This window comes from Methylocella sp. CPCC 101449, from assembly GCF_031921685.1.
Lineage (GTDB): Bacteria > Pseudomonadota > Alphaproteobacteria > Rhizobiales > Beijerinckiaceae > Terripilifer.
Map to the genome: position 1 here is coordinate 167,917 of NZ_JAPDHU010000004.1, position 55,941 is coordinate 223,857.

At 62.6% G+C, this 55,941-nt stretch carries 55 protein-coding genes (2 of these 55 cut by a window edge); 27 read left to right on the top strand and 28 right to left on the bottom strand.

All coding sequences use genetic code 11. The features are described 5' to 3' along the window. Nucleotides 1-214: the end of a GNAT family N-acetyltransferase gene (locus OIM99_RS25440; RefSeq protein WP_311853324.1), read on the top strand. The gene continues 410 nt to the left of window position 1, outside the view; the window shows 214 of its 624 coding nt (coding positions 411-624); its start codon lies off the left edge, out of view; its stop codon occupies nucleotides 212-214. On the opposite strand, the gene OIM99_RS25445 is transcribed toward OIM99_RS25440, so the two are convergent. Next, entirely contained in the window at nucleotides 211-1,164 is a 954-nt protein-coding gene (locus OIM99_RS25445; protein WP_311853325.1) for an MBL fold metallo-hydrolase, read from the bottom strand. The genes OIM99_RS25440 and OIM99_RS25445 overlap by 4 nt on opposite strands. Beyond that, nucleotides 1,161-1,643, bottom strand: coding sequence for a MarR family winged helix-turn-helix transcriptional regulator (locus tag OIM99_RS25450; RefSeq protein ID WP_311853326.1), 483 nt, complete (start codon nucleotides 1,641-1,643; stop codon nucleotides 1,161-1,163). The genes OIM99_RS25445 and OIM99_RS25450 overlap by 4 nt, the downstream gene beginning before the upstream one ends. Nucleotides 1,644-1,718: 75 nt before the next feature. Here OIM99_RS25450 and hmgA point away from each other — a divergent pair, with 75 nt between their 5' ends. The 3 genes from hmgA to OIM99_RS25465 are packed head-to-tail and all read left to right on the top strand — an operon-like array spanning nucleotide 1,719 to nucleotide 4,886. Continuing rightward, nucleotides 1,719-3,032: a homogentisate 1,2-dioxygenase gene (gene hmgA / locus OIM99_RS25455; protein WP_311853327.1), complete on the top strand. Its 1,314-nt coding sequence runs from the start codon at nucleotides 1,719-1,721 to the stop codon at nucleotides 3,030-3,032. A gap of 23 nt (nucleotides 3,033-3,055) precedes the next feature. Next, nucleotides 3,056-4,657 (top strand): FAD-dependent oxidoreductase, encoded by a 1,602-nt coding sequence (locus tag OIM99_RS25460; RefSeq protein ID WP_311853328.1) that lies wholly within the window; start codon nucleotides 3,056-3,058, stop codon nucleotides 4,655-4,657. A 7-nt stretch (nucleotides 4,658-4,664) separates the two neighbouring features. Beyond that, nucleotides 4,665-4,886 (top strand): DUF2783 domain-containing protein, encoded by a 222-nt coding sequence (locus tag OIM99_RS25465; RefSeq protein ID WP_311853329.1) that lies wholly within the window; start codon nucleotides 4,665-4,667, stop codon nucleotides 4,884-4,886. Between the two features lie 12 nt (nucleotides 4,887-4,898). Here OIM99_RS25465 and OIM99_RS25470 read toward each other — a convergent pair whose 3' ends face one another. Continuing rightward, nucleotides 4,899-5,159 carry an exodeoxyribonuclease VII small subunit gene (locus tag OIM99_RS25470; RefSeq protein WP_311853737.1) on the bottom strand — a complete coding sequence of 87 codons (261 nt, stop codon included), beginning with the start codon at nucleotides 5,157-5,159 and terminating at the stop codon, nucleotides 4,899-4,901. A gap of 23 nt (nucleotides 5,160-5,182) precedes the next feature. Then, nucleotides 5,183-7,984, bottom strand: coding sequence for a DUF2339 domain-containing protein (locus OIM99_RS25475; RefSeq protein WP_311853330.1), 2,802 nt, complete (start codon nucleotides 7,982-7,984; stop codon nucleotides 5,183-5,185). 188 nt (nucleotides 7,985-8,172) lie between these two features. On the opposite strand from OIM99_RS25475, the gene OIM99_RS25480 reads away from it, so the two are divergent. Then, the gene (locus OIM99_RS25480) at nucleotides 8,173-9,111 is read left to right on the top strand and encodes a DnaJ C-terminal domain-containing protein (protein WP_311853331.1); all 939 of its coding nucleotides are present in this window, start codon (nucleotides 8,173-8,175) and stop codon (nucleotides 9,109-9,111) included. 54 nt (nucleotides 9,112-9,165) lie between these two features. Here the strand turns inward: OIM99_RS25480 and OIM99_RS25485 are convergent, their stop codons facing one another. The 3 genes from OIM99_RS25485 to OIM99_RS25495 all read right to left on the bottom strand — a co-directional run bounded on the left by OIM99_RS25485 (nucleotide 9,166) and on the right by OIM99_RS25495 (nucleotide 11,905). After that, the gene (locus OIM99_RS25485) at nucleotides 9,166-10,830 is read right to left on the bottom strand and encodes an L-lactate permease (RefSeq protein WP_311853332.1); all 1,665 of its coding nucleotides are present in this window, start codon (nucleotides 10,828-10,830) and stop codon (nucleotides 9,166-9,168) included. Nucleotides 10,831-10,905: 75 nt separating this feature from the next. Next, complete coding sequence (locus tag OIM99_RS25490; protein ID WP_311853333.1) at nucleotides 10,906-11,394, bottom strand: zf-HC2 domain-containing protein; 489 nt, start codon at nucleotides 11,392-11,394, stop codon at nucleotides 10,906-10,908. Between the two features lie 16 nt (nucleotides 11,395-11,410). Beyond that, a complete protein-coding gene (locus tag OIM99_RS25495; protein WP_311853334.1) occupies nucleotides 11,411-11,905 on the bottom strand; it encodes a hypothetical protein in 495 nt (164 codons plus the stop codon). Between the two features lie 352 nt (nucleotides 11,906-12,257). On the opposite strand from OIM99_RS25495, the gene fabI reads away from it, so the two are divergent. Both fabI and OIM99_RS25505 read left to right on the top strand, forming a co-directional pair. Further along, nucleotides 12,258-13,079: an enoyl-ACP reductase FabI gene (gene fabI, locus OIM99_RS25500; protein WP_311853335.1), complete on the top strand. Its 822-nt coding sequence runs from the start codon at nucleotides 12,258-12,260 to the stop codon at nucleotides 13,077-13,079. A gap of 80 nt (nucleotides 13,080-13,159) precedes the next feature. Further along, nucleotides 13,160-13,756, top strand: coding sequence for a histidine phosphatase family protein (locus OIM99_RS25505; RefSeq protein ID WP_311853336.1), 597 nt, complete (start codon nucleotides 13,160-13,162; stop codon nucleotides 13,754-13,756). Here the strand turns inward: OIM99_RS25505 and OIM99_RS25510 are convergent. Beyond that, nucleotides 13,743-14,135, bottom strand: coding sequence for a DUF1801 domain-containing protein (locus OIM99_RS25510; RefSeq protein ID WP_311853337.1), 393 nt, complete (start codon nucleotides 14,133-14,135; stop codon nucleotides 13,743-13,745). The two genes, OIM99_RS25505 and OIM99_RS25510, sit on opposite strands and share 14 nt — an antisense overlap. Before the next feature lie 14 nt (nucleotides 14,136-14,149). Beyond that, entirely contained in the window at nucleotides 14,150-14,683 is a 534-nt protein-coding gene (locus OIM99_RS25515; protein ID WP_311853338.1) for a MarR family transcriptional regulator, read from the bottom strand. Between the two features lie 88 nt (nucleotides 14,684-14,771). Between OIM99_RS25515 and OIM99_RS25520 the strand changes: the two genes are divergently transcribed. From OIM99_RS25520 to OIM99_RS25535, 4 genes are read left to right on the top strand one after another with little or no spacing between them, the layout of a single operon-like run. Beyond that, nucleotides 14,772-16,259, top strand: coding sequence for a carotenoid oxygenase family protein (locus tag OIM99_RS25520; protein ID WP_311853339.1), 1,488 nt, complete (start codon nucleotides 14,772-14,774; stop codon nucleotides 16,257-16,259). Then, complete coding sequence (locus tag OIM99_RS25525) at nucleotides 16,256-16,981, top strand: alpha/beta hydrolase (RefSeq protein WP_311853340.1); 726 nt, start codon at nucleotides 16,256-16,258, stop codon at nucleotides 16,979-16,981. The genes OIM99_RS25520 and OIM99_RS25525 overlap by 4 nt, the downstream gene beginning before the upstream one ends. Further along, complete coding sequence (locus tag OIM99_RS25530; protein ID WP_311853341.1) at nucleotides 16,978-17,766, top strand: alpha/beta fold hydrolase; 789 nt, start codon at nucleotides 16,978-16,980, stop codon at nucleotides 17,764-17,766. Before OIM99_RS25525 ends, OIM99_RS25530 begins: the two co-directional genes overlap by 4 nt. Before the next feature lie 32 nt (nucleotides 17,767-17,798). After that, nucleotides 17,799-18,770, top strand: a complete 972-nt coding sequence (locus OIM99_RS25535) for a tripartite tricarboxylate transporter substrate binding protein (RefSeq protein WP_311853342.1) — start codon at nucleotides 17,799-17,801, stop codon at nucleotides 18,768-18,770. Here OIM99_RS25535 and OIM99_RS25540 read toward each other — a convergent pair whose 3' ends face one another. The 7 genes from OIM99_RS25540 to OIM99_RS25570 all read right to left on the bottom strand — a co-directional run bounded on the left by OIM99_RS25540 (nucleotide 18,771) and on the right by OIM99_RS25570 (nucleotide 26,799). After that, nucleotides 18,771-19,586 (bottom strand): methyltransferase domain-containing protein, encoded by an 816-nt coding sequence (locus OIM99_RS25540; RefSeq protein ID WP_311853343.1) that lies wholly within the window; start codon nucleotides 19,584-19,586, stop codon nucleotides 18,771-18,773. It lies immediately after the preceding gene. Nucleotides 19,587-19,643: 57 nt separating this feature from the next. Beyond that, complete coding sequence (locus OIM99_RS25545) at nucleotides 19,644-20,420, bottom strand: DUF1499 domain-containing protein (RefSeq protein WP_311853344.1); 777 nt, start codon at nucleotides 20,418-20,420, stop codon at nucleotides 19,644-19,646. Between the two features lie 30 nt (nucleotides 20,421-20,450). Beyond that, complete coding sequence (locus OIM99_RS25550; protein ID WP_311853345.1) at nucleotides 20,451-20,987, bottom strand: hypothetical protein; 537 nt, start codon at nucleotides 20,985-20,987, stop codon at nucleotides 20,451-20,453. Next, on the bottom strand, nucleotides 20,984-22,090 hold the full coding sequence (locus tag OIM99_RS25555) for a M48 family metallopeptidase (protein WP_311853346.1): 1,107 nt from the start codon (nucleotides 22,088-22,090) through the stop codon (nucleotides 20,984-20,986). Before OIM99_RS25555 ends, OIM99_RS25550 begins: the two co-directional genes overlap by 4 nt. Then, complete coding sequence (locus OIM99_RS25560) at nucleotides 22,090-23,355, bottom strand: DUF898 family protein (protein WP_311853347.1); 1,266 nt, start codon at nucleotides 23,353-23,355, stop codon at nucleotides 22,090-22,092. The genes OIM99_RS25555 and OIM99_RS25560 overlap by 1 nt, the downstream gene beginning before the upstream one ends. Before the next feature lie 72 nt (nucleotides 23,356-23,427). After that, entirely contained in the window at nucleotides 23,428-25,044 is a 1,617-nt protein-coding gene (locus OIM99_RS25565; protein ID WP_311853348.1) for a B12-binding domain-containing radical SAM protein, read from the bottom strand. A gap of 126 nt (nucleotides 25,045-25,170) precedes the next feature. After that, the gene (locus tag OIM99_RS25570; protein WP_311853349.1) at nucleotides 25,171-26,799 is read right to left on the bottom strand and encodes a long-chain-fatty-acid--CoA ligase; all 1,629 of its coding nucleotides are present in this window, start codon (nucleotides 26,797-26,799) and stop codon (nucleotides 25,171-25,173) included. A gap of 278 nt (nucleotides 26,800-27,077) precedes the next feature. Between OIM99_RS25570 and OIM99_RS25575 the strand changes: the two genes are divergently transcribed. The 10 genes from OIM99_RS25575 (at nucleotide 27,078) to OIM99_RS25620 (ending at nucleotide 36,148) form a co-directional block, all read left to right on the top strand. After that, nucleotides 27,078-27,758, top strand: a complete 681-nt coding sequence (locus OIM99_RS25575) for a RidA family protein (protein ID WP_311853350.1) — start codon at nucleotides 27,078-27,080, stop codon at nucleotides 27,756-27,758. Nucleotides 27,759-28,169: 411 nt separating this feature from the next. Beyond that, the gene (locus tag OIM99_RS25580) at nucleotides 28,170-29,351 is read left to right on the top strand and encodes an ABC transporter substrate-binding protein (RefSeq protein WP_311853351.1); all 1,182 of its coding nucleotides are present in this window, start codon (nucleotides 28,170-28,172) and stop codon (nucleotides 29,349-29,351) included. Between the two features lie 59 nt (nucleotides 29,352-29,410). Further along, nucleotides 29,411-30,271, top strand: coding sequence for a branched-chain amino acid ABC transporter permease (locus OIM99_RS25585; RefSeq protein WP_311853352.1), 861 nt, complete (start codon nucleotides 29,411-29,413; stop codon nucleotides 30,269-30,271). Next, nucleotides 30,268-31,329: a branched-chain amino acid ABC transporter permease gene (locus OIM99_RS25590; RefSeq protein WP_311853353.1), complete on the top strand. Its 1,062-nt coding sequence runs from the start codon at nucleotides 30,268-30,270 to the stop codon at nucleotides 31,327-31,329. The genes OIM99_RS25585 and OIM99_RS25590 overlap by 4 nt, the downstream gene beginning before the upstream one ends. Continuing rightward, nucleotides 31,326-32,084, top strand: coding sequence for an ABC transporter ATP-binding protein (locus OIM99_RS25595; protein WP_311853354.1), 759 nt, complete (start codon nucleotides 31,326-31,328; stop codon nucleotides 32,082-32,084). The genes OIM99_RS25590 and OIM99_RS25595 overlap by 4 nt, the downstream gene beginning before the upstream one ends. Further along, entirely contained in the window at nucleotides 32,077-32,793 is a 717-nt protein-coding gene (locus tag OIM99_RS25600; RefSeq protein WP_311853355.1) for an ABC transporter ATP-binding protein, read from the top strand. Before OIM99_RS25595 ends, OIM99_RS25600 begins: the two co-directional genes overlap by 8 nt. 82 nt (nucleotides 32,794-32,875) lie before the next feature. Further along, entirely contained in the window at nucleotides 32,876-33,982 is a 1,107-nt protein-coding gene (locus OIM99_RS25605) for a 5-methyltetrahydropteroyltriglutamate--homocysteine S-methyltransferase (RefSeq protein ID WP_311853356.1), read from the top strand. Nucleotides 33,983-34,114: 132 nt separating this feature from the next. After that, nucleotides 34,115-35,302, top strand: a complete 1,188-nt coding sequence (locus OIM99_RS25610) for a 4-hydroxybenzoate 3-monooxygenase (protein WP_311853357.1) — start codon at nucleotides 34,115-34,117, stop codon at nucleotides 35,300-35,302. An 8-nt stretch (nucleotides 35,303-35,310) separates the two neighbouring features. Next, entirely contained in the window at nucleotides 35,311-35,724 is a 414-nt protein-coding gene (locus tag OIM99_RS25615) for a PaaI family thioesterase (RefSeq protein ID WP_311853358.1), read from the top strand. A gap of 163 nt (nucleotides 35,725-35,887) precedes the next feature. Further along, nucleotides 35,888-36,148: a hypothetical protein gene (locus OIM99_RS25620; RefSeq protein ID WP_311853359.1), complete on the top strand. Its 261-nt coding sequence runs from the start codon at nucleotides 35,888-35,890 to the stop codon at nucleotides 36,146-36,148. Nucleotides 36,149-36,218: 70 nt separating this feature from the next. Here OIM99_RS25620 and OIM99_RS25625 read toward each other — a convergent pair whose 3' ends face one another. Then, entirely contained in the window at nucleotides 36,219-36,908 is a 690-nt protein-coding gene (locus tag OIM99_RS25625) for a TerC family protein (protein WP_311853360.1), read from the bottom strand. 132 nt (nucleotides 36,909-37,040) lie between these two features. Then, on the bottom strand, nucleotides 37,041-37,733 hold the full coding sequence (locus OIM99_RS25630; protein WP_311853361.1) for a pyroglutamyl-peptidase I: 693 nt from the start codon (nucleotides 37,731-37,733) through the stop codon (nucleotides 37,041-37,043). A gap of 206 nt (nucleotides 37,734-37,939) precedes the next feature. Between OIM99_RS25630 and OIM99_RS25635 the strand changes: the two genes are divergently transcribed. After that, complete coding sequence (locus tag OIM99_RS25635; protein WP_311853362.1) at nucleotides 37,940-39,142, top strand: alpha/beta fold hydrolase; 1,203 nt, start codon at nucleotides 37,940-37,942, stop codon at nucleotides 39,140-39,142. On the opposite strand, the gene OIM99_RS25640 is transcribed toward OIM99_RS25635, so the two are convergent. The 5 genes from OIM99_RS25640 to OIM99_RS25660 all read right to left on the bottom strand — a co-directional run bounded on the left by OIM99_RS25640 (nucleotide 39,081) and on the right by OIM99_RS25660 (nucleotide 44,878). Beyond that, on the bottom strand, nucleotides 39,081-39,827 hold the full coding sequence (locus OIM99_RS25640; protein ID WP_311853363.1) for a transglycosylase SLT domain-containing protein: 747 nt from the start codon (nucleotides 39,825-39,827) through the stop codon (nucleotides 39,081-39,083). The genes OIM99_RS25635 and OIM99_RS25640 overlap by 62 nt on opposite strands. Before the next feature lie 123 nt (nucleotides 39,828-39,950). Further along, nucleotides 39,951-42,119, bottom strand: coding sequence for a methylmalonyl-CoA mutase (gene scpA / locus OIM99_RS25645; RefSeq protein ID WP_311853364.1), 2,169 nt, complete (start codon nucleotides 42,117-42,119; stop codon nucleotides 39,951-39,953). Between the two features lie 47 nt (nucleotides 42,120-42,166). Next, the gene (locus OIM99_RS25650) at nucleotides 42,167-42,529 is read right to left on the bottom strand and encodes a hypothetical protein (RefSeq protein WP_311853365.1); all 363 of its coding nucleotides are present in this window, start codon (nucleotides 42,527-42,529) and stop codon (nucleotides 42,167-42,169) included. Between the two features lie 102 nt (nucleotides 42,530-42,631). Continuing rightward, complete coding sequence (locus OIM99_RS25655; protein WP_311853366.1) at nucleotides 42,632-44,479, bottom strand: methylmalonyl-CoA mutase family protein; 1,848 nt, start codon at nucleotides 44,477-44,479, stop codon at nucleotides 42,632-42,634. Nucleotides 44,480-44,491: 12 nt separating this feature from the next. Then, entirely contained in the window at nucleotides 44,492-44,878 is a 387-nt protein-coding gene (locus tag OIM99_RS25660) for a DUF2267 domain-containing protein (RefSeq protein ID WP_311853367.1), read from the bottom strand. 275 nt (nucleotides 44,879-45,153) lie between these two features. Here OIM99_RS25660 and OIM99_RS25665 point away from each other — a divergent pair, with 275 nt between their 5' ends. The 3 genes from OIM99_RS25665 to OIM99_RS25675 all read left to right on the top strand — a co-directional run bounded on the left by OIM99_RS25665 (nucleotide 45,154) and on the right by OIM99_RS25675 (nucleotide 49,327). Then, the gene (locus tag OIM99_RS25665; RefSeq protein WP_311853368.1) at nucleotides 45,154-46,827 is read left to right on the top strand and encodes a helicase HerA-like domain-containing protein; all 1,674 of its coding nucleotides are present in this window, start codon (nucleotides 45,154-45,156) and stop codon (nucleotides 46,825-46,827) included. Between the two features lie 78 nt (nucleotides 46,828-46,905). Next, on the top strand, nucleotides 46,906-48,288 hold the full coding sequence (locus OIM99_RS25670) for a dipeptidase (RefSeq protein WP_311853369.1): 1,383 nt from the start codon (nucleotides 46,906-46,908) through the stop codon (nucleotides 48,286-48,288). 52 nt (nucleotides 48,289-48,340) lie between these two features. Continuing rightward, nucleotides 48,341-49,327, top strand: a complete 987-nt coding sequence (locus OIM99_RS25675; protein ID WP_311853370.1) for a putative sulfate exporter family transporter — start codon at nucleotides 48,341-48,343, stop codon at nucleotides 49,325-49,327. Here OIM99_RS25675 and panB read toward each other — a convergent pair. From panB to OIM99_RS25700, 5 genes are read right to left on the bottom strand one after another with little or no spacing between them, the layout of a single operon-like run. Next, the gene (panB, locus tag OIM99_RS25680; RefSeq protein ID WP_311853371.1) at nucleotides 49,324-50,154 is read right to left on the bottom strand and encodes a 3-methyl-2-oxobutanoate hydroxymethyltransferase; all 831 of its coding nucleotides are present in this window, start codon (nucleotides 50,152-50,154) and stop codon (nucleotides 49,324-49,326) included. The two genes, OIM99_RS25675 and panB, sit on opposite strands and share 4 nt — an antisense overlap. A gap of 29 nt (nucleotides 50,155-50,183) precedes the next feature. Beyond that, the gene (panC, locus tag OIM99_RS25685; protein WP_311853372.1) at nucleotides 50,184-51,041 is read right to left on the bottom strand and encodes a pantoate--beta-alanine ligase; all 858 of its coding nucleotides are present in this window, start codon (nucleotides 51,039-51,041) and stop codon (nucleotides 50,184-50,186) included. Between the two features lie 39 nt (nucleotides 51,042-51,080). Next, complete coding sequence (locus tag OIM99_RS25690) at nucleotides 51,081-51,764, bottom strand: haloacid dehalogenase type II (RefSeq protein ID WP_311853373.1); 684 nt, start codon at nucleotides 51,762-51,764, stop codon at nucleotides 51,081-51,083. 2 nt (nucleotides 51,765-51,766) lie between these two features. Next, complete coding sequence (gene murJ, locus OIM99_RS25695; protein ID WP_311853738.1) at nucleotides 51,767-53,341, bottom strand: murein biosynthesis integral membrane protein MurJ; 1,575 nt, start codon at nucleotides 53,339-53,341, stop codon at nucleotides 51,767-51,769. A gap of 5 nt (nucleotides 53,342-53,346) precedes the next feature. Then, complete coding sequence (locus tag OIM99_RS25700) at nucleotides 53,347-54,396, bottom strand: glycosyltransferase family 2 protein (RefSeq protein WP_311853374.1); 1,050 nt, start codon at nucleotides 54,394-54,396, stop codon at nucleotides 53,347-53,349. Nucleotides 54,397-54,522: 126 nt separating this feature from the next. On the opposite strand from OIM99_RS25700, the gene OIM99_RS25705 reads away from it, so the two are divergent. Next, a complete protein-coding gene (locus OIM99_RS25705) occupies nucleotides 54,523-55,365 on the top strand; it encodes a ChbG/HpnK family deacetylase (RefSeq protein ID WP_311853375.1) in 843 nt (280 codons plus the stop codon). A gap of 72 nt (nucleotides 55,366-55,437) precedes the next feature. Beyond that, a protein-coding gene (locus OIM99_RS25710) for a methyl-accepting chemotaxis protein (RefSeq protein WP_311853376.1) crosses the window boundary here: on the top strand, nucleotides 55,438-55,941 show its beginning. 825 nt of this gene lie beyond the right edge of the window; the window shows 504 of its 1,329 coding nt (coding positions 1-504); its start codon is at nucleotides 55,438-55,440; its stop codon lies beyond the right edge, outside the window.

Below are 55,941 nucleotides of genomic sequence, written 5' to 3' on the forward strand. Positions count from 1 at the left end.
TTTGGCGAGGGGGCTCATCGCACGTGGACATCGTGCCGCGAACCTATGGGTGCTGCGTGAGAACGTCCAGGCGCGTGGCTTCTATGAGAGGCTGGGAGGCGAAGTGGTGGGCGAGAAAGAAGACGAGCGCGACGGAGCCGTCCTGATCGAACTGGCCTATGGCTGGCGCAACTTGCTTGCCCTCAGCCTGTCCAATCAATCTGCTATGCGCTAACCCTGCAGCGCCGCCCACATCTCGCGGTCGCGTTCCGCCGTCCAGATCACCGGATCGTTGATGCCCGAGGCTTCATCAAAAGCACGCGAGACGTTGAAGGGCAGGCAGTGTTCATAGATGGCGAACTGGCCGAAGCGCTGGTCCATGGCCGCGCGCGTCGCCGCCATGGTTTCCTTCAGGCTGCGGCCCTTGGCGACGGAGATTTCCGCCGCGCCATAGAGAGCATTGATGAAATCTCGCGTCATCGCCAGCGCTTCGCGCACCGTACCGCGCCCTTTCAGGGCGTCGCCGCGACCCGGCACGATCGCTTCCGGCGCGAATTCGGCTATGGCGTTCAGGGTTTGAGGCCACGCCCGCAGATGCGCGTCGCCGCAATAGCAGGCCGAGTGATATTCGACGAGATCGCCGGAGAACATCGCCTTCGCATCGGGCACCCAGGCGACGATATCGCCTGACGTATGACCGGCGCCGAGATGCATCAGGCGCACCTCACGCTTGCCGAGCCACACCGACATAGTGTTCTGGAACGTGACATTCGGCCAGGTCAGGCCGGGAATGCTCTGCGCATCCTGAAACAGACGAGGAAAGCGGCCGTATTCGGAATCCCAATCCTGCTGGCCGCGTTCGACGATCAGCCGCCGCGTTTCGTTCGAGGCGACGATGGTTGCATCGTTGTAGGCCGATGCGCCCAGAACGCGCACGGCATGATAATGCGACAGCACCACATAACGGATCGGCTTGTCGGTGACCTGCCGCACGTGCTCGATCACCTGATGCGCCATGCCGGGGGTTGCCTGTGCGTCGATCACCATGCAGCAGTCGTCGCCGACGATGATGCCGGAATTCGGATCACCCTCTGCGGTATAGGCATAGAGTCCGGCGCCGATCTCACCAAACGTCACCTTCTTGGCGGCCATGTCGCCGGTGGAAGCGAAAGCTTTGCCGCTCATTCTGCGTCTCCATTGATCTTGTCGTTGATGGCGAGCGCCTCTTCGTCTGCGCGATGCAGCAGCACCGTCAAGGCCCTGTCAAGGGCGGCGATTTCGGCTTTCGGCAGATCGCGCAGCAATTTGCGTTCGTAATCGAGTGCCATCGGCACGATGGCGGCATAAATGTCGTCGCCGCGTCGCGCGAGCCTGAGAAAAGCTTCGCGCCGGTCGCCGCTGTTCTCGCGCCGCAGAATGATGTTGCGCTCCAACAATGTCGCCACCGCACGGGACACCATGGTCTTGTTCATGCGCGCGTGCGCGGCGATGTCGCGCGCCGTCATTTCCTGATGCTCGCCGAGCGCCGAAATCACCCGCCATTCCGGCACGGTAATGCCGAATTCGTGTGAATAGCGCGTCGCCAGGCCCTCGGAGACCGCCTGCATGGTGATGCTCAGCCGGTAGGGCAGAAATTGCGACAAAATGAGACGACGGGCAGCCATGACGTATTCCTGTTGACGAAATTAGTTTCATATGCAACTGATTTTGGCAACCTAGAAATTCACGGGGAGAGGATCATGAGCCTCCGTTATATGTCCGGCTTCGGCAATTCCTTCGAGACAGAAGCGCTACCGGGCGCTTTGCCTGTCGGCCGCAATTCACCGCAGAAATGCCCCTATGGCCTTTATGCCGAACAGATTTCCGGTACGGCCTTCACCGCCCCCCATGGCGAGAACCAGCGCTCCTGGGTCTATCGCATCCGCCCCAGCGTCAAACATTCCGGCCGCTACGAACAGATCGACAAAGGCTTGCTGCGCTCGGCGCCCGCCGCGCGCGAGGAGAGCACTTTGCCGATCGGTCAGTTGCGCTGGGGGCCGGTGCCGCTGCCCGATACGCCCCAGACTTTCGTCGAAGGTTTGCGGACGATGACGACAGCCGGTGACAGCGATACGCGCGCCGGCATGGCCGCCCATCTGGCGTTGGTGACGAAATCGATGGAGCGCGAATATTTCTTCAATGCCGACGGTGAAATGCTGTTTGTCGCCCAGGAGAAATCCCTGCGTCTCGCCACCGAATTCGGCGTGATCGAGATCGAGCCCGGTGAAATCTGCGTCATCCCGCGCGGCATCATTTTCCGGGTCGAACTGATCAATGGTCCGGCGCGCGCCTACATCTGCGAGAACTATGGCGGCGCTTTCACGTTGCCGCCGCGCGGTCCGATCGGAGCCAACTGCCTTGCCAATGCGCGCGACTTTCTGAGCCCTGTCGCCGCTTATGAGGATCGCGAGGAAGATGCGACGCTTTATCTGAAATGGGGCGGCGAACTCTACCGCACCAAGATCGGTCAATCGCCGCTCGATATCGTCGCCTGGCACGGCAACTACGCGCCGTATAAATACGATCTGCGCCGCTTCGCGACGATCGGTTCGATTTCCTTCGACCATCCCGATCCGTCGATCTTCACGGTTCTGACCGCGCCGTCGGAAAGCCCCGGCACGGCCAATGTCGATTTCGTCATTTTCCCCGAGCGTTGGCTGGTGATGGAAAACACGTTTCGGCCGCCCTGGTATCACCGCAACATCATGTCGGAATTCATGGGCCTGATTTACGGCGTCTATGACGCCAAGCCCGAAGGTTTCGTGCCCGGTGGCATCAGCCTGCACAATTGCATGCTGCCGCACGGACCCGATGATACGGCATTCGAACATGCCACCCAAAATGAACTGAAGCCGGTGAAGCTCACCGGCACCATGGCCTTCATGTTCGAGACCCGTTATCCGCAGCGCCTGACCAAGTTTGCCTCGGAACTCTCGACCTTGGACAAAACCTATATTGACTGCTGGCACGGGCTGAAGAAACATTTCGATCCGTCGAAGCCGACGCCCAAGTAACGCTGAAACAACAGGGGAGGGAGATGGCAACACACACTGGAACCACTCCCGACCATCGCACGCTCTATCAGTTCGGCTACCGCCGCTCGCCCGATCAGGATGCGGCGGAACCAGCCCGTTATCCGGTGGTGATCGTCGGCGCCGGGCCTGTCGGGCTCGCGGCCGCCATCGATCTCACCCTGCGCGGCATCAAAGTGGTGCTGCTCGACGATGCCGATCGCATCGGCGAAGGCTCGCGCGGCATTTGTTATGCCAAGCGCACCTTGGAAGTGCTCGGTCGCCTCGGTGTGGCGCCGCCTTGTCTCGACAAGGGCGTGGTGTGGAAGGTCGGCAAGGTCTTCTTCAAGGACGCGCAGGTCTGGCAATTCGATCTTCTGCCCGAGGACGGCCATGCCATGCCAGCCTTCATCAACCTGCAGCAATATTATCTCGAACATTTTCTCGTCAAACGGGCGATCGCTCTCGGTGTCGATCTGCGTTGGCGCAACAAAGTCGTCGGCATCGAACAGGGTAATGATGGCGCCACCGTGCGGGTGATGACACCGGAAGGCGAATACCGTTTATCGGGCGCCTGGGTGATCGCCGCTGACGGGCCGCGCTCGACCTTGCGCGGGCTTCTCGGTCTCGAATGGCGCGGCGAGATTTTCGAGGATCGGTTTCTGATCGCCGATGTGAAGATGAGCGGAGACTTTCCGCCGGAGCGTTGGTTCTGGTTCGAGCCGCCTTTTCACGGCGGTCATTCGGCTCTGCTGCATAAGCAGCCCGACGATGTCTGGCGCATCGATCTGCAACTCGGTCCCGAGGCCGATCCAGCGGAGGAGCAGCGGCCGGAAAAAGTCGTGCCGCGTCTCAAACAGATGCTCGGTCACGACCGTTTCGAACTGGAATGGGTGTCGCTCTATTCCTTCCAGTGCCGGCGCATCGATCGCTTCGTGCATGGCCGCGTGGTCTTTGCCGGCGACAGCGCCCATCAGGTCTCGCCCTTCGGCGCGCGCGGCGCCAATTCCGGCATTCAGGATGCGGAAAACCTCGCCTGGAAGCTGGCGACGGTGCTCAATGGCGAGGCGCCCGAGGCGCTCATCGAGACCTATCACGCCGAGCGTTCGCAGGCGGCCGATGAAAACATCCGCCATTCGACCCGCTCGACCGATTTCATCGCACCCCGCAGCCCGCAGGAAGTGCGTTTCCGCGATGCCACTTTGGCTTTGGCCCGCAGCGCGCCGTTCGCGCAGCGCATGATCAATTCGGGACGCTTATCCATCGCCACCGTGCATGACACGTCGCTCTCAACACCCGATGTCGATCGCTGGAACGGCACCGCACAGCTCGGTGCGCCGGCACCCGATGCGCCGGTTGAGGACGCGCAGGGTAAGCCGATTTGGTTTCTCGATCTGCTCGGCAGCGCGGAAACCTTGGTGGCTTTTGGCGCCGTGCAACAGGTGGAATGTCGTCTGCTGCTAGAAGGCCGGGATTTTCACGATCGTCGCGGCCTGCTGCGCCGCCGGCTCGATGCAAGCGACGGCGCTGCCTTCCTCTTCCGTCCGGATCAACATCTGACGGCGCGCTGGCGCCAGCCCGAGGCAACCGACATCGCCGCGGCGCGCCGGCGCCTGCGAGGCCATTGAGGGCGTCATGACTGATCTGAAAATAGACAGCCGTTTCACCGATCCTGACAGCGCCTATCGCCTGCTCATCGATGCGCATCGCGGCCTGAGCGACGAAGACAGTGCGGCGCTCAACTCGGCTTTGATTCTCATCCTTGCCAATCACATCGGCGACAGCGCCATGCTGGCGCAAGCGATCGCGCTTGCCAAAACAACGCTGAAAGCCGGCGAGCGCAAAGCGCCCGCCTAGATCTTGCGGGGATTACCGCTCGACGTCGAGCGGCTCTGAGCCCTTCGGCTTGCCGTCATTGCCGAGCGAGATTTTCTCGATGCGTGCTTCGGCGCTCTTCAGCAGTGCTTCGCAATGTCCTTTAAGCTTCTCGCCGCGCTCGTAGAGTTCGATCGACTTGTCGAGCGACACCTGTCCGCTTTCGAGTTGCGACACGATGGATTCGAGTTCCTTCAGCGCGTCTTCGAACGGCAGTTTCGCAATATCGTCTTGGGCCACGTCCTTACCTTTCAGGATTCGTCATTGCGATCAGTCTATCACGGGGCGGCGCCCGGAAGACGATCGGAGGGGGGATTTTCTGGGCGGGGCGCCGGCCGCGCGAACACCAGTTTCTGGTACACGAGGCCAATGCCGATCAGCACTGCGCCCAGGCCAATGAAACTCAGCGCGCGCAGGATGCCTTCCAGGCCCGCAAGATCGAAAATGAACACTTTCAGCACGCTGACGGCGACGAACACCGCTGACGCGAGCCGCGCTTCGCGCGAGCCGCGCAGCAGACCCCAGGCCAAGAGCACGACGCCGAAGGCCAGCCATACCGCCGAATAGGCATAGAATTCGGCGCCGCTCGTGTTGCGCAGCAGGCCGAGATAGGGCCCCTGGAACAACCGCCGGGTTTCCAGCGTCAGATAGCCGAAAGTGAGCAGGATGGCGACGATACGTGCCGTGGTCACATACCAGGCTGGCCGCACGCCATTGGCGACGAGCGACAGGATGAAGGCGAGAACCGCCGGCAGAAGATAAGCGATCAGCAGCGCGTTGAAGATCGCGCCGCCCTCGACCGGCTGCCAGGAGAAGTAAGGATTGGCGAAGCCGCCCAGGCCGATCACCGCATAGGCGAAGGAAAGCACGCCAAAGCCGAGCGAGGCGAAGCGGAAGACGACGGACGACCGCGCCGCATCGAGTTTCGTCAGCACGATGGCGAAGGAGAAGGCGGCCACTGCATGCAGGCCTTGCTCGATCGTCGGCGCGGAATCCGCGAAAGCATCACCCCCGTTGATGAGATGACGGATCTCGAAAAATACGAGGAAGGCGGCGAAGAGAATGGTCAAAGCCTGGGCGACGCGCACCGGCGTGTCCTCGCCGCCATGGCGGCGCATCAGCCGAGCCGCGTAGCCAAAGGCCAGGGCCGGCGCGCCATAGCCATAGAGCAGCCAGTTGAAGATCGGCGTCGTGCCGGGCTGCGCGATGACACGCGGTTCCCACGCGAGCCGTGCGGCGATGATCACGCCGAGCCCGGCGACGCACCAGCGCAGCGCTGGAATCTCAAGCTTCACACCGACATAAGCGGCGCCTAGCGCGGCGGCGGCCAAAGCGACGACGAGCGCGCCGCCTTCGAGCGCGAAGGTGAAACCGAGCGCCAGCGCGGCGATGGCCGCCGAGGCGAAAATGCCGGTAGCGAAGCGGGCGTTCGGCGTTTCATCCGTACGGCTTTCGAGATCGCGGAATTTGGTGGCAGCACCGACGAAGATCAGCGCCAGCGCGGCGGCACTCGCAGCGAATGCAAAACTGCGCGTGCCTTCGGCGATGCGCATCCAGGCGACGATCAGCACGGCGAGTGGCGTCAGCGCCGCCGTCGCGCTGTAGATCGAGAGCGTCACCACTGGCATGCGCCGCGCGATCAGCATGCGCCAGCCGCCGAGTGCCAGAAGGCCCAGGGCTGCGACGATGCTGAAACCGACGAAGAGATTGGGTTCGACCGGGCCGACGAAGAAGTCGGCGGCGAAATCGGGCAGGGTGGCGCGGGCGTCCGGTGTGATGGTCGCCGGCCACAGACGGGCGGTCGCGATCGCCAAGAGGCCGGCGGCCGCGAAAACCACGGCGGCCGGCGCAACGAGAAAGCCCGTCGCCGCCAGGACCGCAACGGCGAGAGCGGCGAACAGCACCCAGCCATTGCCGAATTGTCCGGCGAAACTGCCTTCCATCAAAGTGCCGATGGCGAGCAGGCCGAACACCACAGGCGCCGCGACGGCAATGAGATCGGGGCGGGCGTCTTCCTCGCTGGTCGTGCGTGACGGATCCCAGGCGAGGAAATAGCCGGCCAGTGCCATCTGGATGATGATGTGGATCATCGTCGCCGGGAAGAATTGGCCGGCGCTGCTGCCGCCGATCTGGCTGGCGAAGACGAGTCCCCACAACACGGCGCCGACGGCGGCCGCGATGGCGAGCCAGAGCCACAGGCGCAGCCGCGCCAAGCCATAGGCCACGGCGGTGAGCACCGCGAGATAGAGCACCACCGGCCAGGGATTGGGATTGTCGCTGTCGACGAGGAGCGGCGCGACGAAGGCGCCGACCAGACCGAGCCCGGCGAGCGAGGGACCATGCAGGGCGGAGGCGAACATGCAGGCGACGCCGACCACGCCCAGGGCGATGAAGGCGGGGGCCGGACCGATGAAGCCATAGAGCGCATGGGCGGCATAGATCGCGCCGAAGGCGGCAACGGTGCCGGCGGCCGTCAGCATGGCCGGGATGCTGGGCTTGGTGAAACTGGAAACGGTGGCTTCCGCCGGTGGTTCGCGCCGGCGCAGCACTTCGCCGGCGACGATCAGCGCGGCGGCGAGGATGAGCCCGAAGGCCACCCGGGCTGCCGGTCCAAACAGTCCGGCTTCGATGGAATAGCGCACCAAGAGCAGGGCGCCGAGCGCCAAAGCGAGACCGCCGACCCATACGGTCCAGCGGGTGCCGAAACTTTCTTCGAGGCTGCGGGACGGCCGGGCAGGGGCCGGCGGGGCGGTTCCAGTTTCGACCGGCGCGGCCGGCGGCGGAGCAGCCTCGGCCAGGGTCTCGATCGGCTCGGCCACCTCGGCCGCAGCCGGCGGGGGCGCGGCGACCTCGACCGGTTCGGCCGGCGTCGCAGGCAGGGCCTCGGTCGCAGCCGTGGCCGGGCGTCCCTCGGCCGGGGCTTCCTCGAAGCGCCGCAGCCGGTATTCGAGCCGGCGAACGGTCTGTTCGAGGTCGCTGACGCGGCTGCGCGCCCCCAGCGTCAGGAAAAAGGTGACCGGACCGAGCACGACCAGGATCAGGGCGGCGAGGCCGAGCACAACAAAAAAGGAATCGTCCATCCGTTCCGGCTCCGAAGGCCGGCAAGCATTGCCCAGACGGCCCGATATCGCAAGAAAACGGCTGGAATTGACGGAAACGGCCCACAACTTGCTAGTTTGGCTTGCAATCGGCCAGTCCCGCCCCCAAATCATCGACGAGACAAAGGTGGCCGCGCCATTCATGGGCGGTGCCGGAACGGGCTCTTTGAATGCGTGATCCTTATTTAGTTTTAGGGGTGTCGAAATCCGCCTCGGCGGACGATATCAAGAAGGCGTTTCGGCGCCTGGCGAAGAAATATCACCCCGATCAGAACAAATCCGATCCCAAGGCTCAGGAGAAATTCGCCGAGGCCAATCAGGCCTATGAGATCCTTGGCGACGAGAAGAAGCGCGCCAGCTTCGATCGCGGCGAGATCGATGCCGACGGTAAGCCGCGCGGTTTTGAAGGCTTCGGTGGCGGGTTCAACCCGGGCACCGGGCGTCGCCACACCTCCTCCGATGGTTCGCAGCATTTCGAATATGAATTTGGCGGTGCCGGCGGACGTGCCGGCTTCGATCCGTCCGATCTGTTCAGCGACATTTTCGGCGCCGGCCGGCGTGGCCGTGGCGGCCCGGTGCGTCGTGGCGAGGACATCAGCGCCGTTGTCACCGTCTCGCTCGGCGAAGCGGTGCGCGGCGGTGAAGTGCGGGTCGCGCTGCCGACCGGCCGCATGGTCGATGTGAAAGTGCCGGCGGGCGTCGAGCCTGGCCAGCAGATTCGCCTGAAGGGCCAAGGCGGCCCCGCGCCCTTCGGCGGCGAGCCGGGCGATATTCTGTTGACCTTGCAGATCGCGCCGCATCCGCAATTCAAGGTCGATGGCCGAGACATCCGTCTCGACCTGCCGCTGACGATCTATGAAGCAGTGTTGGGCGCCACCGTAGAAGTGCCGACGCTGACCGGGGCGGTGGAACTCAGAATTCCGCCGAACAGCAATTCCGGCCGCACCATGCGCCTGCGCGGCAAGGGTCTTCCCGAACAGGGTGGCAAGCCGCTCGGCGATCTTCTGGTCACGTTGAAGATCGTTCTGCCGGAGACGCCTGATCCGGATCTGGAAGCGACCGCCCGCAAGATGCAGTCCGAGCGGCCCTATAATCCGCGCAAGGCGTAAAGCGCCAAATTGTCGATGGACAACGAAGGCCGGGTTTACCCGGCCTTTTTTCGTTCAATGCAGCACCATGGCCGTGAACGGATAGACATAGGCCTGCAGGGTGACGAAGAGACCGACGAGGCTGGCCAGAATGATGGAATGCCAGAATACGTAACGCAGGATCGTGCCCTCGTGGCCATACCAATTGGTGGCGGTGGAGGCGACGACGATGGATTGCGCGTCGATCATCTTGCCCATCACGCCGCCTGAGGAATTGGCGGCCGCCATCAGCACCGGTGAAAGCCCCAATTGCTCCGACGTGATCTTTTGCAGATTGCCGAACAGGACATTGGAAGATGTATCGGAGCCGGTGAGCGCCACGCCCAACCAGCCAAGCAAAGTGCCGAAGAAGGGATAGAGCACGCCGGTGGCCGCGAAGGCGAGGCCGAGTGTCGCGTCCAGCCCCGACAGCCGCGTCAATGTCCCGATCGCCAGCATGGCCGAAATGGTGATCAGCGAAACGGCGCAGACTTTCAGCGTGCGGCCGTATTCGGCGATGAGCTTGGCCGGCGAGAACCCCATCAGCAGGCCGGAGACGATGGCGGCCAGCAGCATGCCCGTCCCGGTGAAGGAGAGATAGGTGAAGGCGAAGACCGCGCCTTCCGGCGTCGGCTTGGGTACGACCGGCGCCACCTTGTTGATCAGGTTGTGCAGCTCGGGAACCGCGTAATTCCAGGTGAAGATCGTATTCGCCCAAGTCTTGAACGCACCGTTGCCCCAGATCAGCATGACCACGCAGACCAGGATCCACGGCAGCAAGGCGCTCCACAATTGTTGCTGTGTCAGTTGCGGTTTATCGGCCAATGTTCCTGGCTTGGCCAGGGCCGCCGATTCATCCTTGCCGCGCAGTGCTGGCGAGAGCCAGATCTCCCGTGGTTGCCAAACCTTCAGGAACAGAATGAGACAGCCCATCGAGATCAACGACGCGCCGATGTCGACGATCCATGGGTTGATATAGTTGGAGATCACATATTGCGGGATGGCGAAGGAAACGCCGGTGACGAGGATGGCGGGCCAAACGGCCATCATGCCGCGCCAGCCGGCGAAAGCGCCAACCACCCAGAACGGCACGATCAGGGAAAACACCGGCAATTGCCGCCCGACCATCGCGCCGAGCACGTAAGGATCAAGCCCCGTCACCGAAGAGAGGCCTTGGATCGGCGTGCCGAGCGCGCCGAAGGCGACGGGCGCCGTATTGGCGATCAGCGACAGGCCCGAGGCGGCAAGTGGTGAAAAGCCGAGGCCGATGAGAATAGCGCCGGTGATCGCCACCGGCGTTCCAAACCCCGAGGCACCTTCGAAGAAAGCCCCGAAGGAAAAAGCGATCAGCAGGAGCTGCAGCCGTCGGTCTTCGGTGACGCCGCCGATCGCCCGTTGCAGCAGTTCGAAACGGCCGCTCTCCACCGTGATGCGGTAGAGATAGATGACGTTGAGCACGATCCAGCCGATCGGGAAGAAACCCGTGATCACGCCCAGGAGCGAGGCGCGTACCGACATATTGGCCGGCATGGTGAAGACGAAGATCGCGACCAGGTTGGCGACGATCAAGGCGATCACGGCCGCGATATGGGCTTTGACCTTGCCGCTGGCGATCAGGACGAGAAGGGTGACCGCCGGTAGAGCCGCGGCGATCGTCGAGAGAGTCTCGTTGTTCAGCGGATTATAGGTTTGGTTCCACATGTCGTTGCCCTCCAACGACTCGTAGCTATAGGGTGGAACTTCTACCTATTCGGGCGCGAGATCAAGACGGCGCGCTCAGCGCGTGCTGTCGCTCGATCGTTCCGGCGCCGTCGTCTGCTGCGGGCTGCGTTGCTCGTCGATGAGCTTCAGGCCGACGAACATTGCCGCCGCGCCGACCAGGAAGGCGCAGACGGCGACGACCAGCATCTGGCGCTGGGTCGAAGTGGGGGTGGCGGCCGCCTTGGTCAGCGGCAAGTCGCGGATCGGTTCGTCGCCGCGCTGGTTCTCGGCGCCCGAGACGCGCATGGCCGGCCGGCGCTCGCGCGGAAAAACCTTTTGATCGAGCGAACGGGCGAGGGGGCCAATCGGGCCGGCGCCTTCACGAATCGCCGGCGCAAAAGCGGCGCGCAGGGCTTCCTCGCGCTGGCGCCAGCGTGCCAGCCGCTGCGCATCGCCGGGCGAGGAGCGCAGGTGTTCGCGCAGCAGCGCCCGCCGCGACGGTTCGGTTTCGCCGTCGAGAAAGGCGCTCAGTTCCGCCGCGCTGACCAGTTTGCTGGAAAACATGACTGTCCCACTGGCCTCACTTCACGATGCGTAAATGGCCGGGCGGTGTCCCGCGGGCCGAGCCGCTGGCGGCCCGGCGTCCGGCTTCCTCAAAAAATTCGTCCAGCCGGATGCGCGCCTGGGCCACTCGCGTCGCCAGAACGTCGTAGGGCACGCGCATCACCGCAGCGGCGTCGGCATAACCGAATTCCTCCAGGGCGACGAGGAGATAGGCGGCGCGTTCCTCGAAGCGCAGGGCCGTCAGGGCGACGGTCATATCCGCATCCTCGGTCGGTTCGGCCGGCACCGGCTCGGTCGCGGCGGCTTTATGGGCCGCGCGGGCCTTGTCGATCATGTGCTGGAAAAGGCAGATGCGGATGTCGGATCGGCCGGCGGTATCGTCGGCGGTCAGGGCTGCCTCGATCGTCAGCCGCACGATTTCATCGGCCGTTTCGGCCTCCGAACCGGCGTAGAGTGCCCGCGCGAACCGGCGCAACCGCCCCGTCAATCGTTCCACCACGCTGCGCTTCACTTTGGCGTCTTCCCTGTCTAGCCGCCTATCCGTCTTCGGAGTTTATGCCGAACATGGGCGTCGGGTCACGTCCTTTAAAGGGCCTTCAACCGCTATACCGCCGCAGGCCCGTTTCATGGGAAATTTAACGGTCACAACAGCCATTCGCAGGCGGCATGGCTTCATTTCGCCATTAATCCCTGGGTGGTTGGAGGGTGGTCCACATATTTCAGCCCACACCGGACGAAACCGGGCGGTATTCACACCTTGGTCTGCTTGCCTTGGCTTCTTTGAACAATTAAACGCCACAGTGAGGGTAGCGGCCGCCATTTATGGAGTTCGGCCATCCATCGGAGCGAGTCTCGAGGCGAATATGGCACAGGAATCGGGCATTCTTGCCGGCAAGCGCGGCCTTGTCATGGGCGTCGCCAACAACCGGTCGATTGCCTGGGGCATCGCCAAGGCTGCCCATGATCAGGGCGCGCAACTGGCTTTCACCTATCAGGGCGAAGCGCTGGAAAAGCGCGTCCGGCCGCTGGCTGAAAACCTCGGCGCTTTCGTCGCCGGCCATTGCGACGTCACCGACGAAGCCTCGATGGACGCGGTGTTCGCCGCCATCGAAAAGGAATGGGGCGGCCTCGATTTCGTCGTCCATTGCATCGCCTTTTCCGACAAGGACGAACTCACCGGCCGCTACGTTGATACGACGGCGGGCAATTTCTCCAAGTCGCTGCAGATCTCCTGCTATTCGTTCACGGCCGTGGCGCAGCGCGCCGAGAAGCTGATGAAGGACGGCGGTTCGCTGCTGACCTTGACCTACTACGGCGCCGAAAAGTGGATGCCGCATTACAACGTCATGGGCGTTGCCAAGGCGGCTCTGGAAGCCAGCGTTCGCTATCTCGCCGCCGACCTCGGCGAGAAGAACATTCGTGTCAACGCCATCTCGGCCGGCCCGATCAAGACGCTCGCTGCTTCCGGTATCGGCGACTTCCGCTACATCCTCAAGTGGAACGAATATAACGCGCCGTTGCGTCGCACGGTGACGATCGAGGAAGTGGGCGAGACGGCGGCTTTCCTGCTGTCGCCCATGGGCCGTGGCATCACCGGCGAGATTCTCCATGTCGATGCCGGCTATCATGTCGTCGGCATGAAGAACCCGACCGCGCCCGACATCACCGTCGCCAGCAAGGAGTGAGGCCAAGGCCTCACTTGTCCGCCAGCGCCCGACAAGCAAATTGTGTTTCGATGGAAACACGATTGCTTTAAGCGACGGACATGGCGCCTCAACGACTCATCTTCATCCGCCACGGAGAAACCGACTGGAACGCCGAAGGGCGTTTGCAGGGGCGCCAGGATATTGTCCTCAATGCCAGGGGCGAATATCAGGCCGCCAACGCCGGCCGCAAACTGCTGTCCCTGCTCGGGCCGCAGCGCGTCGCCGATCCGGCCTTGCCCTATATTTCCTCGCCGCTCGTTCGCGCCCGCCGCACCATGGAAATCGCCCGGGCGACCATCGGGCTTGATCCCGCAGCCTATGACCTCGACGAAGGCCTGGTCGAATTGAGCTTCGGCGCCTGGGAGGGGAAGACCTGGCCTCAGGTCCGCCAGATCGAATTGCAGGCCGCCTTGGCGCGCGAAGCCGACAAATGGAACACCCTGCCGCCGGAGGGCGAAAGCTACGCCATGTTGACCGAGCGCATGCGGCCTTGGCTGGACGCTCACGCAGGGGATTGCGTGGTCGTCTCGCACGGCGGCGTGGCGCGCGCGCTGATGGTGATTCTCGCCGGCCTCGCTCCGGAGCGCGCGGCCGTCACCGACATCTGGCAGGGGCGGTTGCTCGTGTTCGAGAACGGACGCTTCATTTGGATTTGACCGCGGTTTTCTTGCGCGGCAGCTCGGCCATCTCTTCGGCGCGGAATGCCGCTAGGCATTTGATCAGATCCAGCGGCACGCCTTTCTTGAAGGCAAAGCGGATCGTGCCTTTCTCGACCTCGTAAGGCGCAAGTTCATCGCGGAAGGCGGCAACGAGTTTATCAGTCACCGGATAAAGCGAGACGTGCTGTTTCCAGCCGGCGAAGAAGAGTGCGGCGCGGCCGTGCAGCTTGTAGGCAGGGATCTGATAGGAGATGACTTCTTGCGCGTCCGGCATGGCCTCGCGGATCAAGCGCCGCATGTCACGCAAGAGGGCTTGTGACGTTTCAGGTTGCGCGGCGATATAGGCGTCGACGTCGGTATAATCGGTCTTGGCCATAATCGCTATTCTCCTTAATCTCCCTGCGCTGCAGCCATTTTCTGTGTATTGGCTTCCAGGCTAATGAGGACTTTCTCGAAGATGTCGATGTCGCTCGGCGCGATGTCTTTTAGGGCTTGGCGCAAATAGAGGCGGCGGCGCTCCGAAACTTCGGCCACCAGTTTTTCGCCAGCTGGCGTGAGAATGACGCGGGTGAGACGGTTGTCGTCCGCATCGGTCCTTCGCACGACCAGCTTGCCGCGTTCCAGCAGTTTCACCGAGCGGGTAATGGCGGCCGGATCGACCTGATGCGCATCCTTGAGCTGCTTCTGCGTGCAATCGGGATTGTGCGCGAGAAACGACAGGATGCGCCATTGCGCGATATGGACGCCCGTCATCCGTTCGAACACACTCGTCGTTAGATTGCTGACCCGCAGCATGCGCGCCAGCGCCATCGTGCTCTCGTGGTAGAGCGCGGTATCGTCTTGAGCGGTCTGAGGGGAAAGCGTTCGCTGCTTCATCGGCGAACCATGGCGCGATTCGCCCGATAGAACCACGATCTCATGCATGATCTCATTTTTCGCCTCCGCCTGTCGGCCTCTTGACAGATAATATTTGATCTATCAATGATTGATAAATCAAATATGGAGCGATGCCATGCTGGAGAGGAACAAGGTTGAGCTGACGCTCAAGAACGAGGCTGGCAATCCTTTTCTGCGCGGGCCGTTCACACCGAATGACACCGAATACGCGGTCACCGGTGCGGACCTGAAAGTCATCGGCGAAATACCGAGGGACCTAGCCGGCATTTACGTGCGCAACACCCACAATCAGGTGCATGAGCCGATCGGCGTCTACCATCCGTTCGACGGCGACGCGATGATGCATGCGGTGCATTTTCACGACGGCAAGGCGGAATATCGCAACCGCTTCGTCCGTACGACCGGCTTCCTTGCCGAACAGGCGGCCGGCAAGGCGCTTTGGCCGGGCCTTCTCAACCCCAATCTCTATCAGCGCCGGGGATGGGGTTCGATCGGCGCCATGAAGGACAATGCTGGCACCGATGTCCTTATTCACAACGGCAAGTTGCTCGCCACCATGTCCCAGGGCGGCGAGCCCTGGCGGCTCGATCCGATCACGTTGGAAACGCTCGGCCCCGACATCAACATGGCGCTGGTGAAGGATGGCGTGTCATCACACGCCAAAGTCGACAACGCCACCGGCGAACTGATGTTCTTCAACTATCCCGAACATCCGCCTTACATGAACTATGGCGTCTGCAATGCCAAAGGCGAAGTGGTGCATTATGTGCCGATCGAACTGCCGGGCGCGCGCTGGCCGCACGATCTCGGCATCACCAAGAACTATACCGTTCTGCACGATATGCCGCTCTATTTCGATCCGGTGGCATTGAAGAAGGGCGTGCATGATCTGGTGTTCAATCGCGACATGCCGGCGCGCTTCGGCGTCGTGCCGCGCTACGGCGACAATACGAGCATCCGTTGGTTCGAAGCTTCATCCTGTTTCATCCTGCATCTCGCCAATTGTTTCGAGGACGGCGATGAGGTGGTGATGGACGCTTGCATTATGCCGGACTTCAAGAAAATTCCGGTCAACGAACACAACAATATGTTCGAGCGCATTCGCGCCAATCTCGACAAGCACAATAACCCCACCTTCATGCATCGCTGGCGCTTCAACATGCGCACGGGCGAGACGCGGGAGGAGCGGCTCGATGACGAGATCACGGAGTTCCCGACCGTCAGCAACGAGATCGTCGGTCTGCCGTATCGCTACTCCTACAACGTGCTCTACAAGAAGGGCGACTGGCTGTTCTCCGGCCTCAAACGCTTCGATCTGCAGCAGGGCACGGCCGTTCGCTACGAATATGGCGAAGGCCGTTATGGCAGCGAGCCGCAGATGGCACGGGCGGTCGGCGCGACGCGCGAAGACGACGGCTATGTGCTGACCTTCGTCACCGATATGAACGAAAACCTGTCGGAGTGCTTGATCCTGCGCGCCGACGACATGGCGGCCGGGCCGATCGCGCGGGTCATTCTGCCCGAGCGCATCCAGGTCGGCACCCACGCCTGTTGGGTCGAAGCGGATCGGTTGTATGGCGAGCGCCCGGCGGCTGCCGCATGAGCGAATTGGTTCTGGTTCCCGGCGTCAACAACACGCGCGAGACCTGGAAGGGCGTGATCGCCGCTTTGCCGGCGACGATCACGGGCCATCCGGTCGATTGCGTTGCTCTGCCCAGCGTCGAGGAAATCGCTGCTGATCTCCTTGAGCGCGCGCCGCCGCGCTTTCATCTCGCCGGTTTCTCCTTTGGCGGATATGTGGCGCTTGCCATGCTGGAACAGGCGCCGGAACGTATCGAAGGTCTCGCGTTGATCTGTACGTCGTCCTTCGCCGATACCGAGCAGCAGAGGGCCGCCCGCGACGCCGCTGCCGCAGCGGCGAAACGTGGCGAGCACATGAAACTGGTCGAAGGGCCGGGTGCCATTGCGCTGCATCCTGACGCGGCCGGCGATCCTGCGATCGCGGCGCTGCGCCTGCGCATCGCGCGCGACTATGGCGAGAAGCGCTTTATCGCTCATCAATACGCCAGCAAGGCGCGGCCGGATCGCACGGTGCTCCTTGCAACCGCGTCCATGCCGTGCCTGCTTGTCGCCGCGGAGGACGATCGTGTCATTCCGCTCGACACCATGCGACGCATGCAACTGTCGGCCCCGCGGGCGCGATGGGTCTCCGTGCCGCGCGCCGGCCATTTGCTGCCGATCGAACAGCCCGTCGTGCTTGCGGAAGCGCTTAGGCACTGGATCGAGCCATCGCAATCCACGCAACGCCAGGGGAGGGTGTCATGACAGAACAGGTATGTCCCGATCATCTCGTTGCCGGCAACGGCGCGACGACCGTCTTTCTGCTGCACGGCGGTTACGGCTCGAAGGACTATTGGAAGCCGGAGATCGAAGCGCTGGTGAAGGCCGGCTATCGTGTCGTCGCCTGGGATGCGCCGGGCTATGGCATCTCGCCACTGCCAAATGATTTCAGCATCGAAAGCCTCGCGGCCGCCTGCGTGCGGCTGATCAAGCAAGTTGGCACGCAGCGCAATGTGGTTTTCGGTCATTCGATGGGTGGATTGATCGCGCCGAAGGTTTATGAATTGGCGCCGCAGAACGTGCATGCGCTGGTGCTTTCGGCGACGTTGTCGTCGCTGCAACAAGGCGGCAAGGATTTCGCCGAAGACTTTCTGGAAAAACGCCTCGCGCCTTTGACCCAGCACGCAACCTTGGCGGCAGCCGCCACGCCGCTGGTGAAATCCATGTTCGCACCGACATCGTCCGGCCCGCTGGCCGATCTCGTCATCGAGGTCGCGGCTACGACGCCGACGCCGACGTTTCGCGCCGCCATGTATGCCATTCAGGCGTGGGACGGTCTGCCGATCTTGCAGAAGATCGCTGTCCCGACCCTGTGCATCGCCGGCCGGCACGATCCGGTCGGTAAGCCGGAGGGCATGCAGCAGATGGCTTCCGTTATCGCGGGCTCTGAATTTGCCGTCATCGAAGACGCGGGGCATTACGCCTGGGCCGAACAGCCGCAGGCTTTCAATCGCATCCTGCTCGATTTCTTGAAGCGTCGCGTCGGCTAAATCATCACCATCGATCTCGGGAGGGGGATAAGATGAAACACCTGGGCAAACTGTGCCTTGCATTGGCCTTCGTCGGGCTTTCCGCCATGCCTCTATCGGCGCAAGAGTGGCCGGCGCGTACGGTTACCATTCTCGTGCCTTATCCGGCAGGCGGTGTCGCCGATGCGGTGGCGCGTGCGGCGGCGACGCAGGCGACGACCGAGTTGAAGCAATCTTTCGTCGTCGAAAATCGTACCGGCGCCAGCGGCCGGATCGCACTCGATCAGCTCATCCGCGCCGAGCCCGATGGCTATACGCTGGCTCTGGCCGTGCCGGCATTGCTCTCGCTTCTGCCGATCACCGATCCGAAATATGTCGATCTCGACAAGAAGTTCACGCCGATCACCATCGCGGTAGAAACCTATTTCGGTCTGGCCATCAATCCGCAGAAGACCCCGGCGCAGAACTTTCAGGAGCTGATGAGTTCGACGAAGGCGAGGTCGGGGCAGCTCACCTATAGCTCAGCGGGGGCAGGCACCTCTTACCACTTCTGGTCCGAGGCGATCCTGAAGGAAGCCGGCATCAATGCGCTGCATGTGCCCTATCGGGGCGAAGCGCCGGCGACGACCGATCTGCTGGCCGGCATCGTTGATTTCACCCTCGTCACCGGCGCGGGCAAAGGTCTGGCGGATGACGGCAGGATCAAAATTCTGGCCGTGTCGGCGCAGGATGCGTGGGACATTTATCCTGGTGCGCCGAGCCTGAATGCGGTCGGGATCAAACAGGCGGTGGCCGCCGGCTGGCTCGGTTTCATGGGACCGCCCGGCATGTCGAAAGAGCTTGTCGCGAAGGTCAACGGTGCTTTCCTGTCGGCGCTGAAACGCCCGGAAGTGCTCAGCATGCTGTCGGCGCAAGGCTATACGGTCGTCGCCAGCGCGCCCGACGCTATGCCGGCGGTGATCGCGAAAGAGCAGGGAATTTTTCGCGATCTTCTGAAATCGGGACGCGTCAAGCTCGAACAGTAATCAGTCCGCCGCCCTGGTGCCGGTAACGGCCCAGGCCGTTGCCACCATGGAGCGCGATCCGTCTGGATCGCCGGCGAGATAAGCCTGGCGCACTTGTGCGCAGATATTTTCACGCAGGGCCGGCGCGAGCGCATCGATATAGACGCCGACCGGGCCTTGTCCGCCAGTCAACGGCTCCCAATAGTCGTCGAAACTGGCGTAGTCCATGCGCGTATGCAGGGAGGCGAAATGCACGTCGCGCAAGACCGACTGTCGCCAGAGTTCCAGCAGGGGATCGAGCTTGGCGAGCGGTGTCGAGAAATGCTTGTCGCGTGCTGCACCGGCGCCGGGCTCGATACCTGAAGCCGCATCCCAAAACAGGCGCTGGTAGACGAGACCGCCACGAAAATCCCAGATCGTCGCAGAGACTGCGCCGCCCGGCTTGGTCACGCGGATCATCTCGGCGAGGGCTTGCTGCGGTTGTGGAATGAAGTTGATGACGAGCTGCGCATAGCTCGCGGCAAAAGTCGCATCCGCGAATGGCAGTGCGGTGGCGCTGGCTTTGCTGAACGCCGGGCGGCCTCCGGTTGCGCGTCCGCTGGCATAGTCGACGTAGGGCTGCGCCACGTCGATGCCGAAGACATCGCGATCGGGAAAGCGCTGCGCCAGTTCGAGCGCCAGACTGCCGGTCCCGCAACCGGCGTCGAGCAAAGGCCCGGCGACAGTGGGTGGGGCAAAGCCGGCAAATTCCTGGGCCAGCGCTTCCGTCCAGCGGCCGAGAAAACGGTGATAGGCGTCGCCGCTCGTAGCGACATAGGTCGATATGGGCGTGCTCATTCCAGCTCCGAAGCGAATACGCTCCTATAGCAACGCTATATTCAGATAGATATAGCGTTACCGAGCGTCGAGCTGGGTCTGCATTTCCTGGCTGAAGCGCTGAATGCGATTGGCATTGGCGCCGAAATCGTGCCGGCCGGCGCGCGAAGCGGAGCGGATGTCGATGCGCGTTTGCGCGGCGAGCGGACGGATGCGCACGGTGATGTCATCGGGCAAGCCCATGATGATCGAACGGTCGACGGCATCGATGCGGCCGATGCCGGCACGGCCGCCGGGCGGAATCTGATCGACCACCTGCCAGCCCAGCGCCGCCGCCGCGCGCAAGACGAGCTGATAGACCTCCTCCGGCTCAAGATCGATATTGATCGGCTGCACGTTGGGATAGGCGCGCCGCTGCGCCAGGCGCTGTTCGGGCGGCACCTCGGGCGGAATGAAGCCGTTGCGGCCGCGCAGCGCCCGCGCCGAACGGGCGAAGGCTGGCGGATCGTTGATATCGGTCGAAATGTCCTTGATGACCGGTAGCCGCACCGCCTGCACGGCCAGATATCCGGGATAGGCGAGCACGATCAGCGACAGAAAGACCGCGGAGACGGCGATGCCGACCCCACGCACGCCGAGGCGCCAGATGGTGACGGCGGCGGCGCCCGCAAACAGCAGGGCGGTGCAGGCGAGAAAGATGGCCGCGCCGAGAACCGACAGGCCGGCGGTGGCGTCGGCCGCGCGCGTGCGCACCAGGATGACCGCGATGGCGGCCAAGGCGATGGCGAAAACCGCCAGCCGGCGGGCCCAGATCGCCGAGGCTGATATCGGTTCTTCAAGAATGAGCCGCCGCATCCGGCCAATCCTTATGGCAACGCCCGCTGCTCAGGCCGCATTTCGATGCACCGTCGCGGTAAAAACCGGCCCGGCAGGGCCGGCCTGGCGCGACACGGCAATGCGATCCAACGGGCCGACGGCGCCAAGATCGCGCTCGCCGTCGGGCAGGAGCGCGAGGCAGCGCTCGCCGATGCGCACGAAGACGAAGCGACCCTGCGCCGCGCCATCGAGAATCCAGCGATGGATGACGGCGAAATAGGGCGGCCGGCGCCAGGCATTGGCGAAGTTCGGATCGACGGCGATCAGCAGATTGCCGCCCTCGGTCATCTGCGAGATGACGAATTTAGACCGCTCCGGCTTCCACTCGTCGCCCATATGGTCGTCCTGCAGCCATTTGCACAGGAAGGTGCGGCAGGTCTGCGGGCGCTGATCGTAGATCGAGCAGCCGAGGCCCGGCTTGACGTGGCTGCACCAGCGGCCGGCCGGCTTCGCGAAATCGGTGATGTAGAGAACCTTGCAGCACATGGTGCAGGTGCCGCAGGCGCGGCCGGGTACGGTCAGGTCGGAATCGTTGTCGTTGCTCATTTCTTGTCGTTCGTCTTGTCGCCAGGTTTCGCCGGGCCGCAAATCTGCTTCAGGCTCTGCCACTCTGCCTCGCTGAGGATCGGCGGTCCAGCCGTTGCGGGGGCGGCGGCCGCCATCCGTTGCAGCCGTTCTTCCGACAAAGGATGGCTGGCGACAAGATTCATCAGGCCCCGGTCCTCCGGACCCGTCACCCGCAACAGCAGTTCGCCCAGGGGTTTGGGGGAGCGGCCGAGGCTTTGCAGCACTTCGATGGCCAGCCCATCGGCATTGCGCTCGGCATCGCGGGTATAGGAGGCGTTGGTCAAGGTTTTGGCCGCATAGATCGCCGCGCCCGAACCCGTGACGTCGCCGAACAGTAGGCCGAGCAGGAAAGATGTGCCGCCGGCCTGGATGAGGATGCGCATGCTGTCGCGATGTTTCACATGGCCGAGTTCATGCGCCAGCACGCCGGCGACTTCGTCCGGGCTTTGCGCTTTGTCGAGCAGGCCGCGAAACAGATAGACCTTGCCGCCGGGCAAAGCGATGGCGTTGGGGATGTTCGAGCGCACCACGCTGGCGCGCACCGCCACGGGCAGATTGGCTGGCGCCACGATCTTGCCGATCAATTTGCGAAAGGCCGCCGTACCGTCGGGAGTGTCGCAAGCCGTCGTGTTGAAGATCGTGCCGACCTGCTTGTCCGTTGCCTCGCCGAGATAATTTTCAAACGACAGCGGCACCAAGGGTGTCAGCTTTTCGGCCGCAAAGGGAATGCCGTAAAGCCCGGTGAGGATCAGCGACACGGCGGCGGCGAGCGACCAGACGACGATCCGGCCGGTCGCCGTGCGCGACGTGGGGTCCTCGACATCGAGACGCGGACAGGCCTTGCGCACCTGTGCCGCGAACATGTCATCGGCCATGATCAGACGCGCCAGCTCGGCGCCGTTCAAGGTGCGCAGGCGAAAGCTGCCGTCGGAGGAGTCGGCGCGGCGCACCCATTCATAGGGCCAGCCAGCCAAGACACGGCCGTCCTCGACGATCTCGAGTGTCGGCCCAAGCCGCACGGCCACGTTGTGCGGCTTGTTCGACAGTCCGTCGTAGAATGTGCCGGAGCCTTCCATGGCCATTAGAATCCACCAACATCCAGGCTGTCGGCAAGCCCCTCGCCCAGCGCGCTCGTCGCATCGCCGCGCTGGATCACCCCTTCGAGGGAGGCGACGTTCTCGACGGTGAGGGATTCAACCACGGTCCGCCACAGTTCATGCATGGTGAAGAAACGTTGCACGATGCCGAAAGACATCAGAATCAACAGGTAGAAGATGGCCGCGACGACCAGCATGGCAATGTGGAAAATGCCCGGCGATTTCATTCGTGCCGAGGTTTCGCTCAAGAGCAGCTTGAGGTCGCCCAGACCCAGATGCACGATCAAGGCGATGATGGCGCCGATGACGATCCAGCCGATGAGAAGCAGAAGCACCCAGCCGATGATCCGCAGATAGAGCTTGAGCAATTGCCCGCCGCGCAATGTCGAATGCAGCGACACGTTGCCGAGACGCACACCCTGCGCCCACCAGCGCCATTCGATGGCGCGAAAATAAGGATAGGCAATAGCTGAGGCGAGGAGCCAGAGGGTAACCGCCGCACCAAGCGCGATGGACGCGGCGCGCGGAACTTCCTTCCCTTCCAGTCTGATCCAATCGAAGCTCGCGGCGGCCGCCCCAAGCGCAAGCAGTCCACCGACCGTGAGCAACCACAAACCAAAGCCGCGCTTGAAGAACTGGCCGCCGCGTCCTTCGAAGGCCCCGGGCGCATCGCCATAATAGGTGTTGCGCATCTTGAAGCTCTCGCGCCAGCGCGCATACCAGGGATAAGCGAGCCCCAGGGTCAGGACGACGAGAATCTGCCAGCCGAACGCGCGCAGTGCATAGGCCCAGCCGGAGCCCGTCATCCAGAAACGCACGCCACGCCAGATGGTGCGCGACAGCCGATAGCGCCGCGCTCGGTAAAGCGCGAACTGTCCGAACAGGAACATGAAGAGGACGAGCAGGAGCGAGGAGAAGGCGCGGACGTTCTCCAGCCAGATGCCGATGAGGAAGACGGCCAGATAGATTGGCACCAGGATGGCAAGCGCGATCAGAAAGCCGACCAGCAATTCGCGGCCACGGCCGATATATTCGAAATTTTCGCCGTTCAATCTCGTGCGCGACCACAGATGGCGGCGCAGATCCGTCGTCAGCCAGAAGCGGTAAAAGCCGAAAGTAATGATCTGCAAGAACGCGCCGCGCACGAGCAGATGCAGAAAGCGGCCGCCGTTGCGAATAAAGCCAATACGATCGCCGGGCGCATCGCGCCGTGGCGAGGCCCCGTTCGTTGAAATCACGTGATCGGTCATAAACCCAGCTTGCACCCTTTTGTATGAATGAAAAAAAGCAACATCCAGCAATGATCTAAGAAGCGGCTTCGCTCAGACAGGAGCCAGGGCTGGCGTGCGTGTCGCAAGAGGCGGTTGCCAGCGGCCGGATTCGATGGCCTCGATCTGCCGTTCGGTTTCGCCGATCCAGAATCGGCTGAGCGGCGCAAGATACAGGTAGAATACCACCATGACCATGATGTTACGAACGGCGTTCGGATTGCGGATCAAACATTCGACGATCAGCTTCCAGACGGGCCAACGCATGTCTGGCCGGTGCAGCGTCACTTCCCACATGATCCTGAAAAAGCGGTCGATTTCCCGCAATGAATCGCGGATGGCGATCCAGGCCGGCAGTTTCACGCGCTGCATTGGCAGTACGGCGCGGCGCAGCCGCGCGAAATAAGCCTTCGGTTCATAGAGGCGTCGCAGGACGCTGGCGAAGTCGCGCAGGATGTCGGCGCGCGGCCGCAACGTGTCGAAATTCAATCCCGACAGAGCGAAGTCGCCTTGCCGGTTGTCGAGATCGTGCCCGGTTTCCGGATGCAGGCGGCCTTCCGTGGTCAGCCGTCGCGTCAACTGCGTGCCGGGCAGGGCATAAAGCAGCCCCAGCATGCCCATCGGCAACGCCGCGTCCTCCACGCATTGGATGATGCCGTCGGCGACGCCTTGCTTCTCGGAATCGAAGCCGACGATGAAGCCCGGAAACAGGATCATGCCGTGGGCGTAGATCTTGTGCACGCTCTCGTAGATCTCGTGCTTGATGTTCTGTTTCTTCGCCGTCTGAACCAGGGTTTCGGGATCGGGGCTTTCTATGCCGACGAAGAAGCCGAAAAAATTCGCGTCGCGCATCATCGTCATCAGTGCCGGATCGTCAGCGATGTTGAGCGAGGCTTCGGTCGTGAAGGTGAACGGGTAGCGATGGCGCTTCTGCCAGGCGATGAGATGCGGCAGAAAGGCTTTCACCGCCTTCTTGTTGCCGATCAGATTGTCGTCGACGAAATCGAGATGACCGCGATAGCCAAGCATATAAAGCCGGTCGAGCTCGGCCAACATCTGATCGATCGTCTTGGCGCGCGGATTGCGGCCGTAGAGTTCGATGATGTCGCAGAACTCGCAGGTGAACGGGCAGCCGCGCGAGAATTGCAGGCCGATATAAAGATAGTCCTTGAACTTCAGGAGATCGAAGCGCGGGATCGGCGTCTTCGTCACGTTGACCTGGAAGCGCGGAGCCGTGAAGCGGCCATGCCGTTCGCCGCGTTCCCACGCGGCGATGAAATCGACGATGATGTCTTCAACTTCGCCGAGCACCTGGAAGTCGGCGCGATCGTAAATGTGCGGGCTTGAGGTCGCGTCTGGCCCGCCGACGACGACGGGCAGATTGCGCGCGCGACAGCGCTCGATCAGGGCGAGGGCATCGTTCTGTTGCGAGAGCATGCCTCCCGTCATCACCATGTCGGGCCAGTCGAGGTCGTGTTCCTCCAGCGCTTCGGTATTGCGATTGATGAGGCGGATGTCCCATTCGGCCGGCAGCAAGGCGGCGAGCGTGATCAAGCCGAGAGGCGCGGCCGGATATTTCGCACCCAGCACTTCAACGGCACCCTCGTAACTCCAGAACGAGTGCGGATTGAAGCGCGGAAAAATCATCAGCACGCGAATGCAACGGCTCATGATGTTTCTCCGCTGTCAGCCCACGTTTTTGGCAACATGGCTGCACCTTGAGAATTGCATCATGCCCTTGAACGGAGGGCGGCGCAACCTATGGTCGCGGCGCCACTCATCTTGACCCTCTTTGGCTTACACCGCCGTCGGCAGCCGGTAGTCGACAAACTGCTCGCGCAGCCTCACTTTATTGATCTTTCCCGTGGCCGTATGGGGGATTTCGCTGACGATCTGCACGTCGTCGGGCAGCCACCATTTGGCAATTCGACTGGATAGAAAAGCCAGCAGGTCCGCCTTGTCGACCGTCCGTTCGGGCTTCTGTACCACGACCAGCAAGGGCCGTTCGTCCCACTTCGGATGGCGGATGCCGATGACGGCGGCCTCGGCCACGTCGGGATGGCCGCAGGCGATATTCTCCAGGTCGATCGACGAAATCCATTCGCCGCCCGATTTGATCACGTCTTTCGAGCGGTCGGTGATGGCCATATAGCCGTGGCTGTCGATGGTGGCGACGTCGCCGGTATCGAAAAAGCCTTCCTCGTCGAGGACACTGCCTTCGCCGCGATAGTAAGCCTTCACCACCGCCGGTCCCGCCACTTTCAGGCGGCCGAAGGTCTTGCCATCCCAGGGCAGTTCTTTGCCGTCGTCATCGGTGATCTTCATTTCGATCAGGAAGGGTGTGAAGCCCTGTTTGACCTTGAGGTCGTAAAGCGCCTCGCCCTTGAGCCCGCTGACCACGGGTTTGACCGAACAGACCGTGCCGAGTGGGCTCATTTCGGTCATGCCCCAGGCGTGGATCACTTCGACGCCATAGCGTTTTTCGAAAGCCTCGATCATCGCGCGCGGCGCCGCCGACCCGCCGACGATCAGGCGCTTCAACGTGGAGAACGTCTTCTGTTCCTTCTCGATATATTGCAGCAGCATGGCCCAGACGGTCGGCACGCCGGCCGTGCATGTCACCTGTTCGGCTTCCAGAAGTTCGTAGACCGAGGCACCATCGAGCTTCGGTCCCGGCATCACCATTTTTGCGCCGGCCATCGGCGCCGAAAAGGCGATCGACCAAGAATTGGCATGGAACAGCGGCACGATCGGCAGGATGGACGTATTGGCGCTGATCGCCAGGCAGTCGATCTGACTGGCCGCCAGCGCATGCAGCACGTTGGAGCGATGCGAGTAGAGCACGCCCTTGGGATCGCCCGTCGTGCCTGACGTGTAACAGAGACCGGCGGCCGAGCGTTCGTCGAGCTCAAGCCAACGGAAATCGCCGTCGGCCTCGGCGATCCAATCCTCGTAGGCGACGGCATTTTTCAGCGTCGTCTTGGGCATATGCGCCGTATCGGTCAGGACAATGTAACGTTCGACCGATGGCAGGCGTGCGGCGATCGCCTCGAGCAGAGGCACGAAGGTCAGGTCGACCAGGACCATGCGGTCTTCCGCATGGTTGACGATCCAGACGATCTGCTCGGGAAACAGGCGGGGGTTAACCGTGTGGTAGATCGCGCCGGCACCGGTGATCCCGTACCAGGATTCGAGATGGCGGGCGGTGTTCCAGGCCAGTGTTGCAATGCGGTCGCCGGCGCGGATGCCCTCCCGGGTCAGGCGCTGCGCCACTTTCAGGGCGCGCGACCGGATGGTGGCGTAGTCGGTGCGCGTGATCGGCCCTTCGACCGAGCGCGTCACCACCTCCCGCGTACCATGCTGTTTCGCCGCATGATCAATGATCTTTGGAATCAGCAGCGGCCAGTCTTGCATGAGGCCCAGCATGATCTTCCCTCCCTCTCAATCCCTCTCCGCCAGCAGGTTAGCGGATTTTCGGTATGCGGAAAGATCGGATTGCCAAGAAATCTGACCCTGGAAAATGCGACCTTGGTTGCAACCGATGAGGGGGGAGGCGCGTTAAAGAAATCGGATTTGCGTCGGCGGCGGGCCTGGGTCAGGATTGAGGCGGGCATGAAAGATCGATCGAGACAAGATCGATCAAGACACGATCGACATCACGACCGAAGACGCGATCTGCAGATATATTCGCATGAGGAACGCGCATGATCTCCCGGGTCTGGGTTTTGCACGAGGGGCGGGAGCTCCTGAAAGTGTCGGTTAACGGTATCGCCAATGGCGATATTGAAGGGGAAAGCCGTGAAGCGATGGAAAGCGCGCTCTCGGCTCTGATCGAAGCTGGGTTTCATGATGATCATATCGTGCGCAGCCGGCTTTATGCGCGCGACGCGGAAGCGCGCCAACTCGCCAGCAACGCGCGGCTCAGCATGCTCGGCGGCCATCGCCGCGCCGCGAGCTCAAGCTATATCGATCCGGAACGGCTGCCGATGGGGTCCAGCATCGCCGTCGATCTGGTGGCGCAGCGCGTTCATCGGCCGGAAGTCTCCAAGCAGGTCGCCGAATATGATCCGATCATCGCGCCGCCGATGTATGTGGCGCTCGATGGCATGGTGTTCTTCTCCGGCAATACCGACACGGCTCCTGAATTCGAACAGCAGTTGGAAAACATCCGGGCGAAGATCGATGCTTGTCTCAAGGCGGCGGGCACCGATTGGAGCCGCCTGTTCGATTTCACCGCCCATGTCTCCAAGACCATCGGACCGCGCCGTGCCGCACGCGGCCTCGCCACGTATTTTCCCGAGGTGGCGAGCGTGACGATCTCAAGCGTGATTGGCTATTCGGCGCCGGAAAAACTGGTCGAGATCGAAGTCGCGGCCAGTGTTTGAAAGGCCTTGGCGCCAGGCTGGTGCAGGCCCGGTGCGGCAGGCTGGAATGAGTTCCCACCAGCCGAGTTGAATAGGCTTCGAAGCAACGGCCCACTGCATCGCTTTGCGGCACAGTGGCAGAAGTGCCCGTAAATGGCCGAAAATTCTCGCTTGCGACGTAAGCTTCGTTCAGCCGTTGAAGCGAGAGGGGAGAATGGTCCCCGCCTTTGTTGCATGTTCTTAGACTTTGTGGGCAGCGCAAAACCGTCGCAGGGGGCGGTTTTTTGCCATCGTTTTGATAACGACGGACTTGCGAGCGGACGAAAAGTGTTCAAATGTCCCGGCCGACCAAATGATCGGAGCAACGTCTCTGATCTGGTCGAGGCAAGCGCCCACCTATAGAACATTTTACAATGCACTGAGGGGATGAAAATGATGAAGCGCAGACTTCTGCTCGCTGGCGTTGCCGCCGGCGCCTTCGCCGTACCGTTCGCTGGCATGCTGACCAGTGCCGTCGCTCAGGAAGTCGTGAAGATCGGTCTGATTGCCACTTTGACCGGCCCGCAAGCTTCGTCCGGTCGCCAAAAGGTTGCTGGCGCCCGTCTTTTCATGGCCCAGAACGGTGACACGATCGCCGGCAAGAAAATCGAACTGATCATCAAGGACGATACCGGCGTCGCCGACCAGACCCGCCGCATTGCTCAAGAATTGATCGTCAACGACAAGGTGGCCTTCCTCGCCGGCTTCAGCCTGACGCCCCTGGCGCTGGCCGTTGCCCCGGTCATCACCCAAGCCAAGGTTCCGGCCATCATCATGACCGCCGGCACGTCGGTCATCACCGAGCGTTCGCCATATTTCGTGCGCGCCAGCTTCACCCTGCCGCAGCAGACCATTCCGATCACCGAATGGGCCGCCAAGAACGGCATCAAGACGGCGGTGTCCCTGGTTTCCGATTATGGTCCGGGTATCGACGCGCAGGACGCGTTCAAGATGGGCCTCGAGGCGCGCGGCGGCAAAGTCGTCGAGCAGATCAAGGCACCGCTCGCCAATCCGGAATTCGCCGCCTTCCTGCAGCGCGCCAAGGACCTGAAACCCGATGCGCTGTTCCTGTTCGTGCCGGCGCCGACCGCTGGTTCCCTGATGCGCCAGGTCGTTGATCGCGGCATCAGCCAGGCCGGTATCAAGGTGATCGGCACCGGCGACATCACCGATGACGATCAGCTGAACGGCATGGGCGATGCAGTGATCGGCCTGACGACGTCGCACTTCTATTCCGCCGCGCACGACTCGCCGATGAACAAGAAGTTCGTCGCCGACTTCAAGGCCGCCAATAACAATCTGCGCCCGAACTTCATCGGCGTCAGCGGCTATGACGGCATGCACCTCATGTACGAGGCGCTGAAGAAGACCAACGGCAACACCGACGGCACGGCGCTGGTCGAAGCGATGAAGGGCATGAAGCTGGAAAGCCCGCGCGGCACGTTCAGCATCGACCCGGCGACGCGCGATATCGTGCAGGACGTCTACATCCGCAAGGTCGAGCGTAAGGACGGCGAGCTCTACAACATCGAGTTCGACGTCGTGAAGGACGTGAAAGACCCGACGCACAAGTAAGGCTCTGGACCCTCCGCGGCCTTGGCCGCGGAGGCGACCTCCGAGGGCGGGAGACTCGTTTGCTTACAATTTTGTTCGACGGCATCGCCTACGGCATGCTGCTCTTCGTTTTGTCCGTGGGGCTTTGCGTCACGCTCGGACTGATGAACTTCATCAATCTCGCTCACGGCGCCTTTGCCATGGCGGGTGGCTACCTGACGGTGGTCATGATGAACTGGTACGGCATCTCATTCTATTGGTGCTTGCCGGCGGCCTTCATTGTCAGCGCCGTATTGGGCGTCGTGCTGGAGCGCACGCTCTATTCGCGCCTGTATGACAAGACCCATCTCGACCAGGTGCTGTTCTCGATCGGCCTGATCTTCATCGCCACCGCGGCGGTCGACTATGTGATGGGCGCCAGCCAGCAGATCATCAACCTGCCGGCCGAACTCAACGGCCGCTTCGAATTCCTCGGCGCCAGCATCGGCGTCTACCGGTTGTTCGTCATCATCATTTGCGGCCTGCTGACGGTGCTCTTGCAATATGTCATCGGCCGCACCCGGTTTGGCAGCCGCTTGCGCGCTTCGGTCGACGATCGGCGCGTGGCGCGCGGCCTCGGCATCGACGTCACCGGCATTTTCGCGCTCACTTTCGCGGTTGGTTCCGGCCTTGCCGGTCTCGGCGGCGCCCTGGGGGCGAGCATCCTGTCCATGGATCCCACCTTTCCTCTCAAATACATGATCTACTTCCTGATCGTCATTTCAGTCGGCGGCACGACGACCATCACCGGTCCGTTCTTCGCGTCCATTCTGCTCGGTATCGCCGATGTTGCGGGCAAATATTTCGTGCCCTCGATCGGTGGCTTCATCATCTATTCGATCATGGTGCTGGTGCTGATCTTCAAGCCTGAAGGCTTGTTCACGCGGAGCACGCGTCGATGAGCGCCGTGACCAGCGAAAACCTCCGCCCCATCGGCACGCCCAGCGAGCAGCTCGTCGCCGCCGCCCGCTGGCGCTGGTTCGAGTTCCTGTTCTGGGGCATCGCCATACTCTGCGGTCTCAGCATGTTCGCGCCGATGCTGGGCTTCAACGTGCCCATCATCCCCTCGAAGATGATGCTGATGAGCGAGATACTCATTCTCGGCTTGTTGGCGCTGTCGATCGACCTGTGCCTGGGCTATGCCGGTCTCGTCACCCTCGGGCAGGGCGCATTCTTCGGTATCGGCGCCTACACCGCTGGCCTGCTGGCCAAGCATGGCGCCGGCGTCGCGCCGCTGAGCGATCCGATCCTCGGCCTGCTGGCGGCTGGTCTCGTTGCCGGTTTTGTTGGCTTCGCTACCAGCTTCCTCGTTCTGCGCGGTTCCGATTTGACCCGTTTGATGGTGACGCTCGGTGTTGCCTTGATCGTCGAGGAACTGGTCAACAAGCTGAAAGACATCACCGGCGGTTCCGATGGTCTGCAGGGCGTCATGTCCTCGCCGATCCTCGGCATTTGGGAGTTCGACCTCTTCGGCAAGACGGCCTTCTGGTACACGTTGATCGTCGTGTTCATCTGCTTCTGGTTCTGCCGTCGCCTGGTGAATTCGTCCTATGGCTATTCGCTGCGCGCGATCAAGGGCAATGCCCTGCGCGCCCGCGCCATCGGCGTCCCCGTCAATGCCCGGCTGATCCAGGTCTATACGCTGGCCGCCGCCATAGCCGGCATTGCCGGTGGGTTGCTGGCGCAGACGACACAGTTCGCTTCGCCCGACATGGTCGCCTTCCACCGTTCGGCCGATTCCCTGTTGATGGTGATCTTCGGGGGCGCCGGCTATCTGTACGGCGGACTGATCGGCTCGGTCGTCTTCCGCATCATGCAGGACTTCCTCTCCAACATCACGCCGCAATACTGGCTGTTCTGGGTCGGTGTCGTTCTGGTGCTGCTGGTGCTGTTCGTGCGCAACGGCATCATCGGCCTCCTGTCGGCTGCCGTGTCGCGTTCGAAGGGAGCGGGCAAATGACCACCGTTCTCGAAACCCGCGCCCTGTGCAAGAAGTTCGGTGGCATCACCGCCACCGATAACGTCACCTTCAAACTGCCGGCCGGCGCACGTCATGCGTTGATCGGCCCGAACGGGGCCGGCAAGACCACGTTCGTCAACCAGCTCTCGGGCGTGTTGTTGCCGACCTCCGGCAGCATCTTCCTCAACGGGCAGGACGTGACGGAATGGACGGTGCGAGCCCGTTCGCGGGCCGGCCTCGCCCGCACCTTCCAGATCAATCAGCTCTTCGCCGACCTGACGCCGTTGCAGTCGATCGTCATCGCGATCAACGAACGTGAGAATGCGGCCCGGAGCTGGTTTCTGCCCTTCGGCACCCGCAAGGATCTCGTCGCCGAAGCCGTCGAGCTGGCTGAAAGCCTCAATCTCGGCGACGTTCTCGACGAACGGGTGGGCTCGCTCGCCTATGGCAAGCAACGCCTGCTGGAGATCGCCATCGCGCTGGCCGCCAAGCCGACCGTGCTGTTGCTCGACGAGCCGGCGGCCGGCGTGCCGGAATCCGAGCGCGATCAGATCCTCAACGTCGTCGCGGCCTTGCCGGCCTCGGTCTCGCTGGTGCTGATCGAGCACGACATGGATCTCGTGTTCCGCTTCGCCAAGACCATTTCGGTTTTGGTCAACGGTGCTTTGTTCGTTGAAGGCACGGCCGAGGAGATCGCCAAGGATCCCCGCGTGCGGCAAGTCTATCTGGGTGAGGAGGAGATCTCCCATGGCTGATCTCCTCAAAGTCGAGGGCCTGCGCGCCGGCTACGGTGAGGCGCTGGTTCTCAACGGCATCTCGCTGCGTCTGGAAGCCGGTCGGGCCATGGCCCTGTTGGGCCGCAACGGCACCGGCAAGACCACGCTGATCAACACGATCGTGGGCGCGACGCGCTGGCGCGGTGGGTCGATCTTGTTCGACGGCAATGAGATGACGCGCTTGCGCTCGGACCAGCGGGCCCATCGCGGCATCGGTTGGGTGCCGCAGGAGCGTAATATCTTCAAATCGCTGACGGTCGACGAAAATCTCACGGCCATCATGCGGCCGGGTCCGTGGAATCTGAAGCGCCTCTACGAGATGTTCCCGCGTCTGGCCGAACGCAAGCGCAATATGGGCAATCAATTGTCGGGCGGCGAACAGCAGATGTTGGCGGTTGCCCGCGCCTTGGCACTCAACCCACGCTTGCTGTTGCTGGACGAGCCGTTGGAAGGGCTGGCGCCCATCATCGTCGATGAATTGCTCGCGGCTCTGCGGAAAATCATCCGCGAGGAACAGATGGCCGCTATATTGGTCGAACAGAGCGCCAAAAAGATACTGCCCTTGACGGACAGTGTCGTAATTTTGGAACGTGGTGCTGTCGTCTATGACGGGGAGAGCGAAGCTCTCGCCCAGGACGCCGACACCATGTCGCGCCTTCTGGGTGTCGCCGAACGCGGCGGCCACTGAAGGTCGACTGGAGCGGGACGCTAAAAAGCGGCTATTTGGTTTTGCGGCCTGCTCTCACTTGAGGGATTCGAAGGAGAATTCGATGCAACGTAAGATACCGCCCTTTCGCGCAGATCATGTCGGTTCGATCCTGCGCACCGCGCCTTTGAAGGAAGCGCGCGCCAAGAAGCTGAAGGGCGAGATCACCGCCGATCAGCTCAAGGCCGTCGAGGACGAAGAGATCAAGAAGATCATCGCCAAGCAGGAAGAAGTGGGCCTGCACGCGATCACCGATGGCGAGTTCCGCCGCTCCTGGTGGCACTATGACTTCCTGAGCCAGCTCGACGGCGTCAAGCTCGCCGAAGTCGAAACCGGCATCAAGTTCACCGGCGTCACCACAAAGGCGGAAGCGCCTTATGTCTACGCCAAGCTCGGCTCGAAGCATCATCCCCACATCGAACATTTCAAGTTCGTGAAGGAACACACCAAGCGCACGCCGAAGATGTCGATCCCGTCGCCGTCGATGCTGCACTATCGCGGCGGCAGCAAGATGGTCGATTCCAAGGTCTATCCGAAGTTCGAGGACTTCTGGCACGACCTGGGCCTGGCCTATCGCGAGGCGATCAAGGGCTTCTACGATGCCGGCTGCCGCTACCTGCAGATCGACGATTGCTCGATGGCTTATTTCTGCGACGACAAGCAGCGCCAGATGCTGATCGAGCGCGGCGATGATCCCGACCAGCTCGAAAAGCTTTATGCGCAAACGCTCAACACCGCGCTGGAAGGCCGCCCTTCCGACATGGCCATCACCATGCACGTCTGCCGCGGCAACTTCCGCTCGACCTTCATCGCCTCGGGCGGTTACGAGCACATCGCCGATCTGATGTTCAACAAGATCAACCTCGACGGCTATTTCCTCGAATGGGACAATGATCGTTCGGGCGATCTGGCGCCGCTGCGCCACCTGCCGAAGAACAAGACGGTGGTCGTCGGTCTCGTCACCTCCAAGACCGGCGAGATGGAGGACAAGGACCAGATCAAGCGCCGCCTCGAGGAAGCCAGCAAATATACCGACATCGAGCAGCTCTGCCTGTCGCCGCAATGCGGCTTTGCCTCCACCGAGGAAGGCAATTCGATCACCGAGCAGCAGCAGTGGGACAAGCTGCGCATGGTCGTCGAAGTGGCCGAAGAGGTTTGGGGCAAAGCCTGATCACCTCGCCATGAATGTGCGGGGCGGCGGTGACGCCGCCCCGTTTTGTTATCTGCCGGCCGATAAGTTGACATTGTCATCGACGCTCATTTGGTCAAAATGGCGAAAGACTAAGAATTTCGAGGAAGCCTCATGCGTACACAGGTTGGCATTATCGGTGCGGGCCCGGCGGGCCTGTTGCTCTCGCACCTCCTGCATCTGGAGGGGATCGATTCCGTCATCCTTGAATCGCGCAGCCGGCAATATTGCGAGCAGCGCATCCGGGCCGGGCTGCTGGAACAAGGCTCGGTCGACCTTTTGAACGACACCGGCCTGGGCGACCGCATGAACCGCGAAGCGCTGGTTCATGATGGCATCGAGCTTTGTTTCGACGGCAAGCGCCGCCGCATCGACATTCACGAACTGACCGGCCGGCAGGTGTCGATCTACGGCCAGCAGGAAATCGTCAAGGACATCATCGCCGCGCGCCTCGCCGCCGGTGGTAAGATCATTTTCGAGGCGCAGGCCAAAGAGGTCGGCGGCTTCGAAGGCGACAAGCCCTTCATCCGCTACGTGCACGAGGGCATCGAGCATCGGCTGGATTGCGACTATATCGCCGGCTGCGATGGTTTCCACGGAATCAGCCGCGAGGCGATCCCCGCCGACATTTTTAAAGGTTATGACCGGCAATATCCCTTCGCCTGGCTCGGCATGCTGGTTCAGGCGAAGCCGACCGCCGACGAGTTGATCTATTGCCATCATCCGGAAGGCTTCGCGCTCTTCACCATGCGCTCCTCGACCGTGTCGCGCCTCTATTTGCAGGTGGAAGTGGATGAGGATGCGAAGAACTGGTCGGAAGATCGCATTTGGGACGCGTTCCATCGCCGCCTCGGCCAGCACGACGGGCTCGAAGTCAGTATGGGGCCGCTGTCGCAGATCGCGGTGACGCCGATGCGCAGTTTCGTCACCGAGCCGATGCGGGTGGGGCGCATGTTCCTGGCCGGGGATTCCGCTCATATCGTGCCGCCGACCGGCGCTAAGGGCATGAATCTCGCCATCGCCGACGTCAGCGTGCTGGCGCGCGCCTTCATCGCTTATTACAAGAAGAATCGCACCGATCTGTTCGATGCCTATAGCGCCACCTGTCTGCAGCGCGTCTGGCGTGCCCAGCACTTCTCCTGGTGGATGACCTCGATGATGCATCCGGTCGCCGGCAGCGCCTTCGATAACGAACGACAGATCGCTGAACTGGAGGCGGTGACATCCTCCCGCGCAGGCTCGACCTTCCTGGCCGAGAACTATTCCGGTCTGCCGCTCGCCTCCTGGCGTGAGCCGGTCTAGGGCTGCGCGTGAGCACCGGCGTCCCCTTCCTCGATCATTGCGGCATCGAGCGGATTTTCCGGCAGGATGGCGTGTGCCGCGTCGCGGTCGATCCGACGCCGGAGAAGACCAATCGGGTGCAGGCGGCCCATGGCGGCCTGCTGATGACCTTGCTCGATGCGGCTCTTGCCGGCGCCTGCACGTCGACCCTGCCGGAGCCCCAGATGGTCGCCACTGTCGATATGCAGGTGGCCTTTCTGACGCCGGGCCGGGGGCATCTGGTGGCGGAAGGGCGCCTTCTCAAGGCAACTAAGTTACTGATGTTCGCCGAGGGCGAGGTGCGCAACGCGGCCGGGGAGATCGTCGCCAAGGCGTCCGGTCAGTTTTGGGTACTGAATGGCGAGCGGGTTAAGGCCAAACTCGGTTCGCAATCGGATGTTTAGCCGTTAGATTTCGCGTCGGCAGGCAAAAGCGCTTGCAACCAACAGCCATGCTAATCATTGTCAGGGCAGTGAGCTGAAAGGCTTTGACGTTTGACGAAGTCAAACGTCGGAGGGCGGAGGTAGCAAATTTCGCGAGCAGCGCGATTTGCTCTGGGGCAGCGGAATGTCGGCCGATAGCCAGACCAAACAGGATGGCGAATCCCCCAAGCGTGGCGAAAATGCCGACGCGCCCGTTGATTATGCGCACCGTCACTTCGTCAATCTGACCGCGACGATCGTTCTGTTGCTGCTGGCCTTCGCCTCGATCTGGACCGTGCGCGCCTTCGACGCCTATGAAACGCGTCAGCGCTGCATCAACTCCGGCCGCAAGGACTGTATCCCCGTCGCCGCCCCGCCGAAGGGCTTGGTGCAATACGTGCGCTGACCGTTTCACACCCTAGAAACAAAAACGCCCGCTGTTGCCAGCGGGCGTTTCGATTGGAAGCGGGTGGACGCTATTGCGCCACTTCGCGCGCCTGGTGGCGGTTCTTCAAAATGACGCCGACGAGCACCACCAGAGCCGCGCCGAGCACGGGCAGGCCATAGTGGACCAGCGCCGAAGGCAGATTGGCGAACGTATCGGCCAGCGCATGTTCGTCGGCGATCAGTTCGCCGGCGACCCAGCCGAGCAGGGCAGCGCCCGCCCACACCAGCCACGGCCATTTCTCGAGCATGAGAATGACGAGCTGGGCGCCGAAGACGATCAATGGCACGGAAATGCCGAGACCGATGATGATGAGCGCCCAATTGCCGTGCGCTGCCGCGGCGATGGCCACCACGTTGTCGAGCGACATGACCAGGTCGGCCACGGCGATGACGCGCACGGCACCCCAGATGTTGCTCGATTCCTTGATGTCCTTCTCATCGGCATTTTCGATGAGCAATTGCACCGCGATCCACAGCAGCAGCAAGCCGCCGATGATCTTCAAGAACGGCAACTGCATCAGCTCGGTGACGACAGCGGTGAAAATGATACGCAGCAGGATGGCGACGCCGGCGCCAAGAATAATGCCCCACTTGCGGTTTGCGGGAGTCAGTCCGCGGCAGGCGAGCGCGATGACCACCGCGTTGTCGCCTGACAGCAGAATGTTGATCCACATGATTTTAAGCAGCTGCACCAGAAAGGTGCCGGTATCCACATCCATCAGCCGTTCCCATGTCTCGTGAGTTTACAGGGACCTAATTGAGGGGCCTTACGGGGTCAAGTCTACGAAGGTTTGTCTACGCGGGATTGTCTACGGAGATTGCTCTACGGGAGTGGGTATACTTGGGCGTGTCTACTGGGCTTTACGGGAAAATGTTTGCGTCCGCGCCAGAAGCCTGACGGCAATAGCCACGGCCTGGGTTGCTTCCGATAAGCTTGGCAGCGGCGTTGACAGGGGGCGCCTGCCGGCTGAAAGGCGCGGGATGGGTCGCCGTCGGCGCAAACGCGGCACGTGAATGAAGCCGGCCGGCCCATCAAATAGGTCCAAGGTTACATATAGGGTTTGATTGCAGAGATAGTCGCCGGCATCTTGCGAGACGGCAACGGGCACTCCGGCGTCATGAACCGCATGGACGAGCTGGACGGGGTTCCACCGTGCGAAGCGAAGGGCCGGGCCGCCAGGCGTCACCGTAAACTGCCGGTTGATCGCGCCATCGGCGTCTGGATGCAGCACCGTCAAGCGATTGCGCGCCCGCGCTTCGATGCTGATCGCCCGTCGTCGCCCGGCGAGGCCCAGATGAATGACGATGTCGGGGCGATGCGCCTCCAGGAGCGCCGCCACACGCGCCTCGACCCCCGCGAACCGCACCGGCATCACCGCGACGCGCAGATCTATATCGGCCAGCGCGAACCGGGGCTCGCGCTGCAACCTGCGGATGATCGCCTCGGTCGGATTGGCCGGGGCACCGGGAAAAGCCCCGAAAGCCGTCACCAGAACGCGGACGCGACGCCGGTTCGAGGGAGCACTGTGACTATTCTGCACCATGTTCGCTCAGCCGTTCCCGTGTCTTCTAGGCGCCATGGCCCGGTCCCATTCTGGTCACCTTTGCCCGGCATCTGCGACAAACCGCAGGATAGTTGCGCCAAGATACTCACGCTTTGCGCAGGCTTAAACCTTCGTTAATCCGGCCATTCCACCAATGCGCCGATCCTGCGCTCTTGGCGCGTCCTGGCAATCTGCTCCGATTCTGAATGACCGCGCCGTCGAACAGCCTCCGTCTGCCTCATTTGGCCCTCCTCGCCCTGCTGGGCGCGGGATTGGCCGGTTGCACCTCGGTTGGCGCCGTCACCGATATGACCGCGAGCGCGGTCGGCAACGCCGGCAGCATGTTTTCCTCGACACCCGCCGGCGATCCGCTGCCTGTGGATATGTTCGTCGCCTCGACGAGGCGCAATGACCGAGGTGCTTCCGAGCGCGATTTGTCGGATGGTGCGGCACATTTTTCGCTGGTCACGGTTTCCGTGCCGCCCAATCACCGTGCCGGCAATATCGAAACCCCGACATTCGGCCGACCCAATCCGGAAAAGCACTTCACCTTGGTGCGCAGCCGCCGTCTCGGCGAGCCGTCCATGGCTCAGGAAGTGGCGACCCATCTGTCAGGCCGCATCGGCTCCAACCGCGACGTGCTCGTCTTCGTGCACGGCTTCAACACCTCGCTGGAGGAGGCGCGCTTCCGCCTGGCGCAGATCGTCGCCGACGGCCGCTTTGGCGGCGTGCCGATCCTCTTCACCTGGCCGGCGCAGGACGGTCTGCTCGCCTATGCCTCGGCCAAGGAAAACGCCACCGTTTCGCGCGATGCGCTGACCACCTTGCTCAATGAGATTTCGGCCTTGCCGTCAGTAGGGCGTGTTCACGTGCTGGCCCATTCCATGGGCGCGTGGCTCGCCATGGAAGCCTTGCGTGAATCGGCCATCGGCAGTCGCAGCCTGCTCAACGGCCGTCTCGGCAATGTCATGCTGGCCGCGCCCGACATTGATGTCGCCGTGTTCCGTCAGCAGATGGCGCGGCTGCCGGGCGCCAATGTGTCGGTTTTCTCATCCACCAGCGATCGCGCGCTCAATCTGTCGAGCCGTCTTGTTGGCGAGCGGGTGCGCGTCGGCGCCATCAATCCGACCGATGCCAAGGATCGTGCCGAACTCGATCGTCTTGGCGTCAAGGTCTATGACCTCAGCGCGTTCTCGGACGGATGGATCAATCACGGCGCTTATGCCAGTACGCCCGACGTGGTGCGTCAGATCGGTGCGCAGATCGCACGACCGCGCGCCGAAGATGCGCGTGAGATTTCCGTCATCGATGGCGGCGTCAGCGTCGATCAGCGCCCGCGCACGCCGGCTATTGAGAGCCAGCCCCTTCCACCACCGCCTGTGGCGGCGTCGGCGGCAGCGGCACAGTAGCGCGATGGGCGGCGCGATGTTTGCGCCGCTTGCGCTGCGTCGGCTTTTCTTCCAATGCGGCTTGTTCGGCCTGCGGTTCCGGCTCAGGCGTCGCAGCCGGCTGTGGCTGCTGTGGCGAGAACAAGGAAGCGAGTGCCGAGAAGGGGGAAGCGGGAGCAGCGTAAGCCTGCACCGCTGGCGCGGACGCTGATTGCTCGGTGATCACCGCAGGCGTCGCGGCTGTCGCTGCTACCAGCGTTGGTGTCGGCGCCGCTCCATCGGCGTGCGCTGTGCGCAAGCTACCGAGCATGCCCCGGCGTTTGGCGACGTAATAATAGCCGCCTGCATAGAGCTGAACGGCGCGATCCTCATTGCCGCCCGCAACACGATAGGCATTGGCGAGATAAGGCACCGCATAGGTGAGATTGGTTCTGCCATCGAGCAGGCCCGCAGGCGAACCGCGATAGCCCATGCCGCGCGCCGTCGCCGGCTTGATCTGCATGAGGCCATAGTTGCCGGCGTGCAGGGCACGTGGATTGTAACGGCTTTCGCGGACGATGATCCGATGGATCAGGCGCTCGGGAACCTGATGGCGTTTCGACAGTTCGGCGATGTCTTGATTGTAGCGCGTCGTGTCTTGGGCATATGCGGGCATCACGGCCAGCAGCGTTCCGGTGGCCAGCAGGCCTGACAAAATTCGATGCATCAATGGGCCTCCTGCTCGGCGCCTGACGGCAAAAAAGGGCTGGATCGGGCCTTTTTTACCTGCCTCCGAGTGCGGCCTGTCCGTGGCAAGAGCAAGGCAGGCCCGATTTTTGTCGCTAAGTGTCTATTCTGCCGCCGGTTTTTGCGCGTAGCCGAGACGGCCATTGAGCTCTTCGAGCAGTTTTTCGGCCGATTCAGCCACCGGCGTGCCCGGCGGGAAGATGGCGGCGGCCCCGGCGCGCCGCAGTGCTTCGAAGTCCTGCGGCGGGATCACGCCACCGACGACGATCATGATGTCGTCTCGTCCAAGCTTGGCAAGAGCGTCGCGCACTTCCGGCACCAAAGTCAGATGGCCGGCCGCCAAGGACGAGATGCCGATGACATGCACATCGTTGTCGACGGCCTGTTGCGCGGCCTCGCTAGGCGTTGCGAACAGCGGCCCGACCTCGACTGAAAAGCCCATGTCGGCGAAAGCCGAAGCGATGACTTTCTGGCCGCGATCATGGCCGTCCTGACCGACCTTGGCGACGAGCACCTTCGGCTTGCGGCCTTCGTTCTCGGCGAAGGCGCGTGTCATGCGCTTCACCCGATCGACCGCGTCGGCTTCAGGACCTGCCTCGCGATCGTAGACGCCGCTGATCGTCGAAATCTTGGCGACATGGCGATTGAAGACATTTTCCAGCGCCAGCGAGATTTCGCCCACCGTCGCTTTCGCCCGCGCGGCATCGATGGCCAGCGCCAGGAGATTGCCGTTGCCGCGTGCGCCTTGCGTCAACGCCACGAGCGCGCGCGTCACTTCGCCTTCGTTGCGCTCGGCGCGCAATCGTTTCAACTTGTCGATCTGCTGCGCGCGCACGGCGGAATTGTCGACCACCAGAACGTCGATCGGCTTTTCGTCTTCGCGGCGGAACTTGTTGACGCCGATCACCGACTGCTGACCGGTATCGATACGTGCCTGCGTTTTCGCAGCGGCTTCCTCGATGCGCTGTTTCGGCAACCCCATGTCGATCGCCTTGGCCATGCCGCCGAGGGATTCGATTTCGTCGATATGCGCCTTGGCGCGGGTCGCGAGTTCCGCGGTGAGCCGCTCGACATAATAGGAGCCGCCCCAGGGATCGATGACCTTCGTGGTGCCGGATTCCTGTTGCAGGAAGATCTGCGTGTTGCGGGCGATGCGGGCGGAAAAATCGCTCGGCAACGCCAAGGCTTCGTCGAGCGCATTGGTGTGCAGGGATTGCGTATGTCCCTGTGTCGCAGCCATCGCCTCGATCTGCGTGCGCACGACGTTGTTGTAGACGTCCTGCGCGGTGAGCGACCAGCCCGACGTCTGGCAATGGGTGCGCAGCGCCAGCGACTTCTGCGATTTCGGATTGAACGGCCGCAGCAGATTGGCCCAGAGCAGGCGGGCGGCGCGCAGCTTTGCCACTTCCATGAAGAAGTTCATGCCGATCGCCCAGAAGAACGACAGGCGTGGCGCGAAATCATCGATCTGCATGCCGGCGGCAATGCCGGCGCGCACATATTCGACACCGTCGGCGAGCGTGTAAGCGAGTTCAAGATCCTGCGTCGCGCCGGCTTCCTGCATGTGATAGCCGGAGATCGAGATCGAATTGAACTTCGGCATATGCTTCGACGTATAGGCGAAGATGTCCGAGATGATGCGCATCGAATCCGCTGGCGGATAGATATAGGTGTTGCGCACCATGAATTCTTTGAGGATGTCGTTCTGGATCGTGCCGGAGAGCTTCTCCTGTGCCACGCCCTGTTCCTCGGCGGCGACGATATAGAGCGCCAGCACCGGCAGCACCGCGCCGTTCATCGTCATCGATACTGACATGCGATCGAGTGGAATACCCGAGAACAAGGTCCGCATGTCGTAGATGGAATCGATCGCCACGCCCGCCATGCCGACGTCGCCGGCGACGCGCGGATGATCGGAATCATAGCCGCGATGGGTGGCGAGATCGAAAGCGATGGAGAGGCCCATCTGTCCGGCCGCCAGATTGCGCCGGTAGAAGGCGTTGGAATCCTCCGCCGTCGAGAAGCCGGCATATTGCCGGATCGTCCACGGCTGGTTGACGTACATGGTCGGGTAGGGGCCGCGCAGGAAGGGGGCGAGGCCGGGCCAGGTGTCGAGAAAATCGATCCCGACGAGATCGGCGGGTCCGTACAGCGATTTGACCGCGATGCCCTCAGGCGTCAGCCAGGGAGCTGACGATGGGCTGGAATGGCGGCCGGTCGCTGCGGCCTGCGGCCGGAAATCGACGGCCGAGAAATCGGGAATACGGCTCATGGGCCGCAGTATAACCGGCGATGGCCGCGAGGGCCACGCGGCAGGCGTTAGCCTTTATGGGCGTGCCATTTGCCGCCGCAATAGCGACTTCCCGACGACCAAGTGCCGGAACCGCCAGTTTTGGTCAGTTTGCCCTGGAGGCGCACCACGTCTTCAGCGCTGGAGAAGCGGCCCCAGAGGGAGCCGTTCGTCTCGATCGTACCCACGGTCGTCGCGGCGGCATTTTCGCCCGAGGCCATGCGGCTGTCGGCGACAATTACCGGATATTGGCGCACCGGCTCGCAATTACCGACCTCGGTGGACACATCGAAAGACCACTGGCCGTCGAAGGGCGCGGCCACGGCATGCCCGGCCATTGCCAGAACGAAGGTGCAAGAAACGAAGGTGCGAGAGAGGATGTGAGGGCGCATGGGATGTCCATCGTGAGATCACGCATGATCACGCCTGGGAGAATCGCGACCGGCCCAGCGGATTTCGCCTAGGGCTGGACGAGGCACGACGCAAGAGAGATATTATTTCGGGCTCGTGGCAGCCGCGAGCGCACGCGTCAAAGCCGCGAGCGCATCACATCCGGCGAAGGCGAAATCCGTGACGCCCGCCGCGCGCAGTTCGTCTTCCAAAGCTCCCGGATGACCCGCCAGCCAGATCTGCTGCGCGCCTGCCTGCGTAAGGGCCGTGGCGACCGTTGCCGCCTGTTCGGCATAGACAGTATCACTTGAACACAGACAGACGATCTGCGCGCCGCTGTCGACAAGGGCGCGCACCGCATCGGCGGCCTGCGTCAGCAGGGGCGAGGCGATGGCCTCGATGCCGGCGGTCTCGAAGAAGTTGCGCGCCCAGGTGGCGCGCGCCGTGAAAGCGGCGACCGAGCCGAGCGTCGCCAGGAAGATTTTTGGCGTCTGCCCGTGGCTCGCCCTGAAAGCCTCGGCCGTGTCGCGCAACTGCTCGAACGGCACGGCCAAACGGATCGGCGCCAGTGTGTCGGCCGCCAGATCGCCGGATGCAGCGTCTGCGCTCAGCGGCATCAGCACATGCGCTGATGCTTCATGGATGTTGGGAAATTCGTTGGTGCCGGTGATCTGTTCGCGCCGCCGGGCGATGTTCTTGAAGCGTTGCGCACGGACCTGCACCACTGCTTGGCAGAGCCGGCCCGAAGCGAGCACTGCGGCAATGCCGCCGTCGCCTTCGATCTCCTGCATCAGCGCCCAGGCTTTCTGCGTCAGCGCCGCACCGATCTCCTCGAATGCGCCGGAGCCGGCAGCGGGATCGTCGACCTTGGCGAGGTTGGATTCCTCCATCAGCACCAGTTGCGCATTGCGCGCCAGCCGCTGCGCTTCCTGATCGGGCAGGCCAAGCGCCTGCGTATGAGGGAGCACGCTGATCGCGTCGGCGCCGGCGACCGCGGCGGAAAAGACCGCCGTGGTCGTGCGCAACACGTTCACCCAGGGATCGCGCCGCGTCATCATGCGCCAGGCGGTTTCCGCATGCAGATACAGGGGTCGCGGTTCCAGGCCGCAGGCGCTTTCAATCTGTCCCCACAGGCTGCGCAACGCCCGCAGCTTGGCGATGGTCAAGAATTCATCGGCGTCGGCGGCGAGGCGAAAGCCGATCAGCCGCCGTGCTGTTTCAAGATCGAGGCCGGCTGCTTCCAGCGCGCGCAGATAGGCAATGCCGGTGCCCAGCACATAGGCGAGCTCCTGCGCTTCCGAACCGCCGGCCTGATGGATGATGCGGCCGTCAGCGACGCTTACGGTCCCGCGAAAGCCGCGCGCCACGAGATCGCTGGCGAGACGGCCGAGAGAATGGGTGTTCGACGTCGCTTGTCCTCGCGCGGTGAGACCGATCGGATCGATACCGAAAGCGATCCGCGTCAGCGACGGTTCCAAACCTTGTTCGGCGACGAGTTTGACGAGGGCTTTCGCAACCGCTTCGCCATCGGCGCCGGCATCGATCTCAAGCGCGGCGCCGGCGAGATCGACATCCTTCAGCACACGTGGAAGATCATCGGTCGAAAGACCGAAGCCATGCGCTCCGGCGGCGCCGGCCATCACCAGATGCAATCCGGTGGCGCCGTTCAGCAGAGCATCGAGCGCTTGCGCATTGGCGATATCCGCATCCGGATGTTCGATCCGGACCATCACCCGCCATGGACCGTGATCCGCGCGCAGCGCGCGGCAGCCGGATTGCGTGGCGCGCGGCATCAGCGGGCCGTAAGCGATGCCGTCGGCGGTATGCGAAACGAGTTTGTCGAAAGACTTGCCCTTGAGGACCTTTTCGACCAACGCGTGCCATTCACCTTCGCCGGGGCCGGCGAAGGGAGCAGCAAACGGCGCGAAGGCTGTGTCCGTCGGGCCGGTCATCGTCGTTCCGTATCAGACGAACTGGCTGAGGCCGGGAATGCCACCGGCGATCGCCCCCATCGTGTCTTCGCCAGCCACTTCGCGGCCATAGGCGAACAATTCCTTGGCGAGGGTCTGGATCTGCCCCATGCCGAGGCCAAAGCCTTGCAATTGGCCGGCAAGGCCCATGATGCCGCCGCCCATCAGGCCGCCGAGAGCGCCCATCAGGCCGCCACCGCCGCCAGCGGTCGCCGCTTCGTTCATCGCGTCGCGCGCGCCGGGCAGTTTTTCGATCAGAGTGCCGACTTCCGCATCCGGGCCTTCCTTCTCGAGGAAGGTGAGGACGGCGCCGACGGACTTGCGGGCCGTATCCGCGTCGATGCCGACGCTCGAGGTGAGCCGTGCGATCAGTTCTTCCATGATTTTCCCTTCCTGCCAGTTACGCCCGCGCCGAAAGGGCGGGAGGGCATCTGTGGCGCATTTGCGCCGCGTTTGGCCCGTCGATCAAGCGGATATTTTGCTCTACGGGAAACTTGTCTGCGATCGAAAGCGTTTTCCAGGCGCCGCCAGCATTTTGAGTGCCGCGAGCATCTTTAAGGCGTCACTAGTACCATTCAGACGCTGTTAAGGTGGAAAGCGTCATGCGGCTGTCTTATAAGACTTCACCATTGGCAGAATTAAGTGGGAATCTTGAAATGTCAGGCGATCCGCGTACCGAACCCGGCAAGATACTCGTCGGCAAAAGCGACAAATATGAATATTTGACGCTTTCCGTCGGCAACCGCCATGGTCTGATCACGGGCGCCACCGGCACCGGCAAGACCGTCACCTTGCAAACCCTGGCCGAAGGCTTCGCCAGCAACGGCGTGCCGGTGTTCGCCGCCGACATCAAGGGCGATCTCTCCGGCATCTGCATGCCGGGCGATGCCAAGCCGCCGTTTGTCAAGCGTGCTCAGGAATTGGGCTTCGAATATCAGGCCGACGAGTTCTCCGTCACCTTCTGGGATCTGTTTGGCCAGGCCGGTCATCCGATTCGCGCCACGGTTTCCGAAATGGGCCCGCTGCTCATGTCGCGCCTGCTCCAGTGTACCGATGCACAGGAAGGCATCATCAACATCGTCTTTCGCGTCGCCGACGAGAAGGGCTGGCTGCTGCTCGATCTCAAGGATCTGAAAGCGCTGCTGCAATATGTTGCTGACAATGCCGCCGATTTGAAGGTGAAGTACGGCAACATCGTTCCGTCTTCCATCGGTGCCATTCAGCGGCAATTGCTGGTGTTGGAAAACCAGGGCGCTGAAAAATTCTTCGGTGAGCCGGCGCTCGATCTCAACGACTTCATCCAGACCGATAAGGAACGTCGCGGCGTCATCAACATTCTGTCGGCCCAAAAGCTGATGGAGAGCCCACGTCTTTATGCGACCTTTCTGTTGTGGATGCTGTCGGAACTGTTCGAGAAACTGCCTGAGGTCGGCGATCTGCCGAAGCCGAAACTGGTGTTCTTCTTCGACGAGGCGCATCTGTTGTTCGACGACGCGCCGAAGGCGTTGCTCGATGCGATCGAGCGCGTCGTGCGCCTCATCCGTTCGAAAGGCGTCGGCGTCTATTTCGTCACGCAGAACCCGCTCGACATCCCAGACAACGTCTTGGGCCAGCTTGGCAATCGCGTCCAGCATGCACTACGCGCCTTCACGCCGCGCGATCAGCGCGCCGTGCGCGCCGCCGCCGAAACCTTCCGCCAGACGCCCGGTCTCGATACCGTCAAGGCGATCATGGAATTGAAGGTCGGCGAAGCTTTGGTCTCGATGCTCGATGAAAAAGGCATGCCGTCGATGGTGTCGCGCGCTTTCATCGCGCCGCCGTCCGCCCGTGTCGGCACGGTCACGCCCGAAGAACTCAAGGGCGTGATGGCGAAGGATCCGATCAAGGATAAATACGACACCGCGATCGATCGCGAATCCGCCTTCGAAATTCTTGCCAAGCGGGCCAACGGGCAGATGGAAGACGCCGACTCGCCGGAAGTGGAGGCCGGAGCTGGCAGTGGCGGCATCTTGAGCGAGATCGGCAATGCGATCGGTGGCGCGTTGGGCGGCGGCGCGCCGAAGATCAATCCGAAGACCGGCAAGCCGATGCGTACGCCGAAAACCACGACCCAGGTGATCGTGCAATCGGCCATCCAATCAGCCAGCCGCACCATCGGCTCGCAAATCGGCCGCGCCATCCTGCGCAATGTCTTGGGTGGCATTCTGGGCGGCAAGGGCGGCCGCTTTGGCATCGCCGATGGTTTGCCGTCGAATCCGCCTGCCGCGGGCGCCTCTGAAAATCCTCTCGATCGTCCCGATGACAAAGCCGGTCGTCGCCCTAACTCTTGAGAGACCAAGTGCCGCCGCTCGCTGGCGGCATGCGTTTTTTACTGGCCCTGCCGATGCACAACACATAGCGGACATCCCATGACAGACGTTTCCTCGGCCCTCGCCACTCTCGACAAGAGCACTGATGCCGCGCTGGCACGGCTTTTCGATCTGCTGAAGATTTCGTCCATCTCGACGGACCCGCAATTCAAGGGCGACTGCCAGCGCGCCGCGCAATGGTTGGCCGATGAGCTGAAGGGCATCGGCTTCGACGCTTCGGTGCGGCCGACGGCTGGGCATCCGATGGTCGTCGCCCATGCCAAGGCCAACCGGGCCAACGCGCCGCACGTGTTGTTTTACGGCCACTATGATGTGCAGCCGGTCGATCCGCTGAACCTGTGGGAGACCGATCCGTTCGCGCCGCGCTTGGTCGATGCGCCGAAGGGCCAGCAGATCGTGGCGCGGGGCTCCTCCGATGACAAAGGTCAGTTGATGACCTTCGTCGAAGCCTGTCGCGCGCTTCAGGCCAACGGCGGTTTGCCTTGCGATGTCACCATCCTGTTCGAGGGCGAGGAAGAATGCGGCTCGCCCTCCTTGCCGGCCTTCCTCAAGGCCAACAAGGACGAATTGAAGGCCGACATCGCGCTCGTCTGCGACACCAATATGTGGGACACGCAGACACCAGCCATCACCACCATGCTGCGCGGTCTCGTCTTCCATGAAGTGGTGATCAAGGCGGCGAGCCGCGATTTGCATTCCGGCATGTTTGGCGGTCCGGCTGCCAATCCCATTCGCATCCTGTCCCACATTCTCGCCGGCCTGCACGATGCCGACGGCCGCGTCACCCTGCCGGGGTTTTACGATGGCGTGAGCGAATTGCCGGCCGATGTAGCCAAGCAATGGCAGGCGCTGCCTTTCGATGCCAAGCATTTCTTGGGCTATGTCGGCCTGTCGGTGCCGGCGGGCGAGAAGGGCCGCAGCGTGCTCGAACAGATTTGGGCGCGGCCGACCTGCGAGATGAATGGCATTATCGGCGGCTATACGGGCGAAGGCGCCAAGACCGTGCTGCCGGCGGAGGCCCGCGCCAAGGTCTCGTTCCGTCTCGTTGGCCAGCAGGAGCCAGCTAAAATCGTCAAGGCCTTCGAAGCGCATGTGCGCGCCGGCTTGCCGGCCGATTGCAAGGCGGAATTCATTTCGCACGGCGCGTCACCTGCGCTGCAACTGCCCTTCGCCTCGCCGGAACTGAGCAAGGCGCGCGCGGCGCTGCAAAGCGAATGGGGCAAGGAGACCGTGCTCGTCGGCTCTGGCGGCTCCATTCCCATCATCGGTCTGTTCAAGAGCGAGCTGAATCTTGATTCCCTGATGGTCGGCTTCGCGCTCGAAAGCGATAAGATTCATTCTCCCAACGAAAAATACGAACTGTCCTCCTTCAAGGGTGGCATGCGCTCCTGGGTGCGTGTCCTGGAAGCGTTGGGCCAATAAAAACGCCAGCCCATAAAAATACGAAATGAATCTAGAGAGGATACGCCACGCGTTGCAGCCAGGCAGCGCCATCGGCCCATGGCCGGGCCTGTTATTGTGCTGTGCCGTCGCGCTGGCCGCGCATCTGGCAGGCCTCGCGCAGCGCGCTTTCGGCCATCAGGTGATCGACGCTTATGTCGGCGCGATCCTGATCGGTATCGCCATCCGCACATTCGCGCAGCCTGGGCGCCGCTTCGATAAGGGTATCGATTTTTCCGCGCGCACCTTGCTTGAAATCGGTGTGGCGCTGCTCGGCGCCTCGATCGGCTATGGCCTGGTGCCGGGCCTGTCGCTTGGCCTCGTCTTCGGCGCCATGGCCATCGTCGCCATGGGCATGGGCCTCAGCTTCGCCATCGGGCGCGCACTCGGCCTGTCGAAAAACCTCGCCATCATGGTAGCTTGCGGCAGCTCGATCTGCGGCAATTCCGCTATCGCCGCTGTTGCGCCGGCCATTCGCGCCGAACCGCCGGAAGTCACCTCCGCCATCGCCTTCACGGCGATCTGGGGGCTGCCGCTTGCCATCCTCTATCCGTTTCTCTTCGATGCGTTGGGGCTGACGGCGGTGCAGTACGGTGCCTTTGCCGGATTGACCATCTATTCGGTGCCGCAGGTGCTGGCCGCAACCATGCCGATCGGTGCGGTGGCGACGCAGATCGGTACATTCACCAAACTGGTGCGGGTGATGATGCTGGCGCCGGTGTTGTTGGCTGTGTCATTGGCCAATGCGCGCAGCCGCAACGTCCGCGTCACCCTGCCGTGGTTCATCTATGCGTTTCTCGGCCTTGTCGCGCTGCGCTCGCTCGGCCTCATCCCCGATGAACCGCGCGCCTGGCTGCTCGGCACGTCCAATCTCTTGACGCTCGTCGCCATGGCGGCGCTCGGCCTGTCGGCCGATGCGCGTGTCCTAATCCGTTCAGGCAGCCGCGTTTCGCTCGCGGCCCTCGCTTCGATGCTGCTGATCGGCGGAATGGGCTATGCGGTCGTCAGGCTGGTCGGTTAGTACGAATGCTCCGCGGCGGGAAAATTCTTACCCTTTACGTCCTGCACATAGCGCGTCACCGCATCGTCGATGCTTGAAGCGCCGACCATGAAATCCTTGGTGAAGCGCGGTTTCTTGCCGGGATAGACGCCGAGCATGTCGTGCAGCACCAGCACCTGGCCGGAACAATCGACGCCGGCGCCGATGCCAATCGTGCCCGCCGTGGTCAGGGCGGCGGTGACTTCGCCCGCCACTTTCGCCGGCACCATTTCGATCAAGATGAAGGCGGCGCCCGCTTCGGCCAAAGCCTTGGCATCGTCCATCAGGATTTTCGCGGCAAGCTGATTGGCGCCCTGCACGCGATAGCCGCCCAGAGCATGCACCGATTGCGGTGTCAGGCCGATATGGGCGCAGACCGGCACGCCGCGCTGGACGAGAAAGTGCACGGTCTCGGTCATATGGGCGCCGCCTTCCAACTTCACCATCTGCGCGCCAGCGGCCATCAGTTTCGCGGCATTGCGCATCGCCTGCGACGGGCTCTCCTGATAGGAGCCGAACGGCAGGTCGGTCATGATGAAGGAGCGGCGCACGCCGCGCGCGACGCAGCTCGTATGATATTCCATGTGTTCCATGGTGACGGGCAGGGTGGACGAATGGCCCTGCAGCACATTGCCAAGGGAATCGCCGACGAGCTGGATGTCGACGCCGCAACGATCGAGCAATGAGGCGAAGCTGGAATCATAGCAGGTGAGCGAAGCGATCTTCTCGCCGCTGGCGCGCATCTTCTCGAAGTCGGTCAGCTTCAACGGCTTGATGTCGGAAGGCTTGGCATCGGCGAGATAGGCCATGGCGGAATCCTGGAGCTTGTTGATGTTTTCTAAGACAACGAAACGGCGATGTTGTCGATGAGGCGCGTCTTGCCGAGTTTGGCGGCGACGAGCAAGCGCAACGGTTGCATAAATGGTTTGGCGACAACGGCCAGCGAAGCGGCATCGCGCAGCTCGAGATAGTCGAGCACAAAGCCGGCATCGGCGAGAGCCTGCCGGCCGGTGGCCAGCGCGGCGTCGGCCTCTTCACCGGCGGCAATGCGGCGGGCGACATCTTGCAGGGTCGCATGCAGCAGCGGCGCGCGGCGCCGTTCCTCGGTGTCGAGGTAAACGTTGCGCGATGACATGGCGAGGCCGTCATGTTCGCGCACAGTGGGCGCACCGATGATCTCGACGGGCAGATCGAGATCCTTCGCCATCTGCCTGATCACCGCGAGCTGCTGAAAATCCTTCTCGCCAAAAATGGCGACGTCGGCCGCGCTTTGGATCAGCAGTTTGGCGACGACCGTGGCGACGCCGGCGAAATGAGTGGGGCGGAAGCGATCTTCCAAATCGGCCTTGGCCGGTCCCTCCAACGAGACTGTGGTGGCAAAGCCCGACGGATACATGACCTGCGGTGTCGGCGAAAACACAGCATCGATGCCGGCCGCCGTCAGCCGTTCGAGATCAGCCTCGAAGGTGCGCGGATATTTGGCGAAATCCTCGTGCGGGGCGAATTGGGTCGGATTGACGAAAACCGAAGCCACGGCCCGGCGCGCCTTGCGCTTGGCGAGCTGCGCCAGCGAGATATGTCCGGCATGCAGGGCGCCCATGGTCGGCACGAGCGCGATCGTTTCGCCGGCGCGTCGCCACGGGGCGAGCGCGGCGCGCAGGTCGACAACGGTACTGATGACGGCAGGCTTGTTCATTACGGTTTCCGGTTCGCGGGCGACCTCTGTAAGCCGGCCCTATGTAAGGGGCGACGGCTCTGTCTCCAAGCCCGGTAATTCGGCAAGGGATTTTATGGTTTTGACCGGTGGCAGGTCGGCGTATTCGTTAGGCTGGCTGGTACGGTTGACCCAGACGGGCCGGAAGCCGAACCGGCGCGCTCCGGCGATGTCCCAGCGGTTCGACGACAGGAAGGTCACGGCGTCAGGCTTGGCCTGGAAACGCTGGGTGACGAGTTCATAGGCCCGGGGCTCGGTCTTGAAGGCTTGCAGGACATCGACCGAGAGCAGGGCGTCGAACAGGTCGTTCAGGCCAGCCGCCCTGGTGGCGTTCTCCAGCATGGCCGGCGTGCCGTTGGAGAGAATGGCCAGTTGCGCGCCTTGCGCCTTCAAGGCTGCCAGACAGGGCTTGGCGTCCGCATAGGCATCGAGCGTTTCGTAAGCGGCGAGCAAAGCCGCACGGGTCGCGGTGTCAATGCCGCCAAAGCGCGCGGCGGCGAAATCGAGGGCTTCGGCGGTGAGCACCCGGAAATCGCGATAGGCGCCCATCAGCGTGCGCGTCCAGGTGTATTCGAGCTGTTTGCTGCGCCAGAGATCGGACAGGCGATCCGCATGCTCTCCGATGGCATCGCGGTGGCGTGCCACGGCCGCATGCACGTTGAACAACGTGCCATAAGCATCGAAGACATAGATCGCTGCGGTCATGATCAGAGCTCCGGAGCGGATGCTTTGTCGGCTGCCGTTCGGCGCAACGGCCGCAATCGGCCCGGCCGCACGCCAACGGCATAAAGCGCTGCGACCAGCGCCAGCCCATAAGCAAGCGCGCCGCAGAGGCCCATGACGATGAGACGCGTCTCGTTCACCCAGCGCCCGGCATGGAGGGCAAGAGCATCGGCGAGCGGCTGCGCGGCAAAGGCCACGACCGCCAGGACCGCGGTCGCGCCGACGACCGCCGCGAAAACGCGTCCGGTGATCGCATCGGGCTGCATGCTGCCGCGCTTGACGGCGAGGGCCACGAGCAGGAGCAGGTTGATCCAGGCGCCGACGGACGTGGCGATGGCGAGGCCGGCCGCGCCATAGGGGCGAAACAGCAGAATTTTGAGGCCGACGTTCGCCGCCACCGCGAGCAGCGAAACGATCATCGGCGTCGTCGTGTCGCCACGCGCCTGGAAGCTGGCGACGGCCGAGCGCACCAGCACCGCAGCGGGCAGGCCCCAGCCATAAGCGGTGAGCACGCGGGCGGCGGCCGAAGCGGCGGCTTCATCGAAAGCGCCGCGCAGGAAAACGCCGCGCATGATGATGTCGGCGATGACGACGAAGGCGACGAAGAAGGGCGCGCTCAAAGCCGCCGTCAGCGCCATGGTACGGTTTTGCGCATCATAGGCGCTCTTGTTGTCGCCGGCGGCGAAGCGACGGCTCATTTCCGGCAGCAGCACCGTGCCGGCGGCAATGGCAATGACGCCGCCGGGCAATTGATAGATGCGATCGGCATAATAGACCGACGACACGCCGCCCGTCGGGAGCATCGACACGATGATCGTGTCGACGAAGAGCGCGATCTGCACGCCGGCCGAGCCGATGACAGCCGGCAGGAAGGTCTTGAAGAAGCGCTTGACGTCGGCATCCCAGCGCGGCCGCGCGAAGAGCGCAAGAATGCCGGCACGTCGCGCCGCATAGATGACGAGCGCCAGTTCGAGCGCACCGGCGACGAGAACACCGGCGGCGGCCGCATAGCCAGCATTGGGAAACAGAAAGGCGACGGCGAGGAAGGCGAGAATGGCGAGATTCAACAGCACCGGTGCGAAGGCGGCGGCGGCGAAACGGCCATTGGCGTTTAACGTGCCGGCGACGAGCGTGACCAGGGTGACGCAGAGAAGATAGGGGAAAGTGATGCGCGTCATGGTCTCGGCGAGCATCAGCCGTTCCGGATCTTTTTCCAGACCCGGCGCCAGAATGTCCATCACCTGCGGCATGAACGTCCAGGCCAGCAGCAGAACGACGATCTGCACGGCGAGCAGCAAGGTGAACATGCGCGCCGAGAACAGTTTCGCCGCCGCTTCGCCGCGCTCTTCCAGCGCCCGCGAATAGCCCGGTACATAGGCGGCGTTAAATGCCCCCTCGCCGAAAATGGCGCGGAAATGATTGGGCAGGCGCAAGGCGATGTAGAAGGCGTCGGCCAGCGCGCTGGCGCCGAGCACGGCGCCGAGCGCGACGTCCCGGACGAAGCCCGTCACGCGCGACAGCAGCGTGAAGCCGCCGACCGACAGCAGATTGCGCGCCAGACCGCTCACTGGACGGACCGGCCCACGAGGCGCACGGGCAAGGGAGAATCGGCAGCATCATTGGCCGGATCGATGGCGCTCGTGCCGATGCGTTCGGCGACGAGATAGAGCGGGCGTCGTTTCACTTCGGCGAAAATGCGCCCGACATATTCGCCCAAAATGCCAAGCGACATGAGCTGAATGCCGGCGAAGAACAGGATCGAGACGATCAACGAGGCATAGCCAGGCACGTCGACGCCATAGGCCGCGGTCTTGATCAGAAAATAGGCGGCCAGGATGAGGGCGACGGTCGAAACCAAAGTGCCGATGAAGGTCCAGATGCGCAGGGGCACCGTCGTGAACGACATCAGGCCGTCGAGGGCGAAGCGCGTCAGCTTGCGGTAGCTGAATTTCGATTCGCCATGGGCGCGATCGGCGACGACGAACGGCACGCCGATCGAGCGGAACCCGATCCAGGCGTAAAGCCCTTTGGAGAAGCGCGCGCGCTCCGGCATGCCGCGCAAGGCGTTGACGGCCTTGCGGTCGAGCAGGCGGAAATCGCCGGCACCGGGCGGCAGCCGCGTCTCGCCGAAAATGGCGAACATCTCGTAGAATTTTTCCGTCAGCCAGCGCCGCAAAGGACTGTCGCCTTCGCGATCGGTCCGCTGTCCGTAGACGTTCTGGAAGCCGGCATGCCATTTTTCAACGAAGGTCTCGATGACCTCAGGCGGATGCTGCAGATCGGCATCCATGATGATGACTGCATCGCCGTGCGCATGATCGAGGCCGGCGGCGATCGCCACCTCCTTGCCGAAATTGCGCGAGAAGGAAATGCCGGTCACGCGCGGGTCGGCGGCATGGGCGGCGCGCAGCACGTCAAGCGTGTTGTCGCGCGAACCGTCGTCGACGAAGACCACTTCGAAGGATGCGGTACAGCGTTCCAGCACCGGGATGAGCTGCGCGATCAGCGGCGACAGATTGTCCGCTTCATTATACATCGGCACGACGACGGAAATCTGTGGCGAGGGACGGGCCGTTGCACCGGGCGCTCGCTCGCTGATCGTGGTCTGGGTCATCGCCTTGACTTAAGTTCCTTGGTGATGGCGCCTGCCGCCCGCGTCAGCCAAGACCTATGCGGGCCGGCCAATTTGTGCAAGCTGTACAGGTCCAGGCTGTTGATTGTCGGGCTTTGAGCAGGAAAATTGGCCAAATTCGAGTTCATTCTGTGCGCTGATGATTATGCGCTGTCGCCGGCGGTGAGCCGCGGCATTTTGGAGGCGCTGGAAGCCGGCAGCCTGTCGGCGACCGGCGCCATGACCAACCGCCCGTCCTGGCGCGACGCTGCCCGTGATCTTAGGGCCCATGTCGGCCAGGCTTGGCTTGGCGTTCACCTTAATCTCACCCTCGGCACGCCGTTGACATCGATGCCCGCCTTCGCTGGCAACGGTCGCTTGCCGGGCATCGGCGCTCTCGCGCGAGCGAAGGCTGCCGATTTGCCTCAGCGCGAGATCGCCGCTGAAATCCACGCGCAGATCGATTCCTACGCGCAGGCGATGGGCCGCATGCCGGATTTTCTTGACGGCCATCAGCATGTGCAGGCTTTGCCCGGGATCAGCGACATTCTCTTCGGCGAGCTTGGTCGTTTTCCACTGCCGCATGACTTCTGGCTGCGCGACAGCGCCGATCGATGGGAGCGGATGCTTCTGCGGCGCAGCGCGTTGGCCAAAGCGGCCATGGTGTCCTGGCTTGGTCGCGGTTTTGCATCGGCGGCTCGTCGTCATGGCTTTACCGTGAACGATGGTTTCGCCGGTTTCTCGGCCTTCGACGAGCGGGTCGATTATGCGCGGGCGTTCTCGCGTTATCTCGTCGCGCCCGGCACACGCCATCTCGTCATGTGCCATCCAGGCTATGTCGATGAAGAATTGACCGCCGCCGATCCGGTCACTGGCACCAGGCCTCAGGAATTGGCTTTTCTTCTCTCCGATGATTTTGTCGCCCGCACTTCCGCGGCGGGCGCCGTCCTGGCGCATCCCTCCATCCAATAATCCAGCAAGATCAAGACTTAACCCCGCGTTAAGCCTGTTCCTTCAAAGTGCCGGCACAGGCCGCAGGAGGTTATGCGGCCGACCGATTCCTTCGAGGCATTCATGGACATGGCCGGACGAACAAGGGCGAGCGCGACCAACGGGGGCGTGCGCGGCAGAAAGATGATCCGCGATACGATCGTCAAATTGACATCGCTGGTCAGCGGCCTCGCGGTCCTTGCCGTTCTCCTGATTGCCTTTGTCACCCGCCCTCAGACGGGCAATGATCTGGTGCAGGACGCCTTGTGGGCCTGCGCCGCCGCGCTTCTCGTCGTCACCGTTCTGACGGTTTCGCTGAACGTGGTGCTGCGTTCGGTCACCGAGCCGATCGAGCATCTGACGGTCTCGTTGAAGCAGCTTGCCGCTGGCAATCTCGACGCGGATGTGCCGGAAGAAAAGGCGACCCACGAACTCAAGCAAATGGCCCTTGCCATCCGCCAATTGAAGCAGCGGCTGGTCGAGCGCAACGAGCTGTTGCAGACCATCGAGGCCGGCACTGCTGCCTCGCAGGCACGTCAAAGCCGGCTTGAAACTTTG

Bases quoted from the DNA above. Each gene is read 5' to 3' on its own strand.
- OIM99_RS25445 (WP_311853325.1), bottom strand. From the start codon at position 1,164: ATGAGCGGCAAAGCTTTCGCTTCCACCGGCGACATGGCCGCCAAGAAG.
- OIM99_RS25450 (WP_311853326.1), bottom strand. From the start codon at position 1,643: ATGGCTGCCCGTCGTCTCATTTTGTCGCAATTTCTGCCCTACCGGCTG.
- hmgA (WP_311853327.1), top strand. From the start codon at position 1,719: ATGAGCCTCCGTTATATGTCCGGCTTCGGCAATTCCTTCGAGACAGAA.
- OIM99_RS25460 (WP_311853328.1), top strand. From the start codon at position 3,056: ATGGCAACACACACTGGAACCACTCCCGACCATCGCACGCTCTATCAG.
- OIM99_RS25465 (WP_311853329.1), top strand. From the start codon at position 4,665: ATGACTGATCTGAAAATAGACAGCCGTTTCACCGATCCTGACAGCGCC.
- OIM99_RS25475 (WP_311853330.1), bottom strand. From the start codon at position 7,984: ATGGACGATTCCTTTTTTGTTGTGCTCGGCCTCGCCGCCCTGATCCTG.
- OIM99_RS25480 (WP_311853331.1), top strand. From the start codon at position 8,173: ATGCGTGATCCTTATTTAGTTTTAGGGGTGTCGAAATCCGCCTCGGCG.
- OIM99_RS25485 (WP_311853332.1), bottom strand. From the start codon at position 10,830: ATGTGGAACCAAACCTATAATCCGCTGAACAACGAGACTCTCTCGACG.
- OIM99_RS25490 (WP_311853333.1), bottom strand. From the start codon at position 11,394: ATGTTTTCCAGCAAACTGGTCAGCGCGGCGGAACTGAGCGCCTTTCTC.
- fabI (WP_311853335.1), top strand. From the start codon at position 12,258: ATGGCACAGGAATCGGGCATTCTTGCCGGCAAGCGCGGCCTTGTCATG.
- OIM99_RS25505 (WP_311853336.1), top strand. From the start codon at position 13,160: ATGGCGCCTCAACGACTCATCTTCATCCGCCACGGAGAAACCGACTGG.
- OIM99_RS25510 (WP_311853337.1), bottom strand. From the start codon at position 14,135: ATGGCCAAGACCGATTATACCGACGTCGACGCCTATATCGCCGCGCAA.
- OIM99_RS25515 (WP_311853338.1), bottom strand. From the start codon at position 14,683: ATGCATGAGATCGTGGTTCTATCGGGCGAATCGCGCCATGGTTCGCCG.
- OIM99_RS25520 (WP_311853339.1), top strand. From the start codon at position 14,772: ATGCTGGAGAGGAACAAGGTTGAGCTGACGCTCAAGAACGAGGCTGGC.
- OIM99_RS25525 (WP_311853340.1), top strand. From the start codon at position 16,256: ATGAGCGAATTGGTTCTGGTTCCCGGCGTCAACAACACGCGCGAGACC.
- OIM99_RS25530 (WP_311853341.1), top strand. From the start codon at position 16,978: ATGACAGAACAGGTATGTCCCGATCATCTCGTTGCCGGCAACGGCGCG.
- OIM99_RS25535 (WP_311853342.1), top strand. From the start codon at position 17,799: ATGAAACACCTGGGCAAACTGTGCCTTGCATTGGCCTTCGTCGGGCTT.
- OIM99_RS25540 (WP_311853343.1), bottom strand. From the start codon at position 19,586: ATGAGCACGCCCATATCGACCTATGTCGCTACGAGCGGCGACGCCTAT.
- OIM99_RS25545 (WP_311853344.1), bottom strand. From the start codon at position 20,420: ATGCGGCGGCTCATTCTTGAAGAACCGATATCAGCCTCGGCGATCTGG.
- OIM99_RS25550 (WP_311853345.1), bottom strand. From the start codon at position 20,987: ATGAGCAACGACAACGATTCCGACCTGACCGTACCCGGCCGCGCCTGC.
- OIM99_RS25555 (WP_311853346.1), bottom strand. From the start codon at position 22,090: ATGGCCATGGAAGGCTCCGGCACATTCTACGACGGACTGTCGAACAAG.
- OIM99_RS25560 (WP_311853347.1), bottom strand. From the start codon at position 23,355: ATGACCGATCACGTGATTTCAACGAACGGGGCCTCGCCACGGCGCGAT.
- OIM99_RS25565 (WP_311853348.1), bottom strand. From the start codon at position 25,044: ATGAGCCGTTGCATTCGCGTGCTGATGATTTTTCCGCGCTTCAATCCG.
- OIM99_RS25570 (WP_311853349.1), bottom strand. From the start codon at position 26,799: ATGCTGGGCCTCATGCAAGACTGGCCGCTGCTGATTCCAAAGATCATT.
- OIM99_RS25575 (WP_311853350.1), top strand. From the start codon at position 27,078: ATGATCTCCCGGGTCTGGGTTTTGCACGAGGGGCGGGAGCTCCTGAAA.
- OIM99_RS25580 (WP_311853351.1), top strand. From the start codon at position 28,170: ATGATGAAGCGCAGACTTCTGCTCGCTGGCGTTGCCGCCGGCGCCTTC.
- OIM99_RS25590 (WP_311853353.1), top strand. From the start codon at position 30,268: ATGAGCGCCGTGACCAGCGAAAACCTCCGCCCCATCGGCACGCCCAGC.
- OIM99_RS25595 (WP_311853354.1), top strand. From the start codon at position 31,326: ATGACCACCGTTCTCGAAACCCGCGCCCTGTGCAAGAAGTTCGGTGGC.
- OIM99_RS25600 (WP_311853355.1), top strand. From the start codon at position 32,077: ATGGCTGATCTCCTCAAAGTCGAGGGCCTGCGCGCCGGCTACGGTGAG.
- OIM99_RS25605 (WP_311853356.1), top strand. From the start codon at position 32,876: ATGCAACGTAAGATACCGCCCTTTCGCGCAGATCATGTCGGTTCGATC.
- OIM99_RS25610 (WP_311853357.1), top strand. From the start codon at position 34,115: ATGCGTACACAGGTTGGCATTATCGGTGCGGGCCCGGCGGGCCTGTTG.
- OIM99_RS25620 (WP_311853359.1), top strand. From the start codon at position 35,888: ATGTCGGCCGATAGCCAGACCAAACAGGATGGCGAATCCCCCAAGCGT.
- OIM99_RS25625 (WP_311853360.1), bottom strand. From the start codon at position 36,908: ATGGATGTGGATACCGGCACCTTTCTGGTGCAGCTGCTTAAAATCATG.
- OIM99_RS25630 (WP_311853361.1), bottom strand. From the start codon at position 37,733: ATGGTGCAGAATAGTCACAGTGCTCCCTCGAACCGGCGTCGCGTCCGC.
- OIM99_RS25635 (WP_311853362.1), top strand. From the start codon at position 37,940: ATGACCGCGCCGTCGAACAGCCTCCGTCTGCCTCATTTGGCCCTCCTC.
- OIM99_RS25640 (WP_311853363.1), bottom strand. From the start codon at position 39,827: ATGCATCGAATTTTGTCAGGCCTGCTGGCCACCGGAACGCTGCTGGCC.
- scpA (WP_311853364.1), bottom strand. From the start codon at position 42,119: ATGAGCCGTATTCCCGATTTCTCGGCCGTCGATTTCCGGCCGCAGGCC.
- OIM99_RS25650 (WP_311853365.1), bottom strand. From the start codon at position 42,529: ATGCGCCCTCACATCCTCTCTCGCACCTTCGTTTCTTGCACCTTCGTT.
- OIM99_RS25655 (WP_311853366.1), bottom strand. From the start codon at position 44,479: ATGACCGGCCCGACGGACACAGCCTTCGCGCCGTTTGCTGCTCCCTTC.
- OIM99_RS25660 (WP_311853367.1), bottom strand. From the start codon at position 44,878: ATGGAAGAACTGATCGCACGGCTCACCTCGAGCGTCGGCATCGACGCG.
- OIM99_RS25665 (WP_311853368.1), top strand. From the start codon at position 45,154: ATGTCAGGCGATCCGCGTACCGAACCCGGCAAGATACTCGTCGGCAAA.
- OIM99_RS25670 (WP_311853369.1), top strand. From the start codon at position 46,906: ATGACAGACGTTTCCTCGGCCCTCGCCACTCTCGACAAGAGCACTGAT.
- panB (WP_311853371.1), bottom strand. From the start codon at position 50,154: ATGGCCTATCTCGCCGATGCCAAGCCTTCCGACATCAAGCCGTTGAAG.
- panC (WP_311853372.1), bottom strand. From the start codon at position 51,041: ATGAACAAGCCTGCCGTCATCAGTACCGTTGTCGACCTGCGCGCCGCG.
- OIM99_RS25690 (WP_311853373.1), bottom strand. From the start codon at position 51,764: ATGACCGCAGCGATCTATGTCTTCGATGCTTATGGCACGTTGTTCAAC.
- OIM99_RS25700 (WP_311853374.1), bottom strand. From the start codon at position 54,396: ATGACCCAGACCACGATCAGCGAGCGAGCGCCCGGTGCAACGGCCCGT.